A 47,087-nucleotide genomic window follows, 5' to 3' on the forward strand; every position below is an offset into this window, starting at 1 on the left:
GGCAAGCGCCGCATGGGGCATCTTCTTCAACCAGGGCGAGATGTGTACCGCGCCGTCCCGGCTGCTCGTGCACTCCTCGATCGCCGACGAGGTGGTGGACGCGGTGGTCGACCGGGCCCGCGCGCTGCGCGTCGGCGACCCGCTCGACCCGGACACCACGATGGGCGCATTGGTGACCGCCGAGCACCTGGCCCGGGTCGGGGACCACATCGCCCGCGCCGACGCCGCCGGCGCCCGGCTGCGCACCGGCGGGGCCCGGCTCGATCGCCCGGGCCACTACCTGGAGCCGACCGTGTTCGACCGGGTCACCCCCGACATGGCGCTCGCCCGCGAGGAGGTGTTCGGCCCGGTGCTGGCGGTGCTCACGTTCGATACCGAGGACGAGGCGATCCGACTCGCCAACGCGACCGAGTACGGCCTCGCGGCGGGCGTGTGGACCACCGACCTCTCCACCGCGCACCGCCTGTCCCGAGCCGTGCGCGCCGGCACGGTCTGGGTCAACTGCTACGAGGAGGGCGGCCTCAACGTCCCGTTCGGCGGCGTCAAACAATCGGGCCACGGCCGGGACAAGTCGCTGCACGCGCTCGACAAGTACACCGACCTCAAGACCACCTGGATCCGCCTGTGACGCCGCCGGACGGCAACCCACCCGACCCGGCCTGCAGTTGGTCCGGAGCGGCCGGTCCGCCGGCCCCCGCCCCCCAGCGCGCCACCGTCCCGCCGCACCTCCGGAGACCCCCCGTGCCCCGCCCCCTGATAGCCCTCCCCTGCCGATTCGCGGCCACCACGTCCGCACTGCGCTACGCCGCCGAGGTCACCGCCCGCGCCCTCGCCGAGGCGGTGTACCGGGCGGGCGGCGAGCCGTTCATGATGCACCCGGCCGAACCCGCCGGTGCCGCGGGCCGGTTGGCCCGCGCCGACGGTCTGCTGCTGCCCGGCGGCGGCGATTTGGCGCCGAGCACCTATGGCGCGGACACCACGCACGACGAGGTGTACGACGTCGACGCCGATCAGGACGCCTTCGACCTCGCCGCCGCCCGCCACGCGCTGGCCGTCGGCCTGCCCACCCTCGCCGTGTGTCGCGGCCTGCAGGTGGTCAACGTGGCGCTCGGCGGCACGCTGTCCCAGGACATGCCCGTCCACCACCGCCACGTCGTGCACCCGGTGACGCTGACCCCCGACTCGACCACCGCCCGTGCCGCCGGCACCAAGCACCTGGACGTCTCCTGCTACCACCACCAGGCGATCGACCGCGTGGCCCCCGGCCTCCGGGTCACCGGCACCGCCGCCGACGGCGTCATCGAGGCGGTTGAACTCGTCGACCCCGCAAACTGGTTCGTCGCGATCCAGTGGCACCCCGAGGACACCGCCGGCACCGACCCGACCCAACAGGCCCTGTTCGACACACTGATCAAGGCGGCCACGAGGTAGCCACCCGCGGCACGACACGGCGCGCGGCGTGCTATCGGGCGGCGGCCACCTCGGCGCACGCCCGCACCATACGGTCGAACGTGGCGACCTGGATCTCCCGCCGCTCCTTCTTCCACTGCTCCGACGGCCCCAGACCGTCGATGGTGCGCTCCCAGACGCCCATGAAGGTCTCCTTCCACCCCTCGACCACCTCGGCGGCGGGCATGCTGTCGGCGACATAGCCGGCGTCGTACAGCGCGCACACCAGTTCCAGGTTGCACGGGATCGCCACACCCCAGTACTCGTCCGGCTCCAGCTGCACCGGATCGTCCGCCGCCATCACCTCGGCGACCTCGTCGACGAGCCGATCCACGATCATCGTCAAGTGCTCATGGGCGGGATCGCTGTCGAAGTTGCCACTGCCCCACGTACCCACGTTTCCTCCTCGTCCGGACCACCCGCTCGATGCGGCGCACCGAGCGAAGCAGACCCGTCCGACATCCGTCCCGACTCCGCGGACCCGGCTACCCCTTCGGCCGTCGCCCCCCGCGCCTCGGCTTCGGTTCGCCGCCGGCCAGGAGTTCCTGGCGGCGTTCCTCTCCCCTGGCCTCCAGTTGCGCCACGATGCGGCGCAGGCCGTCGGCCAGGGTGAGGCATTCGTCCGGGGTCAGGTCGTCGGCGACGAAGGCCTCCTCGGCGTTGAAGGCCGGGAAGACCCGGGCCATCAGCTCCTCGCCGGCGGGGGTCAGCGAGAGCAGCACGAGCCGGCCGTCGGTGGCGTGCGCCGTGCGGTTGAGCAGCCCGCGCGTCTCCAGCGTGCGGGCCACGCCGGTGAGCGTGCCCTTGGAGATACCCGCCTCCTCGGCGACGTGCCGGGTCTCGCTCTCGCCCCAGATCCACACCTCCCACAACACCGTGAACGCGGTCCAGGTGAGTTCGGCGTCGCGCAGCACCGAGTTCTCCAGGTGCTGGCGCACCGCGGCGGCGGCCCGATAGATGTTCGACACCGCGGCCATCTGCTCGCGCCGCAGCGGGATGTCGCCCAGCCGGGCCTGAACGGCCTTCTCCGTCTCGGTGATGGACCGCTTGCCGACCAACGTGCCCCGCCTTATCTAGTCGTGCGCGCATCCGACCCCGGCCCGATACGCCCTGTGCACCTTGAAATCTAGCTCTTGTGAGGACCTGTTTGCATCCGTACGATCGGCGGCACCCACAGGTCGTACGGACCCAAACGAACGGCTTCCCGCCCGTTTCCACCGGTCCCCACCCGTCCCCATCCTCGGAGGCGCCGGACATGGCAGTCAGAGAAGCGTCGACGAACAACTCCCCCGGCCCCGACCCGACCGTGTCCTCCCGCGGTTCGCTCGGTGTCGCGCACATCGTCTTCTTCGTGGTGGCGGCCTCCGCGCCCCTCACCGTCGCCGCCGGCGGCATCCCGCAGAGCCTCGCGGTCACCGAGACGTCCGGCATACCGGCGGCCTACCTCGTCCTGGCCGCCCTGCTCGCCGTCTTCAGCGTCGGCTACGCGGCGATGAGCCGACGGATCACCGGCGCGGGCGCGTTCTACGCCTACGTGGCCCAGGGCCTGGGCCGGGTCGCCGGCCTCGGCGCCGCGTTCATCGCGCTGATCTCGTACAACGCCATGCAGATCGGCATCTACGGCCTGTTCGGCTTCACCACGGCCGACTTCCTGGACGCCAAGTTCGGGTGGCACGTCGACTGGTGGGTGATCGTCCTGGTCGGCATCGCGGTCGTCGGCACCCTCGGCTACCTGCGGATCGACCTCAACGCGCGGGTGCTGGCCGCGCTGCTGATCGCCGAGACGATCACCGTACTGGTCTTCGACATCGGCGCGTTCGGCCACGCTCCCGAGGGCGTGTCGCTGCACCCCTTGTCCTGGGACGCGCTGACCACCGGCTCGATGGGCGCGGCCTTCTGCTTCGTGATGGCCTCCTTCACCGGCTTCGAGTCGGCCGCGATCTACGGCGAGGAGTGCCGGGATCCCCGGCGCACCGTGGCCCGCTCGACCTACATCTCGGTCGGCGTGATCGGCGTGCTGTACGCGATCACCGCCTGGGCGCTGATCAGCGGCGCGGGTACCGACAAGGCGGTCGCGGCGGCGGGCGAGCACGGGCCGAACCTGATCTTCGTGCTCGGCGGCGACCAGATCGGCTCGGGTTTCGCCGACGTGGCCCAGGTGTTCCTGATCACCAGCCTGTTCGCCGCGCTGCTGTCCTTCCACAACGCGGTCGCGCGCTACTTCTTCGCGCTCGGCCGCGAGGGGGTGCTGCCGACCCCGCTGGGCCGCACCCATCCGCGCAACGACTCCCCGCACCTGGGTTCGGCCACCCAGACCGTGCTCGCCGCGGCGGTGGTGATCGTGTTCGCCGTGCTCGACCGCGACCCGATGGCGACCCTGTTCAACTGGTTCACCAACCTGGGCGCGCTCGGCGTGATGTTGCTCCTGGTGCTGACCTCGCTCGCGGTGATCGCCTTTTTCCTGCGACGCGGCGCCGACGGCGAGAACGCGTGGAGCCGGTTGTTGGCGCCCGCCGTCGCCGCGGTGCTGCTCGCGGTGGTGTTCGTCGCCGCCCTGGACAACTTCGGCGTACTCCTGGGCGTCGACTCGGGCTCCGCGCTGCGCTGGGTACTGCCCGCGCTGGTGCTCGGCGCGGGGGTGGTCGGCGCGCTGTTCGCGCTGTACCTGCGCGCGGCGCGACCGCATGTGTACGCGGGCATCGGGCGAGGGCGCGGCTGACCGCGTACGCGTGAAGGACCCTGCCGGTCGGCAGGGTCCTTCACGCGTGTGCTCCCGCCGGGCCTACGCCGCGCCCGACGCGCCGCTCGCCAGCAGCGTGCCGCCGTTCCAGACCACGCCGACCTGGCGGTAGTAGGCGCCGATCGGCTCGATCGGCTCCAGCCGGGCCAGTTCCTCCGTGGGCGCCTCGAACAGGGTCAGCTCCGCGTCGCCGGCCCACGCCTGCCCGCCCTCGGCGGACTCGGCGCCGGTGACCACCAGTTCGTCCAGGGCCAGTCCCCCGCCCGGTTCGATCGACGGCAACCAGCGGTGGTGCGCCATCGGATGCCCGTTGACGAAGCCGTTGGTCGGCGCAGGCTCGCGCAGCGTCACCACCACCTCGGCGAGGCGCCGGTCGGCGGCGGCGAGGGTGGCGCCGAACCTCGCGCCCGCCTCGATCCGGGGCGCCGGGCCGTACGGGTGCGGCCGGGTCTGGTGGATCGAGCCCAGCTTCTTCGGATAGCCCTGGTGCAGTCCGCGCGCGATGGCGAAGTCCTTGTCCACCCAGATGTACACGCAGCGCGAGTAGGTCACCCCCGCGTAGCGGCAGCGCACCACCACGAAGCACTCCTTGTACTGCGCGCGCACCGGGTCGAGCAGTTCGCCCCGCCCGGCCGAGCAGGACTGCCAGTCGGCCCAGATCAGCGCGACCGCGCCGGGGTCCTCGTCGGCGAGTTCGAGTTGCGGGGGCAGCAGTTCGGCCACCCGGGCGGGGTCGGTGCGGTATTCGACGGTGAGCAGGTCGCCGGAGTAGTGCCACGGGGGTGCGGGGATCATCGACGACCGGCCCGTGCCGGTCTTGGGGTGGAAGAAACCGTGTACGCCGCGTACGCCGGTCATGGCGCCTCCCTCTGCGAGCCCGAAGCCGAGCCGAGCGAATCGTTTGGGTCCGTACGATATGCCTCCCACTCCGCGTTGTCACGTGCGTAAAAGGCTTGTCCAACCCCTTGTGCGACACCTGCGACCTTCATATGGTTTGGGCTCAAACGAATCGGCTCGTGTCGCCGCCGTCCATCCCGTGCGAGGAGAATCCGGTGAATCCATCCGAGTCGGACCGGGTCCACGACATCGTCGCCGACCTGCGGGCGCGCGGCATCGACGTGGTCCGAGTCGCCTACCCGGACCTGATCGGCACCGATCGTGGTCGCGACGTGCTGGTGGACCACCTGCCGTCGGTCCACACCCACGGACTGGCCTTCTGTCGCGCGGTCTTCCACACCACACCCCGGGGCGAGACCGTCGCGGTCGCCGGCGGCGTGGACGCGGGGTTGCCGGACATCTGCGTGTACCCGGACCCGGACACCCTGGTCGACATCCCATGGGAGCCGGGCGTGGCGTGGTGCCTGGGTGACACCGTGGACCCGGCGACCGGGCGACCCGCCGCCGAGGCGCCGCGCTCGGTGCTGCGCGACGTGCTGCGTCGCATGGCCGACGAGACCGGGCTGCGGCCGGTGGTCGGGCCCGAGTTGGAATACTTCCTGTGCGAGCCGGATCCGGACGTCCGGGGCGGGTGGCGGCGGTACGGCGACGCGCCGGGCAACGTCTACGTCGCGGGCCGGCGCGGCGACCCGGACGGCCACCTGCTGCGCACCCTGCGCCACCTCGGGAAGCTGGGCATCGGCGCCACCACCGGCAACCACGAGTACTGCTCGGGCCAGTTCGAGATCAACCTGCACCACTCGGACGCGCTCGATGCCGCCGACCGGGCCTTCCGCTTCAAGGCATCGGTCAAGGAACTGGCTCGTCTGGAAGGCAGGTTGGCCACTTTCATGGCAAAACCCTTCGCGGACGAGGGTGGTTCCGGGTTCCATCTGCACCTGAGCTGCGTGGACCCGGACGGGACCAACGCGTTCGACGACCCCGACGGGGCACACGGCCTGTCCACGGTCGCGCACCACGCCATCGCCGGCGTACTCGCCCACGCCCCCGCGCTGGCCGCGCTGCTGAACCCGACGGTCAACTCGTACAAACGTTTCGGCCCGGACACGCTCGCGCCGTGGCTGATCGACTGGGGACTGGACAACCGCAGCGCGATGGTCCGGATACCGCCCGAGCGCGGCGCCGGCGCGCGCCTGGAGATCCGCCTCGGCGACGCGAGCGCGAACCCGTACCTGGCCGTCGCCGGGCTGCTCGCCGCGGTACATCTGGGCCTGCGCGACAAGGCGATGCCGCCACCCCCGCTGGAGGGGTACGGCTACGACACCGCCAAGGCGCCGGTCCTGCCCGCGACGCTGACCCAGGCGCTGGACGCCTTCGCGGTCGACGACGCGCTCGTCGCGCTGCTCGGCGCGGAGTTCACCGACGCCTTCCTCACCTACAAGCGCGACGAGGTCGCCCGCTTCCACCGGCACGTCACCGACTGGGAGTTCACCGAGTACGCCCACCACCTCTGAGGAGCCTGCGTGCGCACCCCCACCACCGCCTCGGCGACGCCCGAGCCGATGCCGCTCGACGAGATCGACCTCGCGGACAACGACCGTTTCCTCGACGGCGAGACGCCGTGGCGCATGTTCCACACGCTGCGCCGCGAGGATCCCGTGCACTGGCAGCCCGAACCGGCGCCGAACAGCGGCTTCTGGGCGCTCACCCGGCATGCCGACATCGTCGCGGTCGACCGCGACCCGCAGACCTTCACCTCCACGCGCTTCACCAACCTGGAGGAGGTCGACGACTCGCAGATCGCCATCCGCCGCTCGCTCCTGGAGACCGACGGCCTGCGCCACGGCGCCCTGCGCAGGCTGCTGCAAAAGCAGTTCACGCCGCGCGCGATCGCCGACTACGGCACGTTCCTGCGCGGGCTGACCGCCCGCACCCTCGACAACGCGCTGGCCAAGGGCACGTTCGACTTCGTGCACGAGGTCTCCGCCGACTTCCCGATCAACGTGCTGGCCAAGATGCTGGACGTGCCGGGTGAGGACACCGGGAAGCTGATCGACTGGGGCAACCGCATCATCGGCAACACCGATCCGGACTACGCGGACGTACTCCTGGAGAGCGCGGAGAGCGAGCGGTATCGCGACCTGCCCTTCCGCAGCCCGGCCTCACTCGAAGTCTTCGCCTACGGAAGGGAGTTGGCCGAACGTCGCCGGGGCGGCGAGGGCACCGACCTGGTCAGCCGGTTGGTCAACCGGGCCCCCTCCGACGGGGTGCCGCTGTCGCGGCACGACTTCGACAACTACTTCCTGCTCCTGGTCGTGGCCGGCAACGAGACCACCCGACACGCGATCTCGCACTCGATGCTGGCCCTGCTGGACAACCCGACCCAGCTGGAGCTGCTGCGCGACAACCTCGCGCTGATGCCGGACGCCGTCGAGGAGTTCCTGCGCTGGGCTTCGCCCGTCTACCACTTCCGCCGCACCGCGACCCGGAACACCGAGGTCGGCGGCAGACGGATCCGCGAGGGCGACAAGGTGGTGATGTGGTTCGCCTCGGGCAACCGGGACGAGGCGGTGTTCGAGAACCCGTACGACTTCGACGTCACCCGACGCGGCGTCGACCACGTCACTTTCGGCAAGGGCGGCCCGCACTTCTGCCTCGGCAACGCCCTGGCCCGCCTGGAGATGCGGATCATGTTCGAGGAACTGCTCCCCCGGATCGCCGACATCCGTCTGGCGGGCGAGGTCCGCCGGGTCCGCTCGAACTTCGTCAACGGCATCAAGGAACTCCCGGTGACGGTGACGTTGGCCTGAGCGCCGGCATGCGTGATGCCGGACCGCTCGAAAAGGGTCGCGGGCAGGTCGGTTCGTGGGGGTCACATCGTTGGGGATTTTGGGTACGGTCCCGGGCCATGGACTCTTCCGGCGGCGTCTCGGCCGCCTCTCTCGGATCCCCGGAACACCGCGGCGCGCGCGGTGGGTCGCGCTCGATCGGCCGGCCCGGACTCGGGCTGCTCGTCGCGGTGTTCGCCCTCCTGGCCGCCCTCCTCCCCTCGGCCGCCTCCGCCGCACCCCTCACCGCCGCGGAGCAACGCTGGGGCAACGCCCGGCTGGATCAGGTCGGTTCGCTGACCACGCACAACTCGTTCACCAACTACGAGGACTCCCGGTGGTCCTCGGTCAACCAATCCGAGTCGGTGCGCAACCAGTTGGCCGGCGGCGTACGCGGATTGATGCTCGACACACACTGGTACGAGCACAGCACCGCGCTGTGCGTGATCAGCTTCGGCAGCGACTGCTACCCGAGCGACGTCTACCTGTGCCACGGCGACTGCAAGGCGTTCGCGGGAGTGACGTACGCACTGCCCCGGCAGAGCTTCGCGGGCACGATGCAGACCGTCGTGGACTTCCTGACCGCGAATCCGCTGGAGGTGGTGACCGTCTTCCTGGAGGACTACGTCGACACCGAGCAACTGCGCGGCTCGCTCGGCCGGGTGCGCGGCCTGTCGGATCTGCTGTTCCGCCCGGACACCGCCGGGGTGCGCGACAACGGCTGGCCGAGGGTGGCGGACCTGGTCGGCGCGAACAAGCGGCTGTTGATGTTCTCCGACCGGTCGGACAAGACGAGTCTGGGGGTGATGTACGACAAGGCGTGGACCGTGCAGAACTACTGGAGCCTGGGCGACCTGGGCAACGACCTCGCCTGTACGAGCCGCTGGTCGGACGTGCCGTTGGACCGAACCGAACCGGGCTTTCGCCGGTTGTTCGTGATGAGCCACTTCCGCAACGTGCCCACGGTGGGCACCGCGGCACTGGACAACGGGACCAAGCTCGGAAACCGAATCGCACAGCAGTGCGAACAGGCGGCGGGTCGGGCCCCCAACTTCGTCGCGGTCGACTTCCATCGACTGTCGGACGGGAGCGGCCATACCCCGGCGTCGATCGTGGCCGAGCTGAACGGGCGGTAGCCGGCGCCGGGCCCGTCGCGGCGGCGGGTGCGGCGCGGACCGGCTCGGGGCGGAATCGGCCGGGTGACTCCGTGGTGTCCGGTCGAGCGTGGTCGACCACCACGGTGTGCCGCGACGGGTGGTCGACGAGATGGTGCTTCGGCGGGTCGCCCCGCCGGAGCGTGTGCGTATCGGGAGGTGGGCCACCGTGCCGCGCAGGCGCGGCGAGCCCGGTCGGACCGCCCCGTGTGGGCGGTCCGACCATCACATCCGACCGGGTGGTCCTCAGGCGCGGTTGGCGGTACGAGCGCCGGTCGCGCGCTTGGCGGCGGTGCCCTTGCGACCGGACGCGCCGCGGGTCGGCGGCTTGGCGGCCTTCTTGGCGGTGGTCTTCGCCGGGGTCGCCTTGGCCGTGGTCTTCTTGGCGGTCGTCTTCTTGGCGGTCACCTTCTTGGCGGTGGTCTTCTTCGCCGCGGTGGTCTTGGCCGCGGTCGCCCGGGTGGTGGCCTTCTTCGCGGTGGTCTTGCGCGCGGCGGCCGGCGCGGCGGCGCGCGTGGTGGCCTTCTTGGCCGTCTTCTTGGCGGTGGCCTTCTTCGCGGTGGTCTTCTTGGCCGCGGCCTTCTTGCCCGCGACGGTGGTGCCGCCGGACACGGTGCCCGGGGACGCCTTCTTGATCGCGGTCTCGCCCTTGGTCAGCTTCTTGGTACCGCCGGTGAGGTCCTTGAAGCCCTGGCCCGGGCGGAAGCGCGGCACCGACGTCTTCTTGACCCGAACCCGTTCGCCCGTCTGGGGGTTACGGGCGTAACGAGCGGCCCGGTCGACCTTCTCGAACGACCCGAAGCCGGTGACCGAGACCCGGTCGCCCGCGACGACCGAACGAATGATGGTGTCCAAAACCGCGTCGACCGCTTCCTCTGCCGCAGCCCGGCCGCCGAGCTTGTCGGCGATGGCTTCGACGAGTTGTGCCTTGTTCATGAGACGCCTTTCGTGGTGCGGGGGTACCGATCGCTTTCGACCGGCCGGACCATCCGACCGATCGGGTCGAACGCCGTTGCGCCAGTACCCATTTCCATGACTGTAACTCTCCGTCACACGGGGGGCATTTCGAACTGCGGTAACGACGCGCTCGAAACACCCCCTTGGATCAACGACGGGGACCCCGCACGGAGATCGGTCCGACACCGACCAAATCCGCGTATCCGGTCCCGACGTTCGCCGCCCGAGGACCGTTTTCCCCTTGTGGGACAAGGCCCGAGGCGGCACGAGGGCGCTCGGATCGGGCACACGAAACACCCCTTCGGCCCCCTGTCGAGGGTCCGGTAATCGGGAAATACGCGCCGCCACGCGGCCCGTCGAAACCGATTTCCCGCCCCGGCGCGCCAACGCCCGTCGGCGCACGGGACGGAACTCGGCGCCCCAACACGAGGCGTCGGCCGGGCCGAAGGCGTGCCCGCGGGCCGAACTCGGGACATCGGGCGGCCCCACGGCGGGATGGGCATCGGCGGCGGAAAGGCCGCGGGCGCAGGCCGATCCGGGGCCGCGAGGGCGGATGCGCGGCCGGGGACGCCATTGGGCGGGCCGGGAAAGGGCCCACACGCGGGACAGAGTCGCTCAAAGCGCCCCGGTCGACCCCTGGGACGGGCGGTGGACTCAAGGCCCGTGGAGGGCGATTCAGGGCGGTCCGGGGCGAACCGGATCCCGAAACAGGTGGATCCCGGCGAAGGAAGGCACATCCGGGCCGGATTCTCGAGCCCCTGCGCCGAATCGGGCCGATCGCCCCCGGAACCCACCACGAAACACCACGGATCAGCGCACCGGGTGCGCGAATCCCGATGCCACGGAGGGCGCGTAGAGCCCACGCCCGGCCCGGCCCCGACCGGGCACGCGGCCGGCCAGGCCCAGCAGCCCACCCCGGCTCCGGCGGGCGCCCCGGCCGGGGCGGCGCAATTCCGTGAACCCGCAGCTCACCGCACTCCACCCGGCCGACGGCTCGCGGAGACTCACCCTCAGTCACCCTCGCACCCGTTCCGTATTGCCGTGCCGCACCCGTTCCGGAATTCCGACTTCGGCATGCCGAATAGCGGTTGGCGGACCCGAGAAAGCGAACGAATGAGCGATACATCGAACGGCGCCGAACCAATCCGCGCCCCCGCGCGGGGGCACACCGGCGTCCTCGACCCAGGCTCGGGGCGCAGCAGGCGGGCGGACGACCTCCACCACCCGCCCCGACGGTCCCGGGAAATCGCCCACGGCCCCACGGCCTCACGGCCCGAACCCACACCCTCCCGATACGTGCGGCCACCACCGACCGGGCGGGCCGCCCCGAGGGCGACGACCACGAGCCGCCCCGTCCCGGAACTCGTCGCAGCGGTCACCCTGTTGCGCCGACCCCCTCCGAACCCGCCGGCGGAAAACGCCGGTTGGCCGCCACCTCGTGCGGCCGCAGGGCCGGCCGGGAGGACCGGAAGGTGCCGGCACCGTTATCCGTCCTCGCGATTGCGCTCCCGCTGCCCCGGCCAGTCGAGCCTGAGCCGTTGCAGTCGCGGCAGCGAGGCGACCACCAGGTCGTAGGAGTCCTCGATCAGGTCCCGCACCATTGCCTCCGGCAGCGAGCCGTCCAGGGTCACGGTGTTCCAGTGCCGCTTGTTGAGGTGATAGCCGGGCACGATCGCGGGGTGATCGCTCCGCAGCCGAACCGCCAGGTCCGGATCGCACTTCAGGCTCACCCGCAGCGGCGGCGGGTCGGTCAGCGTGGACAGGGCGAAGATCTTCCCACCGACCTTGAAGGTCGACACATCCGGGTTCCGTCCGAACGGAAACTCCTCGACGGCGCCGTTGAAGCCGAGGCACACCCCCCGAAGCCGCCCCGCACCCATCCCCGCCAATCGCCGCGCATCAGCCATCCCGCCAGTATGCCCAGGCATCGGGCGCGCACCCCGGCGACATCGCGGCGCGCGACCTTCGCGTCGCGGAATCCGGCTGAGGCAGGCCCCCGAGCGCGGCCGGGCACTGCCGGTCAGGGGCCGCGGAGCCGCGGCTACAGTGCCAAAGTCGCGGATCGGGTGGGTCCGCGTGTCGAAGGAGGGTCATGTCCAACCCGCTGATCGCCGCCGTGGGCGGACGCGTTCCCCAGGTCGATCCCGCCGCGTTCGTCGCGGTGAACGCGACCGTGGTCGGCGCCGTCACCCTCTCCGCCGGGTCGAGCGTCTGGTACGGCGCGGTGTTGCGCGGCGACGCCGAGTCGATCGCCGTGGGCCCCGAAACCAATATCCAGGACAACTGCACCGTGCACAGCGACCCCGATTTCCCCACGGTGATCGGCGCGCGGGTGTCCGTGGGCCACAACGCGGTACTGCACGGCTGCACGATCGAGGACGACGTCCTGGTCGGGATGAACTCCACCATCCTCAACGGCGCGCACATCGGCGCCGGCGCCCTGATCGCCGCCGGCGCGGTGGTCCCGCAGGGCATGCGGGTACCGCCGGGCATGTTGGTCGCCGGCGTACCGGGCCGGATCCGGCGCGAACTCACCGAGGAGGAGCGCGCCGGCATCAAGGCCAACGGCGTCGGCTACCGGTTCCTGGCGCAGGCCCACGGCGAGATCACCCCGCTCTGACCCCACCCGCACCGCCGACGGACCGCGCCCTCGCATCGACTCGGGGCACGGTCCGTGCGCATATGCGAACTTTTCGGGCGGGCGGCGACGCTTCGCCGAGCCGATTCCCGGGCGTCGCGCCCCCGCCGACAACGGCCGGGGCGCGGCCGCTCGCGCGATGCGTCCGCGACGCGCGTAGACATGATTCGGCGCGTGCCGCCGGCCTCCGAGGCGACACACGCGGCCGCCTCGGATTTCGGACGGCGGTTCTCGACGCCCTCGCGCGCCGCTCTCCGCCGGCCGGAATTGCACTCTCACCTGGGGGTTTACCACTCCCATACGTGTGCGTACGGCTGCGGAGAGTGTGGGTGGATTACCGATCAACCGGCGCATAACAGACTTCTGTTCCTCCAGAACCGGAACCGGGCCTTCGACTTGACGGCGGGGCAATGATCCGATGATCGTGTTCCGGCCGCCGGTGTTCCGCGATGGACTCGCGAAGGACTCGCGACGGAACCGGCCGAGCAACCCTCTTGTGGAAGGGCTACCGATGGGCCGATTTTGGAATCCAACGACGCAGACCACATCCGACATAACGACGCCGACTTCATCCGGTACAACCTCGCGGTCGTCGCTCCTCGGGCCGCCGACGTCACGTCCCACTTCTACGCGCTGCTGTTCCTGCGGCGGCCCGAACTGCGCGACCTTTTCCCCCCGGCGATGGACGTCCAGCGCGATCGCCTGCTGCACGCGTTGATCCGCATCGTCGGCGATCTGGACGACGCTCCCGCGCTGCACGGCTACCTCGGCCAACTCGGACGCGACCATCGCAAGTTCGACGTGATCGCCGAACACTACGACCTGGTCGGGGAATGCCTGGTCGCCGCCCTCGCCCGCTACAGCGGCGAAACCTGGAACGACGCGGTACAGGCCGCCTGGGTGCGCGCGTACGGCGCGGCGGCCAAAATCATGATCGGCGCCGCCGACGAGGACGCCCGGACCAACCCCCCGCACTGGGCGGCCGAAATCGTCTCGCACCACAAGGCCGCCGACGACATCGCGGTGGTCACCGTGCGCCCCGACGTCCCGTTCCCGTACCGGGCCGGCCAGTACACGTTCCTGGAAACCCCGTGGTGGCCACGGGTATGGCGGGCCTACTCGATCGCCAACGCGCCCGACCCCCGGGGCCTGCTCACCTTCCACGTGCGCTCGGTACCGGCCGGTTGGGTCAGCAACGCCCTGGTCCACAAGGCCAAGCCGGGCGACCGGATCAAACTCGGCGCCGCCATGGGCGAGATGGTCGTCGACCACCTGGCACCCAACCCGATGTTGTGCGTCGCGGGCGGCACCGGATTGGCGCCGCTGAAGGCGATGGTGGAGGAACTGGCCTACTACGGCACCGATCGGTTCGTCGACCTCTTCTACGGCGCCAGCGCACACAGCGGCCTGTACGGCCTGGAGGACCTGCTGCGCCTGTCCCAGAAGGTGTCCTGGCTGCGGGTCAGACCCGCGCTCGACGATCTGACCCTGGCCGGGATCAGCGGAGGGATCTCGGAAGTGGTCGGCGAGTACGGACCGCGCTTCGACTGCGACGCATACCTCAGCGGACCACCCGCGATGGTGCTCGACAGCGCCCGGGTACTGCGCCGACTGGGCCTGAACAGAAGCCAGATCCACCACGATCCGGTCGTCGGCGCGTACGCCGCCGAGGCCGAGGTCGAGACACCGACCCCCGTCGCCGCGGAGGCACCCGGCTGAACCCTCGGACCACCCTCGCCGTCTCGTACCCCGCCCAGACCCGAAACAGGCTCCCGCGACCCCGTCGTCGCGCCGCCGAGCCGGTTCCCAGGAGAACGTTGACCGAACACGGCAGCACCCGAATCCGCGAGGATCAGCCGTCACCCGTCGGGTCCCATCCCGAAGTTCCGTCACCGCCCGACGAAGTCGCCTGCCCCACGGGCCGATTCCCCGCCCCACCGGGCCACCCTCCCGCAGCGGCGATCGCAACGGGCGCGATACCGGCCCAACTCCCCGCATCGGCGGCATCCCTGCCCGCCCCACCACCGCTGATCCACTCCCCGCGCCCCCACGGCGCCGTCGATCCCGAACTCGCCCGCTCCTTCCTGGAGCGTTTCCTCCGCGAAACCAAGTCCCCCGTGGATCCCGCGAGTCGATGGCGTGAGATCGCCGAGCAGATCCGGGACACCGGCACCTACACCCACACCTCCGCCGAACTCACCTGGGGCGCCCGGGTCGCCTGGCGCAACTCGGCGCGCTGCATCGGCCGGCTGTATTGGAACAGCCTGGCCGTGCGCGACCGCCGGCACGTGAGCCGGCCCGACGAAGTCGCCGCGCAGTGCGCCGGGCACCTGCGCGAGACCTGGCGCGGCGGCCGGATCCGCCCGACCCTCACGGTGTTCGCCCCCGACACCCCCACCGGTCCGCAGGTACGGATCTGGAACGAGCAGCTGATCCGCTACGCCGGCTACCGTCGCGCGGACGGCACCCCGGTGGGCGACGGCCGCAATCTCGGCATCACCGACCTCGCCCACGAACTCGGCTGGCGCGGCGAGGGCACCGAGTTCGACCCGCTGCCGCTGATCATCGAGGGCCGGGACGGCCGACTGCGGCCGTACGCACTGCCCCCGGACGCGATCCGCGAGATCGCGCTGACCCACCCCGAACACCCGGGCTTCGCCGACCTGGGGCTGCGCTGGCACGCGGTCCCGGCGATCTCCAACATGCGCCTGGAGATCGGCGGCGTCTCGTACAGCGCGGCGCCGTTCAACGGCTGGTACATGGGCACCGAGATCGGCGCCCGCAACCTGGTCGACGCGGATCGCTACGACGCGCTGCCGGCGATCGCCGAGTTGTTCGCTCTGGACACCTCCAGCGAGCGCACGCTGTGGCGCGATCGGGCCCTGATCGAGCTCAACCGGGCCGTACTGCACTCCTTCGACACGGCCGGCGCGACCATCACCGACCACCACACCGAGTCCACCCGCTTCCTGCGCCACGTCGAGCGCGAGGCCGAGGCGGGCCGCAGGTGTCCGGCGGACTGGAGCTGGATCGTGCCACCGGTCTCGGGCGGGCTGACCCCGGTGTACCACCGCTACTACGACGACCACGACGAACACACCCTGACCCCGGCGTACGTCCTCGACGAGGCGGCGACCCGACGGGCGGCGGGCGAGGTCGGAGGGCTGGGGTAGTCCGAGACCGAGGCAGGTTATGTCTCATTGGGACAATAGAGTGTTACGCTGCTGATATGAGCATCGACGACCCCGAGTCCGACGGCCGTCGGCAACGCACCCGGCGCAGTCGGGAGGCGATGTCCGACGCCGCCGTCGAGCTGCTGCTCGCGCACGGTCTCGACGGGGTCACCGTCGAGGCTGTCGCCGAGCGGGCCGGGGTCACACGCCGCACGTTCAGTCGGCACTTCGCCGGCAAGGAGGACGCGATCCTCGCCGAGTTCCGGGAGAACACCGCCCGGATCAACGACGCGCTGCGCGCCCGTCCCGAGGCCGAACCGCCGCTGCTCGCCTACCGCGCCGCGGTGGCCGACTGGCTGGCGGTCGAGTACACCGCGGCCGACGCCCGGCTCGCCCGGCACCTGGAACTGTTCCGCCGGGTCGACGGCGAGCCCGCGCTGTTCGGCGCCTACCAGCGGATCCGGATCGAGGCCGAGGCCGAATCGGTGCGGGTGATCGCGGCCCGTCTGGGTGTCGACCCCGACCTCGATCCGCGCCCCGCGGTGGTCGTCGGGGCCGGCGCCGGCACCCTGGTCGCCGCGTTGCGGGCCTGGGCCCGGACCGGCGATCCGGGCGCGCTGCCCGCGCTCGCCGAGCGGTTCTTCGATGCCCTGGTCGGCACGCTCGCCGACCCGACGGGGGACGTCCATCCCACATCAGGCAACACCCGTTCCACAAAGGTCGTGAACCACCCATGAGCACCACCACCCCCGAGTACGCCGTCGAGTTCGCCGGCAAGGTCGCCCTCGTCACCGGCGCGGCCTCCGGCATCGGCCTGGCCATCGCCCACCGGCTCGCCGCGGGCGGCGCCGCGGTCGTCCTGGCCGACTTCAACGAGGCCGGCGCCCGGGAGGCCGCCGACGCCCTGTCCGCCGACGGCGCGCGGGCCGCGGCGGTCGCGGTGGACGTGACCGACCCGGACTCGGTCGAGGCCGCCGTACGCTTCACCGTCGAGACCTTCGGCGCGCTGCACCTGGCGGTCAACAACGCGGGCATCGCCGGGCCGAGCGGACCCACCGGCGAGTACGACGTCGCGGCGTGGGACCGGGTGATCGCCACCGACCTGTCCGGGGTCTTCTACTCGATGCGCCACGAACTGCCCGCGATCCTGGCCGCCGGCGGCGGGGCCGTGGTCAACATGTCGTCGATCCTGGGCACCAACGGCTTCGCCGGTCAGGCCGCCTACGTCGCCGCCAAGCACGGGGTGATCGGCCTGACCAAGACCGCCGCCGTCGAATACGCCGAACACGGCGTGCGGATCAACGCGGTGGGCCCCGGGTTCATCGAGACCCCACTGCTGCGGGACAGCGACGAGGAGCAGCACGCGCTGCTGGTCTCGTTGCACCCGCAGGGCCGCCTGGGCACCGCCGAGGAGGTCGCCGAACTGACCGCGTTCCTCCTGTCCGACCGGGCCTCGTTCGTCCAGGGCGGCTACCACCTGGTGGACGGCGGCTACTCGGCCCGCTGAGCCGATCCGGGGCCGCCGCCCGCGTCCGCCGCGTGTTTCGCCGCCGGCCGGGCGGGAAATCTCGGGGGCCGCAGTCGCGACGAGGCTCCGGCGGACGCGCCCGTCGCGCGTCGTGGCATCAGATGAAGGAATGAACGATGGCAACAGGCAAGGTGAAGTGGTTCAACGCGGACAAGGGCTTCGGCTTCATCGAGCAGGATGACAAGGGTCCGGACGTCTTCGTCCACTTCTCCGCCATCCAGGGCACCGGCTTCAAGCAGTTGGAGGAGAACGACAGGGTGGAGTACGACGTCACCCAGGGCCCCAAGGGTCCTCAGGCGGAGAACGTCTCCGTCATCCGCGACTGAGTCGCGGTCGCCGGTTCGACCGCACGCTCGACCGCACATCGGGGCATCGCCGGGACCACGGTCCCGCCGGTGCCCCGGCCGCGTTTCGCCCGAAGGTCGTGTCCGACCCGACGGCCGGAACAGCCGCGCGGGTCAAGGCGTCGGCAGGTCGAACAGCATGCACGTGCTGGTGGCGTGGGCCAGCAGCCGGTCGTTCGCGTCGTACAGGCCGGCCTCGGCGAGGGCGGTGCGTCGGCCCCGGGTGAGCACGGTGCCGATCGCCCGGACCTTGCCCGTGTCCACCGTCATCGGCCGCAGGAACCGGGTGGACAGGTCGAGCGAGGTGTAGCCGACGCCCTTGGCGAGGGTGGTGTGCACGGCGCAGCCGGCCGCCGAGTCGAGCAGGGTGGCGTAGAGCCCGCCGTGCACGCTGCCGATCGGGTTGTAGTGCTCCTCGCCCGGGACCACGGCGAACACGGCCCGGCCCTCCTCGACCTCCTCCAGGGTGAAGTCGAGGTTGGCCGCGATCGGCGGTCCGGGCAACCGTCCGGCCACCATCTCGCGCAGGAAGTCCAGTCCCGACATGGTGCCCACGGCGACGGCGGAGAGCTTCGGGTCCTGCCAGGTGAACGTGCGCGACCGAGTCATGTGCTTTCCGATCTTCTTCCCGACGACGAGGGCGAGGGCGGCGACGCCCTACGACGATGATGATCCAAGCCCTCGACACCGCTTCGCCCGGCCCCGGGTGGGGGCTCGGGCGGTAGGTTCTCCCCCGCACGTGCAAGATCACTCGGGGAAGGTCTCATCAGCATGTCGCATGGATTCTCGGCGCCCGCCGACGCACACGCCATACTCGCGGCCGGCTCCCGCGGGTGCTCGTGCTGAGCGCGGGTGAGGCCGGCGTGGATCGGGGCGTGTTGTGGGTGGCCACCACGCTCACCGCGCTGGCCCTCGTCGTCGGACTGGCCTGGGGCGCCCGGCGGTTGCTGGGGTTGCCGGTGGGCACGAGGCGTACGCTCGCCGCGGGGCTGCTCGGCATGGTCGTGTCGTGGGCCGTCGGCGGCAACATCCAACGGCACAACCCCGGCGTCTTCATGACCGTGACGCTCGGCGTGGCGCTGCTCGCCTCGATGACGTTCATCGTGGTGATCGAGGCGCTGGTGCCGAGCGGGTCGTGGCCCGGCACGGTCGAGTTCGTCCGCGGACTGCGTCGGCGCGCCGCGCGGGGGCGGCGCTACTCGCAGATCAGCCGGATCGCCGCCCGCCACGGACTGGGCCCGTATCTGCGCGGTCGGCGCCGGGCCGACCCCGACGGCCGGCGCGCGGTCCTGGCCCGATCGTTGCAACAGGCGCTCCAGGAGGGCGGGGTCACCTTCGTCAAGCTGGGCCAGGTGTTGTCCACCCGCCGCGACCTGCTGCCGGTCGAGTTCGTGGACGCGCTCGCGCTGCTCCAGCACCGGGTCGCGCCCGCGCCGTGGGCCGAGGTCGAGGCGGTACTGGCCGCCGAGTTGGGCGCGCCGGTGTCCGACGTCTTCGCCGAATTCGACCCGGAGCCGCTGGCGGCCGCGTCGATCGCCCAGGTGCATCGGGCCCGGTTGCGCTCGGGCGGCGAGGTCGTGGTGAAGATACAGCGCCCCGGGATCGGGCCGATCGTCGAGCGGGACCTGGACATCCTGGCCCGGCTCGCGGCGAGTCTGGATCGGCGCACCACGTGGGGACACACGCTCGGACTGGTCGAGTTGGCCGACGGCTTCGCGGTCGCGTTGCGCGAGGAGTTGGACTTCCGGATCGAGGCGCGCAACACCGCCGCGGTGCTGGCCGCCGGGTCCGGTCGGCGGGATCCGAATCTGATCCTGCCCCGGCCGCACCCCGAGTTGAGCACCGCGCGGGTGCTGGTCCTGGATCTGCTGGACGGGACACCGCTGGGGATCGCCGTGCGGACGCTGGACGAACGCGGGGTCGACCGGGGCGGGTTGGCCCGTACGCTGCTCGGCGAGTTGTTGCGGCAGATCATGTTCGACGGGGTGTTCCACGCCGACCCGCATCCGGGCAACATCATGTTGTTGACCGACGGCCGGTTGGCGCTGCTCGACTTCGGCTCGGTGGGCCGGATCGACGCACAACTGCGGGGCGGATTGCAGGATCTGCTGCTCGCGCTCGGCCGGGCCGATCCCGCCGCGATGTCCGACGCGCTGCTGCGGGTGGTGACCCGCCCGGCGGAGTTGGACGAGCAGCGGCTGCAACGTGCGCTCGGCCAGTTCATGGCCCGCCATCTCAGCGCGGGTCTGGCGCCGGACATGGCCATGTTCACCGACCTGTTCCGGCTCGTGTCCGCGTTCGAGCTGACCGTGGCGCCGGAGATCGCGGCGGTGTTTCGGGCGCTGGCCACGGTCGAGGGCACGCTCACCGGGATCGAACCGGGCTTCGACATCTTCGCCGAGGCACGCGGCTATGCGACCGCGCACGTCACCGAACAGTTCGAACCGGGCAGCCTGCGCGACGCGGCCACGAGCGAACTGCTGCACCTGCTCCCGGTATTGCGCCGACTTCCGCGCCGCTTCGAGCGGCTGACGGGGGCGCTGGAGGAGGGACGGCTGGGCGTCAATGTACGGCTGTTGGCCGACGAGCGTGATCGCCGGGTGGTCACCTCGATGCTGCATCGGACGCTGCTGACCGTACTGGGGGCGACCGCCGGGATCATGGCAGTCCTGCTCCTGGGCACCGAGGGCGGGCCGCGTGTGGGCGAAAGTGTGGGGCTGTACCAGGTGTTCGGCTACAACCTGCTCGTGGTCAGCTGTGTACTGGTGTTGCGGGTGCTGTTCACCATCTTCCGTGCGGAGCGGGTCGAGACCCGGCGCTGACGGACTGCCGTGCTCCGTACCGGAATTGGCGATGCCTCGCACGAATCGGTGACGCTGTGCCCGGTCGTGGCGACTCTCCGGTATCTTTCTGTTTCATGATCATTTCGATGGTCGTGCGCCACACCCGTCCCGCCCTTCGTCCGTCCCATGACGACCCGTGCATCCAGGGGGAATCCCATATGAAGCGTTGGCCTGCCGCCCTTGTCCTCGCGTTCGGCATCACCATCGGCGCCGGCGGCGCCCAGAGCGCGGTCGCCGCGTCCACGCACACCCCGGCCTGCGTGGCCGACGCCTCGCCCGGGCACACGCGCCGGCATCTGCCGGTGGCGGAGATCTTCGTGACCGACAACACCGCCGTGATCAGCGATCCGAACGATCCTCGACTGCGGACGGAACTGAACCGCTTCGCCTGCCAGGTGCGTGCGACGATCCGCGCGCACGGTGCCGACCCGGACAAGTCCTCGCTGCTGGACGGGGTGTTCTGGTCCGGCGAGTCGCAGAGTGTCACCTACGAGCGCTCGCGCGAGTTCGACGTCGACGGCCTGGACGCGGCGGAGCTGAACCACATCGCCGACGTGCTGCGCAAGCGCTACGACCAGGAGTCGGTGCTCACCTTCGAGTACCTGCGCGCCGACTCCCCGCGCGCGGACGCGATCGAGGTCGAGGTGCCGGACGTGAGCGTGCAGCGGCTGCACGACGGGCTCGCCGCCGACCCGGAGGCGCGCGAGCGTCTCTTCGGCGGCTCGGTCACGGTGCGCGGCGGCAAGCTGATCCTGGTCGCCGACCGCGCGGACGCGGCCCTGGTCGAGCGCTTCGTCACCACCCTGGGCGGCGACTGGTCGTCGGCCACGGTCCACTACGGGGACCGGGAGTTCGTCGGCTAGCGCAACGACCGGGCGGTGCGGTGCGGGATGTGTGGCGACGGCGGCCTTCGTCGCCGCATCCCGCACCCTCCGCGCGCGGCGGGTTTTGCGGTGACAGGCCGGGGCGGAAAACGTTTGCCGGATGGGTTGCGGCGCGATATCGATGTGGATATGTCACGCACCTTTGCAGACCTGACGGCCGAGGCCGAGTCGGTGTCCGTAGCCGGCTGGGACTTCTCCTGGTTGGCCGGACGGGCCACCGAGGCCCGCCCCTCGTGGGGATACCAGCGGCTGATGGGCGAACGTCTGGCCGGTGTGTCCGCCGCCCTCGACATCCAGACCGGCGGCGGGGAAGTGTTGGCCGGCGTACCGAAGTTGCCGCCCACCATGGTCGCCACCGAGTCGTGGCCGCCGAACGTGGCCAAGGCCACGGAGTTGTTGCACCCGCTCGGCGCGGTGGTGGTCGCCGACGCCGACGAGCCGCCGCTGCCGTTCGCCGACGCCGCCTTCGACCTGGTCACCAGCCGCCATCCGGCGACGATTTGGTGGTCGGAGATCGCCCGCGTGTTGCGGCCCGGCGGCACCTATCTGGCCCAGCATGTCGGCCCGGCCTCGGTGTTCGAGCTGGTCGAATACTTCCTGGGCCCGCAGCCCGAGGCGCGCAAGGGTCGGCACCCGGACACCGAGAGCGCCGACGCACGGGCCGCCGGTCTGGAGATCGTCGATCTGCGGACGGAACGGCTGCGGATGGAGTTCTTCGACGTCGGCGCGGTCGTCTACTTCCTGCGCAAGGTGATCTGGCTGGTGCCCGACTTCACCGTGGACGCCTACCGGGACCGGCTCCACGACCTGCACGAACTCATCGAACGGGACGGACCGTTCGTCGCGCACTCGACCCGGGTGCTGTTCGAGGCGCGGCGACCCGACTGAGCCGGCCGGGGGCGCGCGGACTGCGCGCCGGGGACGAGCGCCGGGGTACGCCGGAGCGGACCCCGCCCACGCAGGCCCGGGCGGGTGACATGCCGTAGCCCCCGGCCGATCCCGGCGTTGAGCACGGTATGACCCAGACTCGACGCATCATCGCCGCCGTGGTCCTGGCGACGGGCGCCGCCGCACTCGCCACTCCCGTCGCGAACGCGGGCACCCCGCCCCCGGACATCGCCCTCACCACCCCCGACAGCACCGCCTCGGCCGCCAAGGGCGTCACCCCGGAGCAGGCCCTGGGCACCGCCATGAGCTCCCTCGTCGGCGGCCTCGCCCACTGACCCACTCGCAGCTCGCGGCGGCCCCGTCCGCCGCCGGCCGGACCGACCGCCGCCGCCCCTCCCTCCGGGGCGCGGCGGTTTCCCGTTATCGGGGCCGGAAGAAGCCGGTTCCCGCTCGGTTCGGTGCGAAATACCGACGCTCCGGAGATCACCGGTGACTTGGGGTCGTTGCCGCCACACCGGGAGCGCGAGGCTCGATGCCCGGTTCGGGGAACAACGCGTGCAGGCGAGCGACCAGCGCGGCGTCCGGGAGGACCGCGCGGCGCGCATCGGCGGCGATCGGGCAGGACGACATCACCCGCACGCCGTGGCGCAGGCCGTCGTCGTACCCGAACATCACGACGTAGTCCGCCTGGCGACCCGCCCCGGAGCAGGCGAGGCCGCCCGTGGGCAACGCGGGTTGGGTTCGCAGCGCCCGGGCATACTCGGCCGGATCCGGGAGGGCGCGCGTGCCGGCCAGGTCCGTACGGTGCCGCGCCGGTCGGTCGTCGCGCGGATAGCGGCACACCACGGCGGAGCGCGGCGTGCCCGGGACGAACGGGTCCGCCGGAGCGGCGTGGTTCGGCAATCGCCAGTCGGGGGTGGTCGGGTCGACCCAACGGGGGCAGCCCTCCGCGTCCACCGGGGCGGGCGGCGGCGCGGGGTTGGCGGTCGCCGAATACCGCGCGGGGGCGTCCCCGGCGGCATTGAGCAGCACGGTCCCGCCGAGGCCGACCGCGAGCACGGCGACCGCCGGCGCGGCCCACCGGCGACGTCGGTGGGCGCGCGGCGGACTCGGCCGATCGGCCTGCGGCTTCTCGCCCATGACAGCACCCTGACACACGGCCCCGGCCGCGTGCGCGGCGGGCCAACCGGCCTTCGGCATCGAAAGGATGCCCCGACGCCCCCGGGCACGGCGTGCGCGGAGAGCGCCACGGCCCGACCGGGCCGATCCGGCCGGGGCGGGCGGCAGGGTGCGCAACAAAACAGCCGGCCACGTGCGCCGGAAAGGCCGCAAGCGGTGCGAAGCCGACAGGAAAGCCCCGACGCGCGCCGGCCCACGCCGCGGCCGGCGCGAGGCGCGCCGATCAACCGGGCGGCCCGGGTTGTTTCGCCGGGTGGCGAAACATTCGGTGGGGCCGGGCCCGACGGTCAGTGTGTAGCGCATGTCGATGATCGGTTTGCCCCGGCAGTTCGTGCGCACTCGGCGGTTCACGTCGGGTCTGCCCACCGCGTTCACCGTGTCCGGCGACGGTGCGTCGGTGCTGTTCCTGCGCAGTCGCTCCGGGGAGGATCCGGTGGGCGGTCTGTGGTGTCTGGACCTCGACACCGGCGCCGAGCGGCTGCTCGTGGATCCCGCACGCTCGGCGGGGCCGGCCGGCCGGGCCGGGATCACCGCGTACGCCACCGACGATGCGGCTCGGCTCGCCGCGTTCGTGCTGCCGGACGGGTTGTGGGTGGTCGACGTGCCGACCGGGCGCGCGCGTCGGTTGCCCGTCGAGGGGCCGGTCGCCGACCCCCGCCCCGATCCGACCGGGCGGCGGATCGCCTATGCGGCCGACGGTGCGCTGCGGGTGGTCGAGGCGGACGGCACCGGGGACCGGGCGGTCGCCGAACCCGACGGCGCCGACGTGCGTTTCGGGGTCGCCGAGTATGTCGCGACCGCGTCGATCGGCCGCGACCGCGGCTACTGGTGGTCCCCGGAGGGTACGCGGCTCCTGGTCGCCCGCGTGGACGAGAGCGAGGTGCCGATCCGCTGGCTCGCCGACCCGACGGATCCGCACGTCGCGCCGCGCGCCCTGCGCTACCCGGCGGCGGGCGACCCCAACGCCGAGGTCACCCTGTGGCTCGTCACCCTCGCCGGTGAGCGCATCGAAGTGCCTTGGGACCGAGCCGGGTTCGAATACCTGACCGCCGCCGGCTGGGACGCCCACGGCCCGTTCGCCGAGGTGCAGAGCCGCGACCAGCGCACCGTCCGCGTGTTGGCCGTCGACGAGGCGGACGGCCGGACCCGCCTCCTCGCCGAACGGCACGACCCGCACTGGGTGCACCTGCTGCGCGGCACCCCGGTACGGACCGGCTCCGGCGCGCTGGTCGGGCACTCCGACGCCGACGGCACCCGCCGACTCACCCTGGACGGCGTGCCGATCACCCCGGCGGGCCTGCAGGTGCGCGAGGTGTTCGGGGTGGACGGCGACGACGTGTTGTTCGGCGCCGCCGACGACCCCACCGAGGCCGGGATCTGGACGTACCGACCGGGCGCCGGCGCCGAACGCCTCGACGGGGAGGCGGGCGTACATACCGCCGTGCGCCGCGCGGGCACGCTCGTGCACACGGCCCGGACCCCCGACCGCCCCGGCGCCCGCACGCACGTGCTGCGGGCGGATCGCCCCGCCGTACCGATCCGCTCGTATCCGGCCGAGCCGGTGCTGCGGCTGCGCGCCACCCGGATCACCACCACCGAACGCGGCCTGCACAGCCAGGTGTTGCTGCCGTCGTGGCATCGCGCGGGCGACCCGCCGCTGCCCGTGCTCGTCGACCCGTACGGCGGTCCGGCCCTCCAGCGGGTCACCGCTGCGCAGGCGCCGATGACCTTCGTCTCCCAGTGGTTCGCCGAGCAGGGCTTCGCCGTGCTGATCACCGACGGCAGCGGGACGCCGGGGCGTGGTCCGGCCTGGGAGCGCGAGGTCGCCGGCGACATCCTCGGCCCGGTGCTCGCCGACCAGGTCGCCGCGCTGGCCGAAGTGGTGCGACGGCGGCCCGAGTTGGACGCCTCGACGGTCGCCGTGCGGGGTTGGTCGTTCGGCGCGACACTGGCCCTGACCGCGATCCTGCGCCGCCCGGACGTCTTCCACGCGGCGATCGCCGGCGGCGCCGTCACCGACCAGCGCCTGTACGACACGCACTGGCGCGAACGATTCCTCGGCCGTCCCGACGAGCACCCCGAACGTTACGCCGCCTGCTCACCGCTGTCCTCGGCCGCCGAGTTGCGCCGACCCCTGTTGCTGATCCACGGGCTCGCCGACGACAACGTCTGGCCGGCCAACACGTTGCGGCTGTCCGGCGAACTGCTCGCCGCCGGACGGCCGCACGAGGTGCTGCCACTGGTCAACACCGGCCACGCGCCCACGGACGAGAACCTGTTCGAGAAGTTGTTGGCCCATCAACTCGACTTCCTGCGGCGGCATTTGCGGCTCCCACCGCGCTGAGCGGTCCGCCGGCCGGCGGCGGGGCAACGGGCGGGCGGGTCGTCAGCCGCCGGCGCTCGGGTATGGCCAGGGGTTGGCCTCGCACAGTTCGCCGTTGTCCGCCACCCGGGACTTGGTCTGCTGCATCATCACCGGAGCCAGGCCGCCGGCTGCGCACCCGGTGCTGTGTTGGTGGCCCATCCGGTGGCCCACCTCGTGGTTGATCAGCATGCGGCGGTAGCCGAGGAGGTCGTCCCCGTACGCGGTCGAACCCTGGGCCCAGCGGCTGCCGTTGATCATCACCCAGGGTGTGCCGTTGGCATTGCACGACACGTTGGACCTGCTGGTGTCGCCCACGATCGGCGAGCAGATCCGATGCAGGGTGCCGGGGCTGGACAAGCGCACCACGAACGACGCGGCGCCGTCGGTGCGGGCGAAGGCGAGCCCGTCCCGGGACCAGCTGCGCGGATCGTTGAGGGTGCGCTGCACCATGTCGGCGAACAGCGCGCCGTCCAGGGGCAGTCCCTGCTCGATCTCCACCCGATAGGCGACCCGCCGCCCCGGACGCGGCGCCGCCGCCTCCCCGGGCACGGTGACGAACGTGCCGCCGAGCCGCAGTTCGGCGTCCAGGGCGAACGGCACGCTCGCCTGCGCCTCGGGGTCCGGCGAGGCGGATGTCCGTACCGGCAGGTCCCGTTGCGCCGACGGCCCGTCCGGGCTCGTCGGGGTGGCCTCGGCCGGCCGCCCGATCGGTGCGTCGGGCCGGACGGCACCGACGTCTGTGGTCGGTGAGCCGCCGCCGGAGCCGTGCGGTATCAGCGCGATCAGGAGCACTACGGCGGTCACTGCCCCCGCCACGACCCACGCACGGGTCACCTGCCGCCGGCGGGCGTGCGAGCGGGCCCTCGCCCTGGCTCCCGCGCGGCTCCCGGCCGGGAGGCGTGATCTCGATCGACGGCCCATGGCGCGCCCGCTCACCCCGTCCCCGGTTCGGCTGCCCGCAACTGCCGGGAGATGTCCGACCAGCGCGCGTCCCGCACGATCGCCCGCGCCTGGTCGTCGGTCAACGGCATCCGTCGTTTCTCGTCCGGGATCTCCACCCGGTCGAGCGGCCCGATGGCCCAGAACAGCCGGAACACGGTCGTCCCCGACGGAATCTGGATGCCCTGCCCCCAGACCAGGCCGGCCTCGGTCCTGCGCACGGACTCCGACGCGAAGCGGTCGGCCTCCCCGAGCGGGCCGATGCACTTGAGGTGGTGCCTGCGCCCGTACTCGTCGATCCGGCTGGGCTCGGTGGCGGCATCCGGGGCGCACGCGGCCAGTTCGCCCGAGCGCAGCGACATCGACACCCCGGCCGGTCCCTGGCCGTTGTCCCAGGTCAGCGCGGCCGAGATACCGTACTCCGGCGAATACCCGGTCCGTACCGCCGACTTCGTCCCCTCCGCCGGCAGCAGGGCAACGAGCAGGTCGCCCAGCTGCCGTGCGATCACCTCCCGGGCCTCCGCGATCCGGGCCTCGGCCGTGCGGGCAACCGACCGAGGTCGCGCCTCGGGTACACCGCTCGACGCGGGTGACATCGCTTGCCGCGAGTCGGGCTCGCCCGCGTCCGGCGCGACCGTGGCCGCGACCACCCCGATCGTCACCACCGCGGCCATCGAGGCCACGACGGCGCCCGCGCGGATCCACACCCGCCGCCGGCCTCGGGCGGCGGCACGGGCCACCACCTCGGCCATCGGGCGGGCGTCGTGGCTCCCCAACTCGGCGTGCAGTTGCCGTCGAAAGGCCTCTTCGAGGTCGGGGTCGACGTCGAGCACGACCTCGACGTCGAGGTCGGTGTCCGCTCCGCCGGGGGACCCGCGTCCCGGCTCGGTCCCGGATCGTGGGGTCACCCGATCCGCCGCCATTGCCGCCTCCCGTTCCGGTCGACATCGATTCCCATATCGGTTTTCGTATCGGCTTCGGTTTCGCCGTCGTTCTCGGTCCCGCTCGTCACTGCTCTCCTCCGCTCAGCCGATCAGGGGGTTGACCTCGAGCGTTCCGCGCAGCCGGGCCAGTGCGCGGGGGCCGGCGCTCTTGACCGCAGAGGTGGACATGCCGAGCATCTCGGCGACCGCCTCCACGCTGTGGTCCTCCCAATACCGCAGCACCACCACCGCCCGGTCTCTCGGCGCCAACCGCATCAGCGCGTCGATCAGGGTCAGCCGTACGTCCGGGAGATCGGCGTCGGCCGCCGCGTCGGGGCGGCGCTCCAGGCCCGCCGCGTCGATGCCGGGCAACTCGGTGGAACTGAGTCGGCGCCTGCGGTCCAGGTAGGCGTTCAGAAGCACCCGCTTCGCGTACGCGTGCGGCTGGTCGGTGTGCTCTATGCGGCGCCAGGCCACGTACAGCTTCTCCAGGGCGATCTGGGTCAGGTCCTCGGCGAGATGCCAGTCGCCACACAGCAGATACGCCGTCCGGCACAGGCGTTGCGCCGAGGACTCGGCGTACTCGGTGAACCCGTCGCGGCCCTGCCGTCCCATCCCGACCTCCCCTCCTGTCGAGTCCATCCCTGGTCCATACGCATCCGGAGGAGGGGGCGGACGCATGTGTCCTGCGTCACAGCATGGGCGGGACGGGCGGGGGTCGCCCTCGCGGGCTCGTACGCGTGTCGCAATCGGTCCCCCAATTGGCATGTCGGGCCGGTCATACCGACATCGAACGGGCCATACGTTGGTTCGGCGCCCGGGAACGAGAGCACCGTCGACCGACCCGGTCGCCGAACCCGGCCACATTCACCCCAAGGAGCCATCGCGTGCGCGACGTCAAGATCCTGGCCGTCTCCGGCAGCCTGCGCGCCGAGTCGCACAACACCCGACTGCTGCACGCCGCACGCAAGTTCGCCCCGGGTGGGCTGGACATCGAGATCTACGAGGGCCTGCGCGAGATTCCCCCGTACGACATGGACCAGGACACCCCGGGCGATCGGCCCGCCGCGGCCACGGACCTGCGCCGGCGGATCACCGAGGCGGACGGGCTCCTGATCGCCACGCCCGAGTTCAACTACTCGATCCCGGGCGTCCTGAAGAACGCGATCGACTGGGCGAGCACCGACTGGAGCGGCACCGAGGGGCTGCCGCTGCTGCACAAGCCGACCGCGATCATGGGCGCCGCACCCACCAACTTCGGCTCCGTACGGGCCCAGCTGGCACTGCGTCAGGTATTCGTCTGGACGCACACCGACGTGGTGGTCAAGCCCGAGGTGATCGCGTTCCGGTCGCACGAGCGCTTCGACGAGGCGGGCAACCTCACCGACGAGACGACCATCGGCCTGCTCCGCGATCTGCTGGTCGCGCTGCGGGACAAGATCGACGCCAAGTAGGCGTCCGGGACTCCTTCGGGGGCGCGGGAGGGGTTTCGCCGTCACGGGGCGGCGAAACCCCACCCTTGTTTGTCCGGGGTCGACCGAGGGCTGGAAATTGACCCATCATTTCGGCCTCGGAATGCACCATTGCGAGGGTCGAAAGCGGCCGTAGATTGGTGTCAACGAACGGCGGGGCCGGGCGCCGAGGAAGCAGCGAAGCGCCCCCACCGACCGTACGCATCACCTCGACCGGCACCGGTCGACCGATCCACTGCTCTCCCGCACGTCCGTACGCAAGGAGCCACCATGTCCGCGAACACCTCGAACACCACCGCCGCCGGCACCGGCGAGGTCCCCGTCCTGGTCCGTACCCGGGACGCCGAGATCATCCAGGACGGTCCGACCAGCCTGATCACGCTGCTGGCCGACACCCCCGGGCTGACCGCGAACCTGGCCACGTTCCGCAAGGGCTCGCCGGGCGCGCCCGCGCACTTCCACACCCGGGCGAGCGAGATGTTCCACGTCACCGAGGGCACCATGCGCATCCTGCTCGGCGAGGAGATCGTGACGCTGGAGACGGGCGACTTCCTCCTCGTGCCGCCGAACACCACGCACGCCTTCGCCCCGGCCCCGGACACCGAGGCCAAGATGCTGGTGGTCTTCACGCCCGGCATGGACCGCTTCGACTACTACCGCCTGCTGGAGCGGGTGCACCGCGGCGAGGCCGACTTCGCCGAACTGCGCGCGACGTCCGAGCGGTTCGACAACCACTACGTCGACAGCCCGGTGTGGCGCGAGGCCATCGCCGGGAAGTGAACCCACGCACCGCGACGCAGGGCCCGGGCCACCTCACGTGGTCCGGGCCCTGCGGGTTTCCCGCGGACAGGCCCTACGGGTGCATCGCCGCGCCCTTGCAGACCTTGTCCACCGCGTTGCGCGACCCGTACACGGCGATGCCGACCAGGTCCAGATCGGCGCGCGGCACCGCCCGCACGGCCGCGCGGTTGTCCCGGTCGTTGCCGGTCGCGAACAGGTCCGCGGTGAACACCGCCACCGGCAGGTCCCGGCCGAGGGCGCGGGCGTGCGCCGTGGTCAGCAGTTCCTTCCCGGCCTCGAAGACCAGTACCGGCTGGCGGAACATCGGCAGGTACGCGGTGTCGTCGGCGTCCGCGTACGGCTCGCCGATCACCTCCGGCACCCGGGTGCCCAGGCCGCTGACCAGGAACGCCGTCACGTTCAGTCGTTGCCAGGCGGCCAGGTCCTCGCGCAGCAGGACGGCGATCTTGGTGTCGAAACGGATGGGTGCATTCTCGGCGTGCTCGGATTCCATGCCCGGAAGTCTTCCGGGGCCCGCATCGGCCCGTCTTGTACGATCCTGACATGGTTGCCGGTGCGGAACTCGTGGCGTGGCGGCCACCGGTGGCCGGCGTCACCGAGGTGCTGCACGCGCACATGACCGACCACGCCTACCCGATGCACACGCACGCCGCGTGGACGTTGCTGATCGTCGACGACGGTATGATCCGCTACGACCTGGACCGGCACGAACACGGTGTGTTGCGACAGACCGTGAGCCTGCTGCCGCCGCATGTGCCGCACAACGGGGCCGCGGCCACCGCGACCGGGTTCCACAAGCGGGTGTTGTATCTGGACTCCTCGCACCTGCCCCACTCCCTGATCGGCCCGGCCGTGGACCGACCGGTGTTCGACGATCCGGAATTGCGCCTCCGGCTGGACCGGCTGCACCTGTCGCTGGCGTGCGCCGGCGAGGAGCTGGAGACCGAGAGCAGGCTCGCGTTCATCGCCGAGCGGCTGCGCACCCACCTGCGGGGCCGGGTCGGCGCACCGCCGCAGGTGCGCGATCCGGGCCTGGCCCGCCGGTTGCGGGACCTGCTGGACGAGCGTTATGTCGAGGGCGTCACGCTGCGCGAGGCGGCCGAGGTGCTGTACGCGCATCCGACCCATCTGGTCCGGGCCTTCGGCCGGGAGTTCGGAATCGGCCCGCACCAGTATCTGACCGGCCGTCGGGTCGACCTGGCCCGCACGCTCCTGCTCGACGGCATGCCGGCGCACACCGTCGCCACCGCCGCGGGATTTTATGATCAGTCGCATCTGAACCGGCACTTCAGGCGTGTATTGGGTACCAGCCCGGGCCGGTTCGCGCGGATCGGGGCCGGTGCGGTCGCGATGCGCGGGCGCTCGTCGGCGATCCCGACGACCGCCCCGGGCGATCGCCGCCGACCTCGGCCCGCGCCCGCGCCCCTGTCCGGCACCCCTGTCGGCCCCTGACCGGTCCGCGCTCGACGGCCGATCGTCGGTGAGCTGTGGTGGGGTGGTCCTCGCGATGCCGCCCGGAACCCGGGCGGAGCCACGACGGACGGCCGGTGGGTCCGACCAGCAAGGGGAGGCGAACAGTGACGCAGGGAGCCGCGCGGCGATCCGACCCGGCCGCGGAGGTGCTGCTCGCACTCGCGGTGGCGAGCGGCGAGCCGGGCGACGCGGGCCGGCTGCGGCATCGACTCGGCATGCGCGATCCGGCCTGGTTGGCCGATGCGGCGCTGCCGATCACCGCACGTCGTCGGGCGGTCCGCGATCCGGACGTGCCGGTGCGCCGCGCGGTGGCGCGCAACCCCCGGGCCACTCCGGCCGATCTGGCCGCGCTCCTGGAACGGCCCGACCCGGTCGTCGATCGCCTGGTCTACCGGCACGCCACCGCGCTGCCGTGGATGCGCCGGGAGATCCTCGCCCCGGGCCGGCACCCGGACGCGATCGCCCTCGCGGTGTTGTGGGAGGAGATCCGCGCGTGTACCGAAGACCCGCCGGACCACCCGCACTTCGTCGGCGCGGCGGTGGTCTCCGGCATCCCGGCGCTGATCGAGCACGCGCTGCGCACCCAGGGCCCGCGGCTGACCCGCGCCGAACAACTGCGCGGCCTGCTCGGCCTGTTCGCCGAGCCGGAGCGGCTGGGCGCGCTGCTCGGCGAGGTGCGGTTTCGGCCCGGCGTGCCGCCCGAGCCGGGCAGCGCGCCCGGGCCCGGTGTCGCCGACCTGGCCGCCGCCGCGCTCGCGTCCGGGGACGACGGGCCGCTGCGGGCCGCGGTGCTCGCGGCGGAGGGCTCCGCCGGGCTGATCGCGGGGCTGCGGGCCGGCGAGCCGGAACCGACCTGGCGCCGGCATGTCGACTGGACCGGGCTGCCGGCCGCGCACCGCGCCGACCCGCTGCCCGAGTCGGCCGCCGTCGCGCTGGCCGCCCGGCCGGACTGTCCCGAGGTGCTGCTCGCCGAGCTGTATCGGGCCCACCCGGCCGCGGTGGCGCGCGTCGCCCGCCCCTCGGTTGCCCTCCTGGAGGCCGCGGTGCACCTGCCGGGCCATGTCGAGGCGACCCGGATCGCCGCCGCTGCCGCCGCGTCCGGACTGGCCGACGAACGACACGCCGCGCCGATCCCGAGCCGCGTCGCCCCCGCCCGCGTCGGGGTGGCCATGCTCGCCGAACTCCCGCCGGACCGCCCGCTCGCCGAGCTGATCCACCGTCACCTGGGTTGCTCGGCGGACCGCTGGGCCACCCTGCGCGGCGCGCTGTCCCGCTACCGAGGCACCCTGGCCGACCTGCTGGCGGGCATCGCCGACGGCACCGTGCCGGGCCCCGGCAGCGCACCGCCCCCGGCGCTGTCCCGGCCCTACCGATTCCTGCTCCACGCCGCCCCGGCAGAGGATCTACGCGCCCTGCTGCCGCACCTGCCCGACGAGTTGCTGCGCGATCTGCTCGGCCGCGGCCCGCTCCCCGAGCACGTCTTCGACACCGCCCTCGCCGGCCGCGACCCGAGGGTCTGCGCGGCGTTGGCAGCCAACTCGGGCCTGGATCCGCGCCGGCTGGGCCGGCTCGTCGGGCTGGACGAACCCCGCGTGAACGCCGCGGTGTACCGCAACCCCCACTGCCCGCTCACCCTGCGCCGCCGCATCGCCTCGGGCGCGCCGCGTACCACGGGTCGGACCGAACCGGTGCCGCTGGACCCGGCGTTGCGCGCCGAACTGCTCGACTGCTCGGACCAGCGCCGGCTCACCCCGCTGGTGGTCAGCGGCGACCCGGAGCTGGTGCACGCCGCGCTGTACGCGTTCCCCTCCGCCGACGCGCGGGCATTCGCGTTCCTGAAGGTGTGGCGACGCGGCGGCCCCGACGCGGCCCGACGCCTGGTGGAACTGATCGGCGGACTCGGGCCCCACCGGGCCGACGCCCTCCCGGACCACCTCGAATCCGCGGCCGGGCCGGGCCGGTTGGGCGCGGTGCGCATCCCGTACGAGGACCCCGACGCACTGCCGAACGTGCTGGCCGGCGCACGCGGGCGCAACGCCACCCGCCGGCTCCTGGCGACGCTGGTGCACGAGCCGTACGCGTACGACCTGCCGCGCCTGATCGCCCGGCATCGCGAGACACCCTTCGCACCCGAGTCGATCGACGAACTCCTGCGCCACGAGGACGCCGTCGGCGAACCGGCCCGCCTGCTGCGCCTCGCGGTGGTCAACCGCGCCTGCGGGACGACCGCCGAGGACCTGAACCGCGAGCCGATCGATCGGCTGCGCGAGGTCGCCTTCCACCGCACCGACGCCGGCTGGGTGAACGACTGCGTCGAGCACGAACTCCTGGACCCGATACGCCTGGTGGACACCGCCCGCCCGGCCGGCGAGGTGTTGCGCGCACTGCCCAAGCTGACCCGGGGCACCGTCGCCGCACCGGTCCGGGCCCGGATCGGCGCGCTGGTGCGGACCCGGCTCGCCGGGCACGTCGAGGCGAGCGTGATCGCGCTGAGCCTGCTCGACTCGTTCGCCGGCACCGTCGGCGAGCTGATCGACGTCGCCGCCCAGGCCGCCGGACCGCCGCCTGGGCCCGGGCAACGCGCCGCCGACGACGCCGAGATCGCCGAATCGGCGCGCGAACTGGCCACATCCCCACCGGCGTCGCGCACCCCCGAGCGGGTCGGGCCGACGTTGCCGACCCGGTGCGGGCGACGCGGCGCCCCGGACCGGGGTTGTGCGCTGGCCGCCGCGCATCTGCTGCGGTCGATGGTGCCTGGCGCGCCGATCCCCACCGATCCGGCCGTGCTCACGGTCTTCGCGGAGACCCCGGAGGCGGATGTACCCGGGCTGGCCCACCCGGACTGGCTGCGCGCGGCCTGCGCGGCGGCTCCCGTGGATCTGCCGCGCGAGCGGTTGGCCCGGCGCGATCCGGTCGGCTTCCGCGCCGGCGCCTCGGCCTCGGTGCGCTACCGCGCCGGGCTGGTCGGCCCCGCCGAGTTGATCGCCGGCACCCCCGCCCGGGCGTTGAGCGCCGCGCGGCCGGGCGAGTTCTCCCAGCTCGCCCGGGAACCGCTGACCCGGGCGGTGCGCGCGCTGCTCGCCGAACACCTCGGCCACGACCCGCGCCGCTGGCTCGCCGCGCTGGCGGTGATGGACAGCGACGGCAGCGAACTGCCACTGCCCAAGCTCCTTGAGCGGGTCGCCGCCGGCGCGCCGGAGCCGCCGGGGGACGGACCGCCCGCGGTGCTCTCCGACGCCGGATCGGCCCTGCTCGTCTACGCCGACGTGCGGGTGCTGCGCGCCGTCCTGCCGCTGCTTGCGCCCGGCGCGCCGAGCATCCTGGCCCGCGACGCCGAGCGGGGTCGGCATGTCACCGCCGACCTGGTCGAGTACGTGCTCGGCCTGACCGACGTCGAGCCCGCGCTGATCCTGGCCGAGGGCGAGGCCCGCTCATCGCACACCCGACACGTGCGCGAACGCCTGCTGGCCCGGCGCGATCCGGCGCTGGACGACCGGTTGTACGGCGATGTGAAGCGGCGCGGCGACGTGGCCGAGCGGCGGCGGATTCTGGCCCGGGCGGCGGACGACCCCCGGCCGCTGTCCGCCGCGCTGCGGGCCCGGCTGCTCGAACCCGGTGTGTTCTCGGCGTATTGGGTGGACGCGCTGCGGGTCACCGTCGAGGCGGCCGACGCGGACGTGGTCGAACCGGCCCTGGCGGCGATGTCCGGGAAGTTGTCCCTGCTCGACCAACTACTCGCGGCCCACAACGTGTTGCGCTTCGGCGGCGCGCACCGGCTACGCGCGGTGATCGATCGCGGCCTCCTGGGCAGCGGCGCCGCCGGGATCGCCGGCAAGGCCCTGGAGGCGCACGATCGCGCGCTCGACGCCCCGCCGGCCGGGGGGCGGGCCGGGCTCGACGTGTTCCCGCCGGCGCGCGCCGCGCTCGACGCCGGGCTGGCGGTGCTGAGCGAGCGGGTCGAGCGGGAGTCGTCGCCGGCCCGGCTGGTGGCCCGGCTGCGCGGGTGCCGGCGGCTGCCGGACGCGGAGCGGGTCCTGGATCGGCCGTACCGACGCGACTGGGCGCTGCTGGCGCGCGAGCACGCCCGTGAGCCGTGGCCGGCGGGGGTGCGGCACGCGCTCGCGACCCGACCGGACGCGCCCGACGAGATCGTCCTGTCGATGCTGGCCGACCTGCATCCGGCGGAGGCGTTCGCCGCGGCCCGGCGCGGCCCGCGCACCGCCCGCGCCGTCACCGCGCTGGTGGTGCCCGACGGCGGTACCGCCGAGTGGCACGCGGAGGTGGAACGCCTGGTCGAGGCGGGCCTGTTGACCGGCCATGACCTGGTGCACGAGGTCGGCCACGCGGAACGGGCGCTGCGCTACCTCGCCGACGCCCGGACCCGGGTCGACCTGGCCGGGCCGGTGCGCGCGGCGGTCGACGCGGCATACGTGGAGGTCGCCGTGCTGGCCGTCGACCTGCTGGGCACCGAGGACCGCTCGTGGCAGCGCCTGTTCGCGGCACTGACCGAACACGACGAGCACTGGCGCCGCGCACACGGCCCGGCCGCCGGAATCGCCGGCCTGCTGACGTACGCGGCCCGCGAACCGCTGGCGCGTGTCTTCGAACCCCCGCCGAGCTCCACGACGCCCGGCACCGCACCTCGCCGCCCCGGAGAAACAGGCGAATAGAACCACTGTGCACCTGCTTCTCCGGCACCCCGATGCACGGCATCCGCCCGTCGGGCCCCTCGCTGCGCTCACGCCGCGCAGCCCGACGGGGGTTCGAAGACACGCGCTGGGACCGGCCTGACATCGGGCCGGTCCCCACCGCGCGGCCTCAGCCGGCCAGGTTCTTCTCCAGGTCGCCCAGGATCGAGTTCGCCGCGACCACGCCGAGGCCGAGGTACCAGGTCTCGTCGGGGACCGTGACGGCCTTGCCCTTCTCCACCGCGCCGAGCTTCTTCCACAGCGGGTTGTCGGTGACCCTGCCCTGCGCGGTCTTGTCCGCCGGGCCGTAGGTGCCGACGAAGATCCGGTCGGCGTCCGCCTCGGTGATGCGCTCCTCGGACAGCTCCACGGCCAGGTCGTCGATGTTCTGGTTGGCCGGGCGCGGCAGGCCGACGTCCTGGAGCACCGTGCCGATCAGCGACTTGTTCGCGTACAGGCGGATCTTGCCCGGCATGAACCGCACCATCGAAATGGTCGGCTTGTTCGGACCCAGCTTCTCGCCGAGCGCCTTCGCCCGAGCCTGGTAGGCGTCCAGCTGCTGCTTCGCCTCGGCGGTCTTGTCCAGGGCCGCGGCGTTGAGCAGGAAGTTCTCCTTCCAGGTGTAGCCGGGGCGCACGGAGAACACGGTCGGCGCGATCTTGGCCAGCGTGGCGTACTGCTGTTCCGCGCGCAGCTTGCTGCCCAGGATCAGGTCGGGCTTCAGGTTCTCGATCGCCTCGAGGTTGAGGCTGTTGATCGTGCCGACCTTGGCCGGCTTGCCGGCCTTGCCCTCCAGGTAGGCGGGCAGTTCCTGGGAGCCGTCGGTGAACGCGACGCCGACCGGCTGCACACCGAGCGCGGCGACGTTGTCCAACTCGCCGGTGTCCAGCACGACGACCCGCTTCGGCCGCGCCTTCAGGACCACATCGCCCATCGCGGTACGGATGGTGCGCGGGTACTGTCCCGGCGCCGCGTCGGTGCCCAGGCCCGTGGTGACCTGACCGGCGTTGCCGAACTCCTTGCCGCCGGCGGCGACGGCGGGCTTGCCGCCCTTGTTCCCGTCGGACGAGTCCGAGCTGCCACAGGCCCCGGTGAGCAGGGCGGCGGACAGGGTCACGGCGACGGCGGCGATCCGGCGGCGGGGTATCGGCATGGGTGCTGGTTCCTTGGCGCGTGGGGGACGCGGGCCGAACGCCACGGTGCGGCGGCGATCGACCCACCTGTGTTCAGGTAAGGCTTACCTTTCCTCACCCTAGAGGATGGTTGGCGCGGAACCGCCATCAGGGGTGAGAACGGGCATCCGGAACACGCGGTCGCATCCGTTGACGTGCGCTCCGTGAGGGCGCGAGACTCGGACGTCCGGGGGAGGTGGGGACCGTGGGAAGCGCCGAGCCGGCCGGACCGCCGGACTTCGAGGCGATCCGCCGCACGGAATACGGCTATCTCGACGACCAGGGCCTGGTCTACCTCGACCACACCGGCGCCGGCCTGGCCGCACGCCGCCAGTGGCAGGCGCACGCCGCACGCATGGCGGGCCGTACCTACGGCAATCCGCACTCCGAACACCCGGCGTCGGTCGCCTCCACGGACCTGGTCGAGCACACCCGCCGGGCGATCCTGGCGCACTTCAACGCCGATCCGGATCGCTACGCGGCGGTGTTCACCGCGAACGCCACCGGCGCCTGCCGACTGGTCGGCGAGGCCTACCCGTTCCGGCGCGGCACCCGCTTCCTCTTGCCGATCGACAACCACAACTCGGTGAACGGGATCCGCGAGTATGCCCGCGTCCGCGGCGCCCGCACCGAGTACATCGGCCTGTCCGGGCCCGAACTGCGCCTGGACGGGGAACGATTACGCGCCACGCTGGCCCGCCGCCGGGGCCTGTTCGCGTTCCCCGCACAGAGCAACTTCACCGGCGTACGCCACCCCCTGGAGTGGATCGACGTCGCCCACGAGCACGGCTGGGACGTACTGCTCGACGCGGCCGCGTACGCCCCCACCAACGTGCTCGATCTGGGCGTCGTGCAACCGGAGTTCGTCGCGGTCAGCTGGTACAAGGTGTTCGGCTACCCGACCGGCGTGGGTGCGCTGATCGCCCGTCGGGACGCGCTGGCCCGACTGCGTCGGCCATGGTTCGCCGGCGGCACGATCGAGGCGGTCAGCGCGCAGGGCGGCTGGCATCGCATGGCCGACGACGAGTCCGCGTACGAGGACGGCACGCTCAACTTCCTGGCCGTCCCCGACGTCGCGCAGGGCCTGGCCTGGGTCGAGGAGGTGGGCATGAACGCGATCCACGAGCGGGTCGCCGCGTTGACCGCGCATCTCCTGGCCGGGTTGGCCGGGTTGCGCCATCCCGGCGGCGAACCGCTGGTGCGGGTGTACGGACCGGGCACGACGGACGAGCGGGGTGCGACGGTGGCGCTCAACGTCTTGGACGCCGCCGGGCGGGTGGTCGACGAGCGGGTCGTGGCGCGTGACACCGCCGCCGCGCGGATCTGCGTGCGCACCGGCTGCTTCTGCAATCCCGGCGCGGGCGAGGCGGCGTTCGCGATCGGCCGACGCACGCTGCGCGGCGCGGTGTTGCGCACCGCCGCGTCCGGCGGCACCCTCGACGACTATCTGACCCGGCTCGGTCTGCCCTCGGGCGGCGCGGTCCGGGTCTCGCTCGGCCTGCCGTCCACCCGCGCCGACGTGGACGCCTTCCTCGACTTCCTGGTCCGCACCTACCGCGACCGGCCGGTCGACCCGAACGGACTGGCCCCGCGCCTGCGCTGCTGACCACGCCCGCGCGCGCTCACCGCCCGGCCCGGGGGCAGCGGCGGGCCAGCACCACGCAGGTCGCGGCGACGAACAGCGCGGTGCAGCCCGCGAGTACCGCCCAGCCGAGCAACGGCGCATGCTCGAAGCTGTCGCCGTACGATGCGAGCAGTGGCGGTCCGAGCGGGGAACGGCTGTGCGCCCAGCGGCCGGACAGGTCCAGGTCGCTGCCCAGCGCCTCGAACGCCCACCGGTTGGTCATCGCGTAGCTGAGGGTGTGTCCGATCGCGGGCATCCGGGGCACCGGGACGAACGCCCCGGAGAAGAGCACCTGGGGAAAACACAGCAGCGGCAACATCAGCGTGGCCTGGCCCACTTCGGTCACCGCGGCGGAGGTCAGCAGCCCGAGCGCGAGCGCCGCGGCCGAGGCGAGCAGCAGCGTCACCAGGAGGGATCCGTACACGCTCCAGGACGCGACGGGCAGCCGGTTCATCCCGCGCAGCACGGCGAGCAGCAGTACGTCGGCCAGTACCAGGATCGGCAACAGCACGGTGAACTTGGCCGCGAGGTACGGCCCGATCCGCAGCACGGTCAGCCGTTCTCGGCGCACGATCGGCAGTTCCACGCAGATCTGCAACAGCCCGTAGGTCAGCCCGAAGAAGAAGCCGCCGAACGCGATCCAGAACAGGATCATCGCCGCTCCGGACGGGCTCGGCGCGAGCGGGTCGAAGGCGCCGGGGCGAAAGAGCATCGCGAACATGGCCACGATCACCAGCGGTGAGCCGATCAGCATCGCGGCGGTCAGCCGGTCCCGGGTGATCAGTTCGAGATCGCGGCGGGCCAGGATCGACCATTGGCGCAGCGGGTGATCGGCTTTTCCGGCGCCGCGGGCCGGGCCCGGTCCGCGGACGGCCGCGGGTGTCGCGGCGGCGGGACGTGGTTCGGCCGCGTGATCGAATGTGGGCACCGATCCGGCGGCCCGGCCAGACCTGCCGCCCGGTCCGGCCGTTCGCTCCAACTCCGGTTCCAGGGCGCCAAGTTCTGGTTCCAGTAGCAGTTCCGGCTCACGGCCCGCGTCCACGCTCGCCCCTCGGGACGCCACCGCGGCGTACACGTCGGCCTCGGTCGCCACGCCGAAGTGCGCGCACATCGCCCGGGGGTCGCCGACGTAGGCGGGGCGTCCGTCGGGCGCCAGGAACGCCACCCGGTCGCAGCGGGCCAGGTCGGCCGGGGCGTGTGTGGTGAGCACGACGGTGGTGCCCGCGCGGGCCAACTCGTGCAGTAGGGCCATCAGTTCGGCCGCGGCAGCCGGGTCCAGGCCGGACGTCGGCTCGTCCAGGAACAACACCCTGGGCCGGGTCAGCAACTCCACCGCGATGCCGGCCCGCTTGCGCTCGCCGCCGCTGAGCGTGCCCACCCGCTGATCCGCGAGTGCGGTCAGCCCGAGCGCGGCCAGAGTGCGCTCGACGGCGTCGGCCGGCCCCTCGTCGGCCGGTGCGCGCAACGCCGCCGCGTAGCGCAGGCTGTGCGCCAACGGCAGCGCGCGGTGCAGGATGTCGTCCTGCGGGACATAGCCCAGGCCGCGCGCGTCGGGCCGCCCGCCGTCGTGCCGCACCTCGCCCGCACTCGGCGGCCGGATCCCGGCCAGGGTGTCCAGGAGCGTGGTCTTGCCCGACCCGCTGCCGCCCGCGATCGCCGACACCTCGCCGGCCTCGGCGACCAGCGAGACGCCGCGAAGCACGGTCCGCCCGCCGACCGTTCGCTCCACGTCGCACGCCGCGACCCGTATCCCGTGCCCTGCCATGAGCGCCCCCCGACGACTGCCCCCGAACCATCGACGGGTCATGTATAACCCGTGCACCCGGCCCCGGACACCCCGCCGGGGACGATCGGTGTCGGCTCGCCGAGGTTCGTCGGCGCCGGATCAGTCGTCGAGCAGCCGCATCCGGTGGGCCAGCGCGGCGGCCTCGCCGCGGGTGGCCACCTCCAACTTGGCCAGGATGTTGGACACGTGCACGCTCGCCGTCTTGACGCTGATGAACAACGTCTCGGCGATCTGTCGGTTGCTCCGCCCGTCCACCAGCAGGCCCAGCACCTCCTGCTCACGGGGCGTCAGATCGCCCGCCTGGTGCGCCGATCGGGCCGCGGTCGAGCTCGCGCCGGCGCGGCCGAACGGTTCGAGTCGGGCCCGTCGGGCGAGCAGTTCGATACGTTCGCGCAGCGGCACGGCGCCCAGGCGCACCGCCGTCTCGTGGGCCCGGCCGAGCACGTCGGCGGCGGCTGCCCGCTCGCCGGCGGCCACGAGCGCGGCGCCGAGGTCGGTCTGTACCTGCGCGGTGGGATAGGGCTGCGTGGTCGCCTCCCAGCCCGCCACCACCTCGCGCCATCGGTCCACGCTGTCGGTGCCCTCGGCGCGGTCCAGGTAGGCGGTCAGGGTGCGTGCCTGGGTGCGGTCCAGCGCGCAGTCCTGGGCCAGCGCCGCGCCGGCCGCCCGGATCCGGGCGAGGTCGGCCCGGGTCGCCGCGGTCGGCTCGTCGTCGGCGTACGCGCGGGCCGCCTCGATCAGCAGCGGGAAGGCGAACCGCTGGTTGCCGACGCCGAATCCGGCCCGCAGTTCCGCGTCCAGGATCTCGGCCACCTCGGCGCGCCGGCCCTGCGCCCGGGCCAACGCGATCGCGGCGCCGGACTGCGGGATGCGGTGTTGCGCCTCCTGGTGCCTGCCGCGTGCGCTCTCGCGCGCGTGGGTCAGCGGGGCCGCCGCCTCGGCGATGTCGCCGCGGACCAGGTGGGTCATGGCCAGCATGCGTTCGGCGTGGCCGGTGGCGCAGCCGTCGGCGTTGTGCTCGCGGATGTCGTCCACCGTCCGGGCCACCTCGTCCCAGCGGCCGAGCGAGAACAGGCTCTCCGCGAGGTTGCCCAGGAGGAACGCGCCGGTGTTGCGGACCACCCCGCGTTCGCGGGACAGGTCGAGCGCGCGGTGGAGCGCGGCGACCGATTCCTCGTGCCGGCCGACGCCCTCCAGGACGGAGGCCCAGTTGCCGAGCACGTAGATCAGCGTGTCCGGCTTGCCGCCCGTCGCCGCCTCCGCGACGCGGACCGCCTCGAGGCCGTACGCGAGCGCCTGCGTCTCGTCCGGCTCGCCGGACCCGGTCAGGAACCAGGACAGCGCCTGGAGCGTGCCGGCGATCATGTCCTGGTCGTCGAGTCGGCGGGCGATCTCCAGGACCTGCCGGGCGATCTGCAGGGCCTCCTGGACGTGTCCCTCCAGGAAGTGGGCGCGGGCGCTGCGCAGGGCCACGCCCGCGTACTCGATCGAGTCGGGTCGGTCCTGCAACAGGCTTTCGGCGTGCTCCAGTTCGACCATGCCGGAGCCGCGGCCCAGCCGGTTCAGCGACTTCGCCCGCTGGGTCCACAGCAGCGCCGCCCGCAGCGGGTCGCGCTCCTCGTCGACGAGGTCCAACGCGTGGCGCAGCAGGGCGAGTTCGCGATCGCCGGAGTTGTCGTAGCGGGCCGCGACGATGGCGCCGTCCAGGACCTGCGCGAGCGTGGTGCCGGTGGACTGCTCCGGGTCGGGGACCATGTCCCACATCGCGATCGCCCGCTCGTACAGCTCCCGGGCCTCGCCGAAGGCGTACCGGTCGGCGGCGGCGACCGCCGCGGTCAGGCTCGCGGGCAGCGCCTCGGCGGGGCGCCCGGCGGCGGTCCAGTAGCGGGCCCGGCGCTCCACGTGGTCGCGGTGCGGGGACAGTTCGCCGCGCTCCACCAGGGTGTCGTGGGCCCGGGCGAACGCCGCGTACATCCGGGTGCGCTCGCCGGGCAGCAGGTCGCCGAGCGCCGCCTCGCCGACGAGCGCGTGCCGGAAGGTGTAGCCCTCGCCGTCCGCGTCGGAGACCAGGACGTGCCCCGACACGGCCGCGCGCAGCGCCGTCTCCAGGGTGTCCGGGTCGAGACCGGCCACCTCGGCGAGCAGCCGGTGTTCCACGCCGATGCCGCCGACGGCGGCCAGCCGAACCACCCGGCGGGCCTGTTCGGGCAGTTGTTCGATGCGGATCAGGAGCAGGTCGCGGAGCGTGTCGGACAGGTCGGTGAGCCGCCCGTCGCGGATGCCGGCGGCCAGTTCCTCGACGAAGAACGCGTTGCCCTCGGAGCGTTCGAACACCTGCCGGGTGAGGGCGCGCGAGGGGGTCTCGCCGAGCAGGCCGGTGAGGTGCTTCTCCACCTGCGGCAGGGTGAGCCGGCCCAGTTCCACCCGGGCCACCGAGCGAATGCGTTCCAGCTCGGCGACCAGGCGGCGCATCGGGTGGCTGCGGTCCATCGCGTCCGCGCGCAGCGTGCCGACCAGCAGGATCCGCCCCCGGCGCAGCGAGCGGACCAGGAACGCGAGCAGTTCGCGGGTGGCCGAGTCGGCCCAGTGCAGGTCCTCGAAGGCGATCACGAGGGTGCGGTCCTCGCCGGCGCGCTCCAACAGGCGCAGCGCGGACTCGTACAGCCCGGCCCGCTCCGGTGCGGGGCCCACGACGGGTTCGGCGGCGAGCGTCGGCGAGATCCAGGCCAGCTCGCGGCGGCGGTCGCCGACCACGGCGTCGAAGTCGTCGCCGAGCGTGGTCGCCAGCGCCCGCAGGATGGCCGAGAACGGCGCGAACGGCAGCCCCTCGGCACCAAGTTCGAGACAGGCCCCGACCGCGACCACGGTCGGCTGCGACCGATCGGCGGCACCGGCCAAAAACTCGTCCAACAACCGAGTCTTCCCGACCCCGGCCTCCCCGGTGAGCAACACGACCCGGGGCTCCCCGCCGTCGGCCTCGCCCAGCGCCTCGACAAGCCGCCCCATCTCGGACTCACGACCAACAAACAGCGGCACCCCGACAAGAACAGTCACACGACGCAGCTTCCCACGCCCCGCGGCCCCTCGGGCCGGCGGATCCGTGGTGGGCGGAGGGCGGCGGGTGGTGTTGCGCCGGGTCAGGCGGTGGGCCGGGTTCGGTGGAGCCATTCGGTGCGGGTGATGGTGTATTCGACCTCGCCGTGTTCGGAGCCCTCGATCGGCTCGGGCCAGTTGTCGAAGTATGTGCGTCGCAGGGTCAGGCCCAGCTTTTCCAGCACCCGTCGCGAGGCCCGGTTCACGGACATCGTGTTCGCGGTCACCTCGTGCAGTCCCGGCTCGGCGAAACCCCGGTCGAGCAGCGCCCCCGCGCCCTCGGTCGCGTAGCCCAGCCCCCACACGTCACGACGCAGGCGATATCCCAGCTCGACCACGTCGACACCGTCCTCGACGAGCGGACGCAGCTCGAACCACCCCACGAACCGCCCGCCGTCCCGCTCCCGCGCGGCCCAGAAACCCGGTCGCCCCCACGCCGGGTATACCTGCCGCAACCGAGGCAGGACCCGCTCCCGAACGGCTTCGACCGACGTCGGCCGCCCGCCGTCGATGAAGCGCATGACCTCCGGATCGCCGTCCAACTCGACCAGATGCATCAGGTCCGACTCGACGAACGCCCGCAACTCCAGCCGCGGCGTCTCCAGAAAGATCGACATCCCACCATCCTGGCCGCCGCCCCGGCGCCGAGCCGGCGAATTTACCCGGCCGGCGACCCCGGTGCCCACTCGGCCGCCCGGCCCTCGTACCATGGCCGGCGATCCTCTCGCCGCTGGGCGCTCATGGCGGGCAATCTCCCCGGAAGGACCCGATCCATGGCCGCCGTCGCGACCCGGCTCCGCATCTCGTCCCGCTTCACGCGCGCCGGGGGTATACGCGGCGGCCGCATACCCGGCGTGCGTGCCGGCGACCGGTGGGTCGCCGTCGGGTTCCTCCTGCTCGCCATCTGGCTCTACCACGACCTCTGGGCCGATCTCGATCACGCCTACCTGGCCTCCGCCGGCCAGGACCAGAACATGTGGGAGTGGTTCTTCGACGCCACCGCCGACGCGGTGCGCGACCTGCGCAATCCGCTGATCTCGGACCTGCAGAACCACCCGCTGGGCGTCAACATGATGGCCAACACGGCCATGCTCGGCCTCGGCGTACCGCTGACCCCGGTGACCCTGCTGTTCGGCCCGACCAGCACGTGGGCCCTGGTGCTCACCGGCGGCCTGGCCGCAAGCGCGTTCGCCTGGTACCGCCTGTTCATCCGCCACCTCGTGCAACATCGCGCGGCGGCGGTGATCGCCGGCGGGTTCTGCGGGTTCGCGCCGCCGATCGTCGCGCACGGCAACGCGCATCCGAACTTCGTCGTGCTCTTCGTGATTCCGCCGATCATCGGCGCGGTGATCCGGCTGTGGCGCGACGAACGCCCGGTGCGCAACGGCATCGTGCTCGGGCTGCTGATCGCGTTCCAGATCTTCATCGGCGAGGAACCGCTGGTGTTCGCCGCCACCGGCCTGGTGGTGTTCGGGTTCGTCTACGCGCTGGCCCGCCCCGAGGCGGCCCAGGCGGCGGCCCGACCGCTGGGCACGGGACTGCTGATCGCCGCCGCCGTGTCGTTCGCGCTGGTGGCGTATCCACTGTGGGTGCAGTTCTTCGGGCCGCAGCACTACTCCTCGCTCGAACACGAGTCGGGCAACGACCTGGCCGCGTTCACCGCGTACGCGAGCGATTCCCTCGCCGGCGACCGGAGCAGCGCGGCGGCGCTGTCCGAGGGCCCGACCGAGGAGAACGCGTTCTTCGGCTGGCCGCTGATGATCCTCACCGGATTCCTCGTCGTCTGGCTGCGCCGCGAGGTGGTCGCCCGAGCGGCGACGATCACCGCCCTGGTCGCGGCTTTGCTCTCGCTCGGCCTGCGGATCGTGGTCGACCACGACAAGACCGGCATCCCGGGACCGTGGCAGCTGGTGAACAAGCTGCCGCTGTTCGAATCCATCCTGGAATCCCGATACGCGATGGTCTGCGTCCCCGCGATCGCGGTCCTGCTGGCGATGGCCACCGATCGGGTACTGGCCTCGGTCCGGGATCGACCCGTCACCGAGCGCGAGTTGCCGGTACGGCTGATCTGGGCCGGCGTGCTGACCATGGCCCTGCTCCCGATCGCGCCCACCCCGCTGGACGTCGTCGACCGGCGCCCGGTACCGGCCTTCTTCGCCGACGGACGGTGGCGCCCGTACGTGGACCACGGGTCGGTGGTCGTGGTGCCGCTGCCGAGCGTGGTCGAGGCGTCCGCGCTGCACTGGCAGAGCGTGGCCGACCTGGGCTTCCCGCTCGCGGAGGGCTACTTCGTCGGCCCGTGGGGTCCCGACCGGGTGGGTGTGTACGGCGCCGACTACAGCCCGACCTCGGCTCTGCTCGGTCGGGTCGCGTCCGAGGGCAAGGTCCCCGAGATCACCGACGACCAGCGCCGCGAGGCCCGCGAGGACCTGGCCCGCTGGCGCGCCGACGTGGTCGTACTGCCCCGGCACCCGCACGGCGCGGAGCTGGCCGGCACCCTGACCGCGCTGCTCGGTCCGGGTCAACAGGTCGCCGACGTGCAGATATGGGACGTACGACCGCTGGTGGCGGCGGCCCGGGCCGGATAGGCCGGGCCCGATCCGGCCCGAAACCGCGCACCGGATCAGCGGTATCTGGCCTCGATCTCGGCGAAGTACGCCTTGGCGAGCCGCAGGAACTGTGCTTCGCACAGCGCGATCTCCTCGCCGAGCCGATATCCCAGGACGGACAGCGCGGGATCCAGCCGGATCTGCGTGTCGCCGACCAGCCGACCGGCGTGCGCCGTCAACGATCTGGCCAGCACCCGGACCTCGTTGACGGGGTTGCCGTCCTTCTTCTCCAGACTGCGGCTGCGGTTCGCGAAGAAATGGTCCAGGGCCAGGACCAGGTTGTTGAAGAACACCGGCTCGAACGCCTCCAGCGCCTTCTCGAACCGTGTCGCGGCCGCGCCGGACAACCGCGCCCCCGTCGCCGCCAGTGCGTGATACGTGTCGACCTGGCACTCGATCGAGGCCCGACACGCATCGATGTAGGTCTGGTCGTAGCGGTTCACGCACACCACGCCCGCCACCTCCCGATACTCGACTGCGTTATCCGACTGACGCGCCCCGCCCCGCGAATGTGACCGGGCACGCCGCGCCGGCGCGTGTCTTCAAACCCCCGTCGGGCTCCGCGGCGTGAGCGCAGCGAGGAGCCCGAAGGGCGGATGCCGTGCATCGGCGTGCCGGAGAAGCAGGTGCACAGTGGTTC

The 47,087-nt window shown here is 72.4% G+C and carries 39 protein-coding genes (1 of these 39 cut by a window edge); 23 read left to right on the forward strand and 16 right to left on the reverse strand.

All coding sequences use genetic code 11. The annotated features are described in order from the left end of the window. Both ACFXKZ_RS37430 and ACFXKZ_RS37435 read left to right on the forward strand, forming a co-directional pair. Positions 1-628, forward strand: partial view of an aldehyde dehydrogenase gene (locus ACFXKZ_RS37430; protein ID WP_380007333.1) — the final stretch only. The gene continues 893 nt to the left of window position 1, outside the view; only the last 628 of its 1,521 coding nucleotides appear in the window; its start codon lies beyond the left edge, outside the window; its stop codon occupies positions 626-628. 113 nt (positions 629-741) lie between these two features. After that, entirely contained in the window at positions 742-1,431 is a 690-nt protein-coding gene (locus ACFXKZ_RS37435; protein ID WP_380007336.1) for a gamma-glutamyl-gamma-aminobutyrate hydrolase family protein, read from the forward strand. A 31-nt stretch (positions 1,432-1,462) separates the two neighbouring features. Here ACFXKZ_RS37435 and ACFXKZ_RS37440 read toward each other — a convergent pair whose 3' ends face one another. Both ACFXKZ_RS37440 and ACFXKZ_RS37445 read right to left on the reverse strand, forming a co-directional pair. Beyond that, entirely contained in the window at positions 1,463-1,846 is a 384-nt protein-coding gene (locus ACFXKZ_RS37440) for a DUF4259 domain-containing protein (protein ID WP_380007339.1), read from the reverse strand. 88 nt (positions 1,847-1,934) lie between these two features. After that, positions 1,935-2,507, reverse strand: a complete 573-nt coding sequence (locus ACFXKZ_RS37445; protein WP_380007342.1) for a MarR family winged helix-turn-helix transcriptional regulator — start codon at positions 2,505-2,507, stop codon at positions 1,935-1,937. A gap of 197 nt (positions 2,508-2,704) precedes the next feature. Between ACFXKZ_RS37445 and ACFXKZ_RS37450 the strand changes: the two genes are divergently transcribed. Next, positions 2,705-4,168 carry an APC family permease gene (locus ACFXKZ_RS37450; protein ID WP_380007345.1) on the forward strand — a complete coding sequence of 488 codons (1,464 nt, stop codon included), beginning with the start codon at positions 2,705-2,707 and terminating at the stop codon, positions 4,166-4,168. Between the two features lie 63 nt (positions 4,169-4,231). Here ACFXKZ_RS37450 and ACFXKZ_RS37455 read toward each other — a convergent pair whose 3' ends face one another. Next, positions 4,232-5,047: an acetoacetate decarboxylase family protein gene (locus ACFXKZ_RS37455; protein ID WP_380007348.1), complete on the reverse strand. Its 816-nt coding sequence runs from the start codon at positions 5,045-5,047 to the stop codon at positions 4,232-4,234. 194 nt (positions 5,048-5,241) lie between these two features. Here ACFXKZ_RS37455 and ACFXKZ_RS37460 point away from each other — a divergent pair, with 194 nt between their 5' ends. The 3 genes from ACFXKZ_RS37460 to ACFXKZ_RS37470 all read left to right on the forward strand — a co-directional run bounded on the left by ACFXKZ_RS37460 (position 5,242) and on the right by ACFXKZ_RS37470 (position 9,050). Beyond that, positions 5,242-6,600: a glutamine synthetase family protein gene (locus ACFXKZ_RS37460; protein ID WP_380007351.1), complete on the forward strand. Its 1,359-nt coding sequence runs from the start codon at positions 5,242-5,244 to the stop codon at positions 6,598-6,600. Positions 6,601-6,648: 48 nt separating this feature from the next. After that, entirely contained in the window at positions 6,649-7,896 is a 1,248-nt protein-coding gene (locus tag ACFXKZ_RS37465; RefSeq protein WP_380007454.1) for a cytochrome P450, read from the forward strand. 98 nt (positions 7,897-7,994) lie between these two features. Beyond that, positions 7,995-9,050, forward strand: coding sequence for a PI-PLC domain-containing protein (locus tag ACFXKZ_RS37470; protein ID WP_380007354.1), 1,056 nt, complete (start codon positions 7,995-7,997; stop codon positions 9,048-9,050). 264 nt (positions 9,051-9,314) lie between these two features. Here the strand turns inward: ACFXKZ_RS37470 and ACFXKZ_RS37475 are convergent, their stop codons facing one another. Together ACFXKZ_RS37475 and ACFXKZ_RS37480 are read right to left on the reverse strand one after the other, a co-directional pair. Further along, positions 9,315-10,004 (reverse strand): HU family DNA-binding protein, encoded by a 690-nt coding sequence (locus ACFXKZ_RS37475; protein ID WP_380007357.1) that lies wholly within the window; start codon positions 10,002-10,004, stop codon positions 9,315-9,317. 1,505 nt (positions 10,005-11,509) lie between these two features. Continuing rightward, a complete protein-coding gene (locus ACFXKZ_RS37480; RefSeq protein ID WP_380007457.1) occupies positions 11,510-11,905 on the reverse strand; it encodes an MmcQ/YjbR family DNA-binding protein in 396 nt (131 codons plus the stop codon). Positions 11,906-12,117: 212 nt separating this feature from the next. Here ACFXKZ_RS37480 and ACFXKZ_RS37485 point away from each other — a divergent pair, with 212 nt between their 5' ends. From ACFXKZ_RS37485 to ACFXKZ_RS37510, 6 genes are all read left to right on the forward strand, one after another. Next, entirely contained in the window at positions 12,118-12,645 is a 528-nt protein-coding gene (locus tag ACFXKZ_RS37485; RefSeq protein WP_380007361.1) for a gamma carbonic anhydrase family protein, read from the forward strand. Between the two features lie 540 nt (positions 12,646-13,185). Beyond that, on the forward strand, positions 13,186-14,382 hold the full coding sequence (locus ACFXKZ_RS37490; RefSeq protein ID WP_380007364.1) for a globin domain-containing protein: 1,197 nt from the start codon (positions 13,186-13,188) through the stop codon (positions 14,380-14,382). 311 nt (positions 14,383-14,693) lie between these two features. After that, the gene (locus tag ACFXKZ_RS37495; RefSeq protein WP_380007460.1) at positions 14,694-15,836 is read left to right on the forward strand and encodes a nitric oxide synthase oxygenase; all 1,143 of its coding nucleotides are present in this window, start codon (positions 14,694-14,696) and stop codon (positions 15,834-15,836) included. A 56-nt stretch (positions 15,837-15,892) separates the two neighbouring features. Then, positions 15,893-16,573, forward strand: coding sequence for a TetR/AcrR family transcriptional regulator (locus tag ACFXKZ_RS37500; RefSeq protein WP_380007367.1), 681 nt, complete (start codon positions 15,893-15,895; stop codon positions 16,571-16,573). Continuing rightward, on the forward strand, positions 16,570-17,343 hold the full coding sequence (locus ACFXKZ_RS37505) for an SDR family NAD(P)-dependent oxidoreductase (protein ID WP_380007370.1): 774 nt from the start codon (positions 16,570-16,572) through the stop codon (positions 17,341-17,343). The genes ACFXKZ_RS37500 and ACFXKZ_RS37505 overlap by 4 nt, the downstream gene beginning before the upstream one ends. A gap of 137 nt (positions 17,344-17,480) precedes the next feature. Further along, on the forward strand, positions 17,481-17,690 hold the full coding sequence (locus tag ACFXKZ_RS37510; RefSeq protein ID WP_380007373.1) for a cold-shock protein: 210 nt from the start codon (positions 17,481-17,483) through the stop codon (positions 17,688-17,690). A gap of 132 nt (positions 17,691-17,822) precedes the next feature. Here the strand turns inward: ACFXKZ_RS37510 and ACFXKZ_RS37515 are convergent, their stop codons facing one another. Next, a complete protein-coding gene (locus ACFXKZ_RS37515; protein ID WP_126642249.1) occupies positions 17,823-18,317 on the reverse strand; it encodes a PaaI family thioesterase in 495 nt (164 codons plus the stop codon). 224 nt (positions 18,318-18,541) lie between these two features. On the opposite strand from ACFXKZ_RS37515, the gene ACFXKZ_RS37520 reads away from it, so the two are divergent. From ACFXKZ_RS37520 to ACFXKZ_RS37535, 4 genes are all read left to right on the forward strand, one after another. Further along, positions 18,542-20,530 carry an ABC1 kinase family protein gene (locus ACFXKZ_RS37520; RefSeq protein ID WP_380007376.1) on the forward strand — a complete coding sequence of 663 codons (1,989 nt, stop codon included), beginning with the start codon at positions 18,542-18,544 and terminating at the stop codon, positions 20,528-20,530. A gap of 179 nt (positions 20,531-20,709) precedes the next feature. Then, positions 20,710-21,414, forward strand: coding sequence for a hypothetical protein (locus ACFXKZ_RS37525; protein WP_380007379.1), 705 nt, complete (start codon positions 20,710-20,712; stop codon positions 21,412-21,414). 150 nt (positions 21,415-21,564) lie between these two features. Then, positions 21,565-22,323, forward strand: coding sequence for a class I SAM-dependent methyltransferase (locus ACFXKZ_RS37530; RefSeq protein ID WP_380007382.1), 759 nt, complete (start codon positions 21,565-21,567; stop codon positions 22,321-22,323). A gap of 128 nt (positions 22,324-22,451) precedes the next feature. Further along, positions 22,452-22,658 carry a hypothetical protein gene (locus ACFXKZ_RS37535; RefSeq protein ID WP_380007385.1) on the forward strand — a complete coding sequence of 69 codons (207 nt, stop codon included), beginning with the start codon at positions 22,452-22,454 and terminating at the stop codon, positions 22,656-22,658. Positions 22,659-22,806: 148 nt separating this feature from the next. Here ACFXKZ_RS37535 and ACFXKZ_RS37540 read toward each other — a convergent pair whose 3' ends face one another. Next, positions 22,807-23,463, reverse strand: a complete 657-nt coding sequence (locus ACFXKZ_RS37540) for a hypothetical protein (protein WP_380007388.1) — start codon at positions 23,461-23,463, stop codon at positions 22,807-22,809. A 340-nt stretch (positions 23,464-23,803) separates the two neighbouring features. Between ACFXKZ_RS37540 and ACFXKZ_RS37545 the strand changes: the two genes are divergently transcribed. Further along, on the forward strand, positions 23,804-25,846 hold the full coding sequence (locus tag ACFXKZ_RS37545; RefSeq protein WP_380007391.1) for a prolyl oligopeptidase family serine peptidase: 2,043 nt from the start codon (positions 23,804-23,806) through the stop codon (positions 25,844-25,846). A 42-nt stretch (positions 25,847-25,888) separates the two neighbouring features. Here the strand turns inward: ACFXKZ_RS37545 and ACFXKZ_RS37550 are convergent, their stop codons facing one another. The 3 genes from ACFXKZ_RS37550 to ACFXKZ_RS37560 all read right to left on the reverse strand — a co-directional run bounded on the left by ACFXKZ_RS37550 (position 25,889) and on the right by ACFXKZ_RS37560 (position 28,344). Then, the gene (locus ACFXKZ_RS37550) at positions 25,889-26,671 is read right to left on the reverse strand and encodes a DUF3152 domain-containing protein (protein ID WP_380007394.1); all 783 of its coding nucleotides are present in this window, start codon (positions 26,669-26,671) and stop codon (positions 25,889-25,891) included. A 128-nt stretch (positions 26,672-26,799) separates the two neighbouring features. Beyond that, positions 26,800-27,729, reverse strand: a complete 930-nt coding sequence (locus ACFXKZ_RS37555) for a hypothetical protein (protein ID WP_380007397.1) — start codon at positions 27,727-27,729, stop codon at positions 26,800-26,802. Positions 27,730-27,831: 102 nt separating this feature from the next. Continuing rightward, complete coding sequence (locus ACFXKZ_RS37560) at positions 27,832-28,344, reverse strand: SigE family RNA polymerase sigma factor (RefSeq protein WP_380007400.1); 513 nt, start codon at positions 28,342-28,344, stop codon at positions 27,832-27,834. A gap of 272 nt (positions 28,345-28,616) precedes the next feature. Between ACFXKZ_RS37560 and ACFXKZ_RS37565 the strand changes: the two genes are divergently transcribed. Then, positions 28,617-29,183, forward strand: coding sequence for an NADPH-dependent FMN reductase (locus ACFXKZ_RS37565; protein ID WP_380007403.1), 567 nt, complete (start codon positions 28,617-28,619; stop codon positions 29,181-29,183). A 288-nt stretch (positions 29,184-29,471) separates the two neighbouring features. Beyond that, positions 29,472-29,981, forward strand: coding sequence for a cupin domain-containing protein (locus ACFXKZ_RS37570; protein ID WP_380007406.1), 510 nt, complete (start codon positions 29,472-29,474; stop codon positions 29,979-29,981). 73 nt (positions 29,982-30,054) lie between these two features. Here ACFXKZ_RS37570 and ACFXKZ_RS37575 read toward each other — a convergent pair whose 3' ends face one another. Further along, positions 30,055-30,495, reverse strand: a complete 441-nt coding sequence (locus ACFXKZ_RS37575; RefSeq protein ID WP_380007409.1) for a DUF2000 family protein — start codon at positions 30,493-30,495, stop codon at positions 30,055-30,057. A gap of 50 nt (positions 30,496-30,545) precedes the next feature. On the opposite strand from ACFXKZ_RS37575, the gene ACFXKZ_RS37580 reads away from it, so the two are divergent. Further along, entirely contained in the window at positions 30,546-31,454 is a 909-nt protein-coding gene (locus ACFXKZ_RS37580; RefSeq protein WP_380007412.1) for an AraC family transcriptional regulator, read from the forward strand. Between the two features lie 125 nt (positions 31,455-31,579). Continuing rightward, entirely contained in the window at positions 31,580-36,145 is a 4,566-nt protein-coding gene (locus ACFXKZ_RS37585; protein ID WP_380007415.1) for a hypothetical protein, read from the forward strand. Between the two features lie 148 nt (positions 36,146-36,293). Here ACFXKZ_RS37585 and ACFXKZ_RS37590 read toward each other — a convergent pair whose 3' ends face one another. Further along, positions 36,294-37,316: an ABC transporter substrate-binding protein gene (locus ACFXKZ_RS37590; protein ID WP_380007418.1), complete on the reverse strand. Its 1,023-nt coding sequence runs from the start codon at positions 37,314-37,316 to the stop codon at positions 36,294-36,296. A 224-nt stretch (positions 37,317-37,540) separates the two neighbouring features. On the opposite strand from ACFXKZ_RS37590, the gene ACFXKZ_RS37595 reads away from it, so the two are divergent. Beyond that, the gene (locus ACFXKZ_RS37595) at positions 37,541-38,941 is read left to right on the forward strand and encodes an aminotransferase class V-fold PLP-dependent enzyme (protein ID WP_380007421.1); all 1,401 of its coding nucleotides are present in this window, start codon (positions 37,541-37,543) and stop codon (positions 38,939-38,941) included. A 16-nt stretch (positions 38,942-38,957) separates the two neighbouring features. Here the strand turns inward: ACFXKZ_RS37595 and ACFXKZ_RS37600 are convergent, their stop codons facing one another. The 3 genes from ACFXKZ_RS37600 to ACFXKZ_RS37610 form a co-directional block, all read right to left on the reverse strand. Next, positions 38,958-40,724 carry an ATP-binding cassette domain-containing protein gene (locus ACFXKZ_RS37600; protein ID WP_380007424.1) on the reverse strand — a complete coding sequence of 589 codons (1,767 nt, stop codon included), beginning with the start codon at positions 40,722-40,724 and terminating at the stop codon, positions 38,958-38,960. 120 nt (positions 40,725-40,844) lie between these two features. Further along, positions 40,845-43,799, reverse strand: a complete 2,955-nt coding sequence (locus ACFXKZ_RS37605; protein ID WP_380007427.1) for an AAA family ATPase — start codon at positions 43,797-43,799, stop codon at positions 40,845-40,847. Positions 43,800-43,882: 83 nt separating this feature from the next. Continuing rightward, positions 43,883-44,455, reverse strand: a complete 573-nt coding sequence (locus ACFXKZ_RS37610) for a GNAT family N-acetyltransferase (protein WP_380007430.1) — start codon at positions 44,453-44,455, stop codon at positions 43,883-43,885. Positions 44,456-44,611: 156 nt separating this feature from the next. Between ACFXKZ_RS37610 and ACFXKZ_RS37615 the strand changes: the two genes are divergently transcribed. Then, positions 44,612-46,426, forward strand: coding sequence for a glycosyl transferase (locus ACFXKZ_RS37615; protein ID WP_380007433.1), 1,815 nt, complete (start codon positions 44,612-44,614; stop codon positions 46,424-46,426). 35 nt (positions 46,427-46,461) lie between these two features. Here ACFXKZ_RS37615 and ACFXKZ_RS37620 read toward each other — a convergent pair whose 3' ends face one another. Continuing rightward, positions 46,462-46,908: a hypothetical protein gene (locus tag ACFXKZ_RS37620; RefSeq protein ID WP_380007436.1), complete on the reverse strand. Its 447-nt coding sequence runs from the start codon at positions 46,906-46,908 to the stop codon at positions 46,462-46,464. Between the last annotated feature and the right edge of the window lie 179 nt (positions 46,909-47,087).

Origin of the sequence: Embleya sp. NPDC059237 (assembly GCF_042754105.1) — a bacterium.
In the GTDB taxonomy this organism is placed as follows: domain Bacteria; phylum Actinomycetota; class Actinomycetes; order Streptomycetales; family Streptomycetaceae; genus Embleya.

What these genes read in the sequence shown, in the direction of transcription:
- ACFXKZ_RS37540 (WP_380007388.1), bottom strand. Translation starts at nt 23,463, where the DNA reads ATGGGCGAGAAGCCGCAGGCCGATCGGCCGAGTCCGCCGCGCGCCCAC.
- ACFXKZ_RS37535 (WP_380007385.1), top strand. Translation starts at nt 22,452, where the DNA reads ATGACCCAGACTCGACGCATCATCGCCGCCGTGGTCCTGGCGACGGGC.
- ACFXKZ_RS37555 (WP_380007397.1), bottom strand. Translation starts at nt 27,729, where the DNA reads ATGGCGGCGGATCGGGTGACCCCACGATCCGGGACCGAGCCGGGACGC.
- ACFXKZ_RS37610 (WP_380007430.1), bottom strand. Translation starts at nt 44,455, where the DNA reads ATGTCGATCTTTCTGGAGACGCCGCGGCTGGAGTTGCGGGCGTTCGTC.
- ACFXKZ_RS37590 (WP_380007418.1), bottom strand. Translation starts at nt 37,316, where the DNA reads ATGCCGATACCCCGCCGCCGGATCGCCGCCGTCGCCGTGACCCTGTCC.
- ACFXKZ_RS37470 (WP_380007354.1), top strand. Translation starts at nt 7,995, where the DNA reads ATGGACTCTTCCGGCGGCGTCTCGGCCGCCTCTCTCGGATCCCCGGAA.
- ACFXKZ_RS37515 (WP_126642249.1), bottom strand. Translation starts at nt 18,317, where the DNA reads ATGACTCGGTCGCGCACGTTCACCTGGCAGGACCCGAAGCTCTCCGCC.
- ACFXKZ_RS37600 (WP_380007424.1), bottom strand. Translation starts at nt 40,724, where the DNA reads ATGGCAGGGCACGGGATACGGGTCGCGGCGTGCGACGTGGAGCGAACG.
- ACFXKZ_RS37455 (WP_380007348.1), bottom strand. Translation starts at nt 5,047, where the DNA reads ATGACCGGCGTACGCGGCGTACACGGTTTCTTCCACCCCAAGACCGGC.
- ACFXKZ_RS37560 (WP_380007400.1), bottom strand. Translation starts at nt 28,344, where the DNA reads ATGGGACGGCAGGGCCGCGACGGGTTCACCGAGTACGCCGAGTCCTCG.
- ACFXKZ_RS37505 (WP_380007370.1), top strand. Translation starts at nt 16,570, where the DNA reads ATGAGCACCACCACCCCCGAGTACGCCGTCGAGTTCGCCGGCAAGGTC.
- ACFXKZ_RS37475 (WP_380007357.1), bottom strand. Translation starts at nt 10,004, where the DNA reads ATGAACAAGGCACAACTCGTCGAAGCCATCGCCGACAAGCTCGGCGGC.
- ACFXKZ_RS37485 (WP_380007361.1), top strand. Translation starts at nt 12,118, where the DNA reads ATGTCCAACCCGCTGATCGCCGCCGTGGGCGGACGCGTTCCCCAGGTC.
- ACFXKZ_RS37545 (WP_380007391.1), top strand. Translation starts at nt 23,804, where the DNA reads ATGTCGATGATCGGTTTGCCCCGGCAGTTCGTGCGCACTCGGCGGTTC.
- ACFXKZ_RS37450 (WP_380007345.1), top strand. Translation starts at nt 2,705, where the DNA reads ATGGCAGTCAGAGAAGCGTCGACGAACAACTCCCCCGGCCCCGACCCG.
- ACFXKZ_RS37510 (WP_380007373.1), top strand. Translation starts at nt 17,481, where the DNA reads ATGGCAACAGGCAAGGTGAAGTGGTTCAACGCGGACAAGGGCTTCGGC.
- ACFXKZ_RS37530 (WP_380007382.1), top strand. Translation starts at nt 21,565, where the DNA reads ATGTCACGCACCTTTGCAGACCTGACGGCCGAGGCCGAGTCGGTGTCC.
- ACFXKZ_RS37570 (WP_380007406.1), top strand. Translation starts at nt 29,472, where the DNA reads ATGTCCGCGAACACCTCGAACACCACCGCCGCCGGCACCGGCGAGGTC.
- ACFXKZ_RS37480 (WP_380007457.1), bottom strand. Translation starts at nt 11,905, where the DNA reads ATGGGTGCGGGGCGGCTTCGGGGGGTGTGCCTCGGCTTCAACGGCGCC.
- ACFXKZ_RS37615 (WP_380007433.1), top strand. Translation starts at nt 44,612, where the DNA reads ATGGCCGCCGTCGCGACCCGGCTCCGCATCTCGTCCCGCTTCACGCGC.
- ACFXKZ_RS37580 (WP_380007412.1), top strand. Translation starts at nt 30,546, where the DNA reads ATGGTTGCCGGTGCGGAACTCGTGGCGTGGCGGCCACCGGTGGCCGGC.
- ACFXKZ_RS37525 (WP_380007379.1), top strand. Translation starts at nt 20,710, where the DNA reads ATGAAGCGTTGGCCTGCCGCCCTTGTCCTCGCGTTCGGCATCACCATC.
- ACFXKZ_RS37500 (WP_380007367.1), top strand. Translation starts at nt 15,893, where the DNA reads ATGAGCATCGACGACCCCGAGTCCGACGGCCGTCGGCAACGCACCCGG.
- ACFXKZ_RS37465 (WP_380007454.1), top strand. Translation starts at nt 6,649, where the DNA reads ATGCCGCTCGACGAGATCGACCTCGCGGACAACGACCGTTTCCTCGAC.
- ACFXKZ_RS37575 (WP_380007409.1), bottom strand. Translation starts at nt 30,495, where the DNA reads ATGGAATCCGAGCACGCCGAGAATGCACCCATCCGTTTCGACACCAAG.